Source organism: Bradyrhizobium sp. Rc3b, assembly GCF_900114915.1.
Lineage (GTDB): Bacteria > Pseudomonadota > Alphaproteobacteria > Rhizobiales > Xanthobacteraceae > Bradyrhizobium.
In genome coordinates this window covers 1-57,671 of record NZ_FOUS01000024.1, presented here as the reverse complement: position 1 = coordinate 57,671, position 57,671 = coordinate 1, and the positions used below count along the sequence as shown (strand labels likewise).

Below are 57,671 nucleotides of genomic sequence, written 5' to 3'. Positions count from 1 at the left end.
TCGGGCAATTCATCGACCGCGTGTTCGACGACACGCTGGATCTCGCGTTGGGCCATGGATTTTTCCGGATCGGTTGCGGCGGACGAAAGGGGAAACTGGATGATCTGTGCTTCCAGCGTTGCCTCCGGCACCGATCCCAGCTCGACCTGCGGCTTCCGACTGCGCAAGCGCCCGAGCGCCTCGTTGATCGCAATGCGCGACAACCAGGTCGACAGCGCGGCTTCACCCAGAAAGCCATCGAGATGCGTGAAGGCGCGGACATAGGTTTCCTGCACTACGTCCTCGGCCTCGCTGTCGCTGCGCAATATCCCGCGCGCGAGGCGATAGAGCCTGCGATTGTTGGCCTGCATGATCTCGCGGAGCGCAGCCTCGTCACGGCGCCGCGCGCGCTCGATCAGCTCGACTTCCGATGTCCTGACGCCGGCGGACAGGCCGGCTGCGGTCCCTGGCATGGCGGGCACCTTATCTCCATTGGTTCCGGACATTGGATGCAAACCAAGGAAAAAAGTTCCTGACTTTCTTACCCTCCCCTCCAGGGGAGGTAAGAGCCGCCCACCTAATCCGTCTCGATCGGGAGCGAAAGGTCCCGTGCCCATTCGCCCATCGAGCCGTCGTAGAGCGTCAGCTTGTCGTAGCCGAGCTGCGTCAGCAGCAAGAGGTTGATCGTCGCCGAGATGCCGCCGCCGCAATAACAGATCACGGTCTTGTCGCGCGTGACGCCCCGGGCGACGAACTTTGCTTCCGCATCCGCAAGACTTGTCAGCGTCTTGTCGGCATTGACGAGCGATGGGGCGGGAACGTTGATACTGCCCGGCACGCGGCCCGGCCGGCCGTAGCGGCTCGGCTCGAGGCCTTGGTGAAATTGCGGCAAGAGAGCGTTGACGATTGCCGTCGAGGGATCACCGATCCGTGCCTTCACGACATTCTTGTCGACGAAGAAGCCCGCGCGCGGCGTGGCCTTGAAGGTCGTGGCCGGATAGCCTTTCGGTGCGCCCGTCTCGACCGGACGTCCCTCCTCCTTCCATTTGTCGAAGCCGCCGTCGAGCACCAGCGCATCGACGCCGAGCGAACGCAGCATCCACCAGAACCGCGTCGACCACATCATTGTGCCGATGCTGTAGAGCACGATGGTCTTGCTCGCATCGAGGCCATGGCGGCCGAAGGCGGCCTCCAACTGGCCGACATCAGGCATCATGAAGAGGGGGCGCGCGGAGGTGTCGGCGAACTCGCCTTGCAGGTCGAGGAAATCGGCGCCGGGGATGTGGCCTGCGGCGAAGGTCTTGTCGCCGGGGACTGCGCGATACGGTACGTCACTGCCCGGCGGCACCGGCTCGTTGTAGGTCGTGCAATCGTAGAGGCGCAGGTTGGGATCGCCGAGGATGGCGGCAAGTTGTTCGGTGGCGATGAGGGCACTTTGGCTCATTGGATAGTCTCCCATCATACGCATACTATCCCCGTCACCCCGAGGTGCCGGAGCGTAGCGGAGGCCTCGAAGGGCACGGCCACTAGCGGGGCCGCTCATCCTTCGAGGCTTGCCATGCAATGCAAGAGCATTGCATGGCGCACACCACAGGATGACGGATCACAACGAGCGCGGCAAGCTACTGCTTCAGCGTCTCCAGAAACCGCACCGGCTCGCCCTGCGAGGCCGTCACCAGCTCGCCCTGCCACATCACGCGGCGGCCGCGGACGAAGGTGCCGACGGGCCAACCGGTGACGCGCAACCCGTCATAGGGGGTCCAGCCTGCTTTCGACGCCACCCATTTGTTGGTGATGGTCTCACTGCGCTTCAAATCGACGACCGTGAAATCGGCGTCGTAGCCGGCGGCGATGCGGCCCTTGCAGGCCATGTTGTAGAGGCGCGCGGGGCCGGCGCTGGTGAGATCGACGAAGCGCGCCAGAGAAAGCCGGCCCGCATTGACGTGATCGAGCATCAGGGGGACCAGCGTCTGGACGCCGGTCATGCCGGAGGGCGAGGCGGGATAGGTCTTCTGCTTCTCCTCCAGCGTATGCGGGGCATGATCGGAGCCGAGCACGTCGATGATGCCCTGCTCGATGCCGCGCCAGATGCCGGCACGATGATCGGCCCCGCGCACCGGCGGGTTCATCTGCGCGAGCGTGCCGAGCCGCTCGTAGCATTCGGGCGCAGCCAGCGTGAGGTGGTGCGGCGTCGCCTCGCAGGAGGCGACGTCCTTGTGGTCGCGCAGGAACTCGATCTCTTCCTTGGTCGAGATATGCAGCACGTGGATGCGCTTTCCGGTCTCGTGCGCGAGCTTGACCAGGCGCTGCGTTGCCATCAGCGCCGCGGTCTCATCGCGCCACACCGGATGCGAGCGCGGGTCGCCCTCGATGCGCAGCGATTTGCGGTCGTTGAGGCGGTATTCGTCCTCGGCATGGAAGGCCGCGCGGCGGCGGATCACCTGGAAGATGCGGCGCAGGCTTTCGTCGTCCTCCACCAGCAGCGCGCCGGTCGAGGAGCCGATGAACACCTTGACGCCGGCACAGCCAGGCGCACGTTCGAGCACCGGCAGGTCCTGCACGTTCTCACGCGTGCCGCCGATGAAGAAGGCGAAATCGCAATGCATGCGGTGATGGGCGCGCTTCACCTTGTCGGTGAAGGTGGCTTCAGTCACGGTCAATGGAGAGGTGTTCGGCATCTCGAACACGGCGGTGACGCCGCCCATCACGGCGCTGCGCGAACCGGTCTCGAGGTCTTCCTTCTGCTCCAGCCCGGGCTCGCGGAAATGCACCTGTGTGTCCATCACGCCGGGCAGGATGTGCAGGCCCTTGCAGTCGATGACCTCGGCGGCCGAGCCCTGCGACAACGGGCCCAGCTCGGCGATGCGGCCGCCGGTGATGCCGATATCGCGAACATTCTCGCCGTCCTGGTTGACGACGGTGCCGCCTTTGAGGATCACATCGAAACGCTGGGTCATGGCTGAAGGCCCTTCTCATCCCCAAGCGCAGGGCTCGAGGTCTTGTCGTTTATGCCTCGCGGGCTTACGTTCCGGAGCAACATGTCGCAAGAGATTTTCGCATGAAATCAGCGTTTCTTCCCGACCGGGGCGTGGTCAAGGTCGCGGGCGAGGATGCGCGCAACTTCCTCAACGGCCTGGTCACGACCGACCTCGACAGGCTGAAACCGGGGCTGGGGCGATTCGGCGCGCTGCTGACGCCGCAGGGCAAGATCATCGTGGATTTCCTGATCACGGAAGTCCCCGCAGGTCACGGCGGCGGGTTCCTGATCGACTGCCCCAAAGCACTGGCCGAGAGCTTCGCCACCAAGCTGAAATTCTACAAGCTGCGCGCCAAGGTCACGGTGGAAAACCTTGATCTCGGCGTGCTCGCCGCCTGGGACGGCCAGCCTGCGGCGCAGCCGGACCTCGCCTTCGCTGATCCTCGCAACGAAGCGCTCGGCACCCGCATCCTGATCCCTGAGGATCTCAAACAGAAACTCTCCGACCTCATCGGGGCCGAGCTGGTCGACGCCGCCGAATACGAGGCGCACCGCATCGCGCTCGGCGTGCCGCGCGGCGGGCTTGATTTCATGTACAGCGATGCGTTTCCGCACGAGACCAACATGGACCGTCTTGCCGGCGTCGACTTCGACAAGGGCTGCTATGTCGGCCAGGAGGTCGTCTCGCGCATGCAGCATCGCGGCACCGCGCGTACCCGCAGCGTGAAGGTGCTGCTCGATGGTCCCTCGCCCGAGGCCGGCGCGACCATTCTTGCCGGCGACAAGCCGGTCGGCACCATCGGCTCGACATCCGGCGGCAAGGGCATTGCGCTGGTGCGCATCGACCGTGTCGCAGACGCGCTCGATGCCGGCCAGCCCCTCACCGCAGGCGGCCTCGTCTTGAAGCTTGCGGAACCGGACGTCGTTCGCATTCCAGCCAAGCAACCCATCGCATGAGCCGCGCTCCCCGCCTGCATCCCGACGGAAAGACCCGCTGCCCCTGGCCGGGCGATGACCCGTTCTATGTTGCCTATCACGACACCGAATGGGGCGTGCCGGAATATGACGACCGCGCGCTGTACGAAAAGCTGATCCTCGACGGCTTCCAGGCCGGCTTGTCCTGGATCACGATCCTGCGCAAGCGCGACAATTTTCGCAAAGCCTTTGACGATTTCCAGCCGGAGAAGATCGCGCGCTACAATGCCAAGAAGGTGCACGCGCTGATGAACGATGCCGGCATCGTGCGCAACCGCGCCAAGATCGACGGCACGATCGCGAGCGCGAGATCGTATCTCGACATCATGGAGAAGGGTCCCGGCTTCTCGAAACTGCTGTGGGACTTCATGGACGGACGGCCCAAGGTCAATCATTTCAAGACCACCGCGAGCGTGCCGGCCTCGACGCCGCTGTCGGTGCAAATCTCGAAGGATCTGTCCTCGCGCGGCTTCAAATTCGTCGGCCCGACCATCGTCTATGCCTTCATGCAGGCGACCGGCATGGTCAACGACCACCTCGTCGACTGCCACTGTCACGCCAGCTGCAGCAAGTCGCAACGCAAGCCGCGCCTCAAGGTCAAATGACGGCGAAGAAGACTGCACGCGACGTGGCGTCCCGCGCCTGGCAGCGCATGCTGTCGGGACGGCGGCTCGATCTGCTCGATCCCTCCCCGCTCGACGTCGAGATCGCCGACATCGCGCATGGGCTGGCGCGCGTCGCGCGCTGGAACGGGCAGACCGTTGGCACGCACATCTTTTCGGTCGCGCAGCACACGCTGCTGGTGGAGACCGTGATGCGGCACGAGATGCCGCGGGTCGACCAGCGCATGCGGCTCGCAGCGCTGCTGCATGATGCGCCCGAATATGTCATCGGCGACATGATCTCGCCGTTCAAGGCGGTGCTCGACGGCCATTACAAGGCGGTGGAGAAACGCCTGCTCGGCGCCATCCATGTCCGCTTCGGACTGCCGCCGGTGCTGCCCGAGGAGGTCACGCTGGCGATCAAGGCCGCCGATCGCGGGGCGGCCTATCTGGAAGCGACCGAGCTTGCCGGCTTCAGCGAAAGCGAGGCGCGGCGCCTGTTCGGCAAGGATCCCGGCCTCTCCGACAGCGTCCGGCGCGACTATCTGACGCCGTGGACGGCGGCCCGGGCCGAGAAGCAGTTTCTGGAGCGGTTTGGCGCGGTGTTCGCGTAGGTGCCGTAGGGTGGGCAAAGGCGCGCTTGCGCCGTGCCCACGTCCTTTCGCTTTTGCGACAAAGGTGGTGGGCACGCTCCGCTTTGCCCACCCTACGGCACCGGCTATACTCGGCGGCAAAAAGGTCCCCCATGATCCACGTCTGTTCCCTCGCCGCGCTTCCCGAAACCGTCCGCCTCACCAGGGCCAGCCACGTGCTGACCGTGATGGCCAATGTCGAGCAGGTGGCACGGCCGGTGTCCGTGCTGCCCGCCAACCATCTCAAGGTCTCGATGGACGACATCACCGAGGAGATGGACGGTTTCGTCGCACCGTCCGAGACCCATATCGATCAGGTGCTGAACTTCGTCCGCGGCTGGGACCGCAGTGCGCCGCTGGTGGTGCATTGCTATGCCGGCATCAGCCGCTCCACTGCGAGCGCGTTTGCGGCGGTGTGCGCGCTCAATCCGAACCGCGACGAGCTCGAGATCGCCAGGAAGATCCGCTCGGCTTCGCCGATCGCCTCGCCGAACCGGCGCATCGTCGGCCTTGCCGATCGTGCGCTGGGACGCGACGGCCGCATGCTGCGCGCGCTCGACGAGATCGGCCCCGGCGCGATGATGGTCGAGGGCCGCCCCTTCGTGATCGAGCTCGAATGACAGCTGCGCGCGACACCGCAGGTGCGCCCCGTCTCCCGCTTGCGGGGGAGGGTTGGGGAGAGGGTATATCCGCAAGCGAGGACCCCCGTGGGGAGAGAGCCCCCACCCGCCGCGCTCTTCGAGCGCGTCGACCTCCCCCGCAAGCGGGAGAGGTGCAGCGAGTTCGTGGAGAGGCCGGCCCAATCAATCGGCATATTTTTCTCTCACCGCCCGCGATATCAGCCGCATGAGCGAGACGCTGCTGACGCCGATCGAGATCGGCCTGACCGCGGCGATCGTCGCGATCGAGGGGCATGAGCCGCTGATCCTCACCGCGCGCGGCAATGACGGGCTTGCCGGCCTGCCGTTCGGCCCGTTCGACGCGCTCGCGCATCGCACCTTCGACATCGGCCTGCGCGCCTGGGTCGAGGAACAGGCGGGCTTGCGGCTCGGTTATGTCGAGCAGCTCTACACCTTCGGCGATCGCGGCCGCCATGCCGAGGCTGGCGACACCGGCGCGCATATGGTGTCGATCGGCTATCTCGCATTGACGCGCGCGGTGGACGGCGAGCTTGCAGCCAATGCGGCGAGCTTCGCGCCATGGTATCGCTTCTTCCCGTGGGAAGACCGGCGCGAGGAGCCGCCGGCGATCATCGCCCGCGACATCATTCCCGCGCTGACCGAATGGGCTGCGGAGGAGACGCCGGAGACGACGCGCGCGCTGCCGCGCAGGGATCGCGTGCGGTTCTATTTCGGCCTCGACGGGGCGGCCTGGGACGAGGAGCGGGTGCTCGACCGCTACGAGCTCTTGTACGAGGCCGGGCTGGTCGAGGAGGCGCGGCGCGACGGCCGCCCTGCGGCATTAGCGCGCAAGACGCTTCCCCCGCTCGGGACCTCGATGCAGTTCGATCACCGCCGGATTCTCGCTACGGCGATCGCGCGGCTGCGTGCAAAACTGAAGTATCGTCCTGTCGTCTTTGAACTTTTGCCGCCCGAATTCACACTTACCGAACTGCAGCATACGGTCGAGGCAATCTCCGGCCGGCACCTGCACAAGCAGAATTTCCGTCGCCTGGTCGAAATGGAAGCCCTGGTCGAACCGACCGGGGTGATGTCGACACAGACGGGCGGACGGCCGGCGGCGCTCTATCGCTTCCGGCGCGACGTGCTCCAGGAGCGGCCCGCGCCGGGCTTGCGCGTGCGCTCCCGGCGTTGACCCGACATACTATGTGACCGGCCCCTGCCCGCCGGTCGCCTGGAGGCTTTATGTTCGACGGCCCGTTTGACGTCTTTGCGTGGATCATTGCGATCGCCGCCTTCCTGATCGCGATCAAGGCCTCCAGCCAGGCGGCCGAGCTGCGCCGGCGACTGAATTCGCTCGAAGAGATGTTCTACGCGCAACGGCAGGTGCAGCCGCCGCCGCTCATGCCCGCGCAGGAGCCGGCGCCTGCGCCCGCAACAACGGCCGCCGAGCCGCCGCCGCTTGCACCCGAAGCCGAGCTGGCGCCGCCGCCACTCGTCACCGAAGAGCTTTCACCGCCGCCGCTCGAAGCGAGCCCCGCGGCTGCCGCACCACCTCCAGTGCCGGCTGCTGCGCCCGGCTTCGAGGAGCAGCTCGGCACCCGCTGGGTGGTTTGGATCGGCGGCCTGGCACTGGCGCTCGGCGGCTTCTTCATGGTGCGCTATTCGATCGAGGCCGGTCTGCTCGGCCCCGGCGTGCGCGTGTTCCTGGGCGGCCTGTTCGCAGCTGCGCTGCTCGGGGCCGGCGAGTGGTCGCGGCGCAAGGAAAGCATTTCCAACATCCAGGCGCTGCCGATCGCCAACATCCCGGCGATCCTCACCGCCGCGGGTACGGCGGTGGCGTTCGCGACCATCTATGCCGCCTATGCGCTCTACGGCTTCCTCGTGCCCGCCACCGCCTTCGTGCTGCTCGGCATCGTGGCCATGTGCACGCTCGCCGCCGCGCTGCTGCACGGGCCGGCGCTGGCCGGCCTCGGCGTGGTCGGCGCCTTCGTGACGCCGCTGCTCGTCTCCAGCGGCAAGCCGGATTATTGGGCCCTCTACATCTATCTCGCCGTCGTCACCGCCGCGAGCTTCGGCCTCGCGCGCATCCGGCTGTGGCGCTGGCTGGCGGTCACGACGATCGCCTTTGCCGTGCTCTGGATCTTCCCGGGTCTGGATAGCGAAGAGTTGCAGGTCGCGCCGCACGCCTTCCATGTCATCGCAGGCTTCGTGCTCGCCGCGCTGCTCGTCGTCTGCGGCTTCATGTTCGGCCCCAGCATCGAGGACGGCGAGATCGAGCCGGTCTCATCGAGCTCGCTCGGCGCCTACCTGTTCGGCGCCATGCTGATCGTGCTGTCGAGCGCACATGCGGATCTGGCGCTGATCGCGTTCACGCTTCTCGTCGGCGCGACGCTTCTCGTCGCCTGGCGTGCGCCGGCGGCGACCGGCGCGCTCGGTGCGGCCGCAGCGACCGTCTTCATCGTGTTCGCCGAATGGGCGGTGCGCGCCAATCCCGACATGCTGGTGCTGCCGGGCGGCCCCATCGCAGGTGTTGGACCGGCCGCGATCGACAGCTCGGTGACGCTGCATCTGGTGATGGCCGCGATCTTCGCCATCGGCTTCGGCGTTGCGGGCTTCCTCGCGCAGGGCCGCTCCAACTCTGCAATCATTCCCGTGGTGTGGTCGGCCGCAGCCGTCGCCACGCCGATCGCGATCCTCATCGCGCTCTACGCGCGCATCGCCCATCTCGACCGCTCGATCCCGTTCGCGATCCTCGCGGTGCTGCTTGCCGCCGCCTTCGGTGCTGCGACCGAAGCGCTTACACGCCGCGAAACCCGGCCGGGCGTCGCCGTCTCCACCGCCCTGTTCGCGACCGGCACGCTCGGCGCGCTGGCGCTGGCGCTGACCTTCGCGCTGGAGAAGGGCTGGCTCACAATTGCGCTGGCGCTGATGTCGCTCGGCACCGCCTGGATCTCGATGCAGCGGCCGATCCCATTCCTGCGCTGGCTCGCTGCCATCTTCGCCGGCATCGTCACCGCGCGCATCGGCTATGATCCGCGCATCGTCGGCGATGCTGTCGGTACCACGCCGATCTTCAACTGGCTGCTCTGGGGCTATGGCCTGCCGGCGGCCTCGTTCTGGGCCGCGAGCATCTTCCTGCGCCGCCGCGCCGACGATGCGCCGCTGCGCATGGTCGAGACTGCGGCGATCCTGTTCACCGCGCTGCTCGCCTTCATGGAGATCCGGCACTTTGCGACCAATGGCCGGATGACCTCGCCGCCGTCGCTGCTCGAATTCGCCCTGCAGGTCTGCGTCACGCTCGCGATGGCGATCGGGCTGGAGCGCTTGCGGCTGCGCAGCCGCAGCATCGTGCGCAATGTCGGCGCGGTCGTGTTGACGGCGATCGGCGGGCTCATCAGCGTGTTCGGCCTCCTGATCCTGGAGAACCCGCTGATCTGGCACATCGACGTCGGCGGCGCCGTGTTCAACCTGCTGCTGCTCGGCTATGCGCTGCCGGCGGTGCTGATGCTGCTGCTGTCCTACGCAGTGGTGGGGATGCGCGGCAAGGTCTACGCCAACACGATTGCGGGCGGCGCGCTGGTGTTCGCGCTCGCCTATGTCACGCTGGAGATCCGCCGCTTCTATCACGGCCCGATCCTCTCCACCGGCGCGACGACGGGCGCCGAACAATACACCTACTCGATCGGCTGGCTCGCCTTCGGCGTGGCGTTGCTGGGGGTCGGCATTCTCGTCAACTCGGAGCGCGCACGGCTGGCCTCGGCTGCCGTCATCGCGTTGACGATCCTGAAGGCCTTCGTCATCGACATGTCGACGCTCACGGGCGTCTACCGCGCGTTGTCGTTCATGTGCCTCGGCGTCGTGCTGGTCGCGATCGGCTGGCTCTACCAGCGCATCCTGTTCCGGCGGCAGGTCGCACCGCCGCCGGCTCCGCAGGCGAGCGCGTAAAGATCAGGCCGCGCGGACCGATTCCAGGAACTGCGCGACCTCGACCTTCAGGCGGGTGCTGTCGGTCGCCAGCGACTTCGCCGCCGAGAGCACTTCGCCCGAGGCCGAGCCGGTGTCGATCGCGCCGCGCTGCACGTCGGTGATGTTGGACGAGACTTCCTGCGTGCCGAGCGCGGCCTGCTGGACGTTGCGCGAAATCTCCTGCGTCGCGGCGCCCTGCTCCTCGACGGCGGCGGCGATGGCCGATGACACCTCGGACAACCGCTCGATGGTGCCGCCGATCTCCTGGATGGCGCTGACGGATTCCTGCGTTGCAGACTGAATGCCTGCAACCTGCGCCCCGATCTCGCCGGTCGCTTTCGCGGTCTGCTCGGCCAATGCCTTGACCTCGGAGGCGACGACGGCAAAGCCGCGACCGGCTTCGCCGGCGCGCGCCGCTTCGATGGTCGCATTCAGCGCCAGGAGGTTGGTCTGGCCGGCGATGGTGTTGATGAGTTCGACGACGTCGCCGATGCGGGAGGCCGCCTGCGACAGCGCGTTGACGCGATCGTTGGTCCGCGCCGCCTGCTCGACGGCTTCCGCGGCCATCCGCGCCGAATCCTGCACGCGGCGGCTGATCTCGGTGATCGAGGACGACAGCTCCTCCGAGGCGGACGCGACCGCCTGGACATTGGTGGAAGCTTCCTCGGACGCAGCCGCAACGACGGTTGCGAGTTGCTGGCCGCGCTGCGCCGTGCCGCTCAGCGTGGCCGCGGAGGCCTCGAGCTCGGTCGAGGCCGACGACACGGTCTCGACGACCTCGCCGATCATGGCCTCGAAATTGCGCGTGATGGCATCGACGCGGCGACCACGTTCGATCTTGGCCTCGGCGTCGCGTGCGGCCGCCTCATCGGCGGCTTTCTTGGCAACCAGCGCTTCCTTGAAGATCTGGAGCGCATCCGCCATCGAGCCGATCTCGGTCTTCTCGCCGCGATGCGGCACTTCGGCCGAGAGGTCTCCTTCGCCGAGCGACTGCATCGGACGAATGATCGAGGCGATGCCGCGAGAGACGTCGCGCACGAGATAATAGGCGGCGCCGATCGCGATCACGACCGACAGCACGATGATGCCGACCAGGACGCGGAAGATGGTGGCGTAGCTGTCGGCCGCCTGCCTGGTCTCCAGCTCGGCGCCCTGGTTATTGAGCTCGATGCCCTTCTGAAGCAGGGGATCGGCGGCCTGGGCCATCTTGGCGACCTTGGTCTGCAACATCTCGTTGGCGTCGGTCGGGAAGCGGCCGACGCTCTTGCGCGACAGCGCCATCGTCTCCTGCACGCCGTTCAGATATTCGCCCCACGCCTTGCTCCATTGCTCATAGAGCGCGCGCTCTTCGGCGGCCGTGATCAGCGGCTCGTAGACCTTGCGCGTCTTCTCGATGCGCTCACGCAAGCCGGCCAGCCGCTTCTCGGCGGCTTCCTTGCCTTCGGCGGTGTCCTGCATCAGGTGCAAACGGAGCGCGACGCGCAGCTCGTTGATGTCGGCGCGCATGGACCCGAGCGCACGCACGCTCGGCAGCCAGCTCTGTGCAATCTCGACCGTGTGAGCGTTGATATTCTGCATGGTGCCGATCGCCGTCACGCCGACCCCGGCGAGCGACAGAACGAGGACCGACAGCACGGTCAGAAGCTTGAAAACGATCGACAACTTCGACATCACACAAATCCCGATGATACCCTGGCAGCGCGCACGTCACCCGCGCCGCAGGCGTCACGACGGACGACCGGGCGAAGGTCAGTTCAACAATGCTGGCTGGTTCTTATCCCGTAAGATTGCGCCCCATAATTGCAAGCAGGCGTTAACAGGAGCCTACGTAAAACTACGGGTCGGTCTCGTCGGGCGTTATTTTCTCCGCAACCGTCTCTTGCTGCTGCAAGGACACCTCGTGCTGCGATGCGAAACACGACGCACCACCACATGCACCGGACGACCGCCTCAGGCCGCCCGTACTGATTCCAGGAAGCGCGCGACCTCGCTCTTGAGCCGGTTGCTCTCCTGCGACAGCGACTGCGCGGCCGAATGCACCTGCGCCGAGGCAGCCCCGGTTTCGCCGGAGCCGCGCTGGACGTCGGCGATGTTCGACGAGACTGCGGAAGTGCCTTGCGCGGCGTGCTGGATGTTGCGGGAGATCTCCTGCGTGGCGGCGCCCTGTTCCTCCACCGCAGCGGCAATGGTCGACGAGATCTCCGACATCTTCGCGATGGTGTCACCGATCTCCTTGATCGCGCCGACGGACTCGTCTGTCGCAGTCTGGATCGCACCGATGTGCTGACCGATCTCGCCGGTGGCTTTCGCGGTCTGCTCGGCAAGCGCCTTCACTTCGGTCGCGACCACCGCAAAACCCTTGCCGGCTTCGCCCGCCCGCGCCGCTTCGATCGTCGCGTTGAGTGCCAGGAGGTTGGTCTGCGCGGCGATGGTGTTGATCAGCTCGACGACGTCGCCGATGCGGGAAGCCGCCTTGGTCAGTTCGGCGACGCGCGCATTGGTGCGCTGAGCCTGGCCGACGGCGACGTCGGCGACACGCGCCGATTCCTGCACCTGGCGGCTGATCTCGGAGACCGAGGAGGTCAATTCCTCACTCGCGGACGACCCCGACTGCACGTTGGCGGACGCCTCCTCCGAGGCCGCCGCCACGGCGGTGGCAAGCCCATTGCCGCGCTCGGCGGCGTGGGTCAGCGTGTTCGACGACGCTTCGAGCTCGGTTGCCGCCGACGACACCGTCTCGATGATCTCGCCGACGGCGCCTTCGAACGTATCGGCGAGCCGTTGCATGTCGAGCTTGCGCTGCTCTCGCCCACGCGCGTCCGCTTCGGCCTGCTCGGCGCGCAGTCGCTCGGCTTCCGCCATGTTGATCTTGAAGACCGCGACTGCGCCGGCCATCTCGCCGATCTCGTCGTTGCGGCCGACGCCGGGGATCACGACGGAGGTGTCACCGTTTGCCAGACCGGTCATCGACCGCACCATGGCGATCAGCGCGGTCGAGATCGAGCGGCCGGTGAAGAAGGACACGCTCCCCACCAGCAGGATGGAGCATCCGAGTGCGACCCACATCCAGAGCTTGATCGAGGCCCGCATCGACTCTTCGGCGGCCTTCGCCGCGTCATATCGCTGACTGACGGTCTTTTCGATCTCGTCGAGCACGGGCTCGATGGTGCGGAATTCCTTGGACATCGCCGAGCCGTGCGCGGCCAGATCCTGCGCGCCGGCTACCCACGCCACGAAGTCGTCCTGGTATTTGGAGAGCTTCTTGCCGATATCGGCCTTGACGGCCGGCGGGATCGCCGACGCCTCGACTTGCCCGGAGAATTCCGTCGCCGTCTTCTTCAGGGCGTCGAGGTATTTCGGGTCGCGGCGCAACATGAAATCTTTCTCGTGACGACGCATCGTCAGCATGCCGCTGGTGAGCCTGGGATCGTCGACGTCCTTGAGCTTGGTCTCGATGTCGTGCACCGCCGTGCGCAACGAGCCTGACAACCCGAGGGTCTCGTTCAATCCAAGCTTGACCTCGGCCCGTTCGACGGCCGCGAATTCGCTCACATATCTCTCGAACCCGGTGCGGACCAGTGACGCCTTTTCCCCGACTGCCGCGTACCCTGCCGCACGCGTCGCGCTGCCGAGACGATCAAGATTGTGGGTAATGTTGGAAGCAAGTTCGGCGTGACGCTTCGCATAGGACTGATCGCGGCGAAGCTGGAAATCCTTCTCGGCCCGGCGCGCTTCGAGCAATTGATGGGTGATCCGCTGGTTCAGATCGGACAGCCTGCGCGCCTCTTCGGCGGCGTCGCGAGACGTGTCCTGGGAGAGGCTGCCAATCTGGTAGATCGTGCCGAAGGCGACGAGCCCGATGAGGCCGAACAGTCCGATCGCCATGACCTTGTGAGTGAGGCGAATGGAAATGCCACTCATGAATGTGCTCCAACGATTGAGACGCAATACGCGAAGGACGACTCAGCATCCGGGAAATTGCGGCAATCATGACTGCGTCGCTTTTCCGGAAAGTTAACCCCGCGCGCCAAGGGTCGCGGCGTCGAATTACGAACGCGCGCAACCGCCGCGCAGTCACGCGGCGGTTGCAAGCAGATCTGCCGAGGAATGTCGCGGTTCAGGCGGCGCGCACGGTGCCGAGAAACTTGCCGACCTCGAGCTTGAGGCGGTTGCTGTCGCCGGACAGCGATTGCGCCGCCGCCAGCACCTGCGAGGATGCCGAGCCGGTTTCGCTCGCGCCATGCTGCACGTCGGTGATGTTGGAGGACACCTGATGGGTGCCCTCCGCCGCCTGCTGCACGTTGCGGGAGATCTCCTGCGTCGCCGCGCCCTGCTCTTCGACGGCAGCCGCGATGGTCGAGGAAATCTCCGACAGCTTCTCGATGGTGTCGCTGATGTCCCTGATGGCGCCGACCGAATGCTCGGTCGCGGTCTGGATGCTGGCGATCTGCTGGCCGATCTCGCCGGTCGCCTTCGCAGTCTGCTCGGCGAGCGCCTTGACCTCGGAGGCGACGACGGCAAAGCCGCGGCCCGCCTCGCCGGCGCGCGCGGCCTCGATGGTCGCATTGAGCGCCAGGAGATTGGTTTGGCCGGCGATGGTGTTGATCAATTCAACCACGTCGCCGATCCGCGCCGCCGCCTTCGACAACTCGCCGACGCGGTCGGTCGTGGTGCGGGCCTGGCTGACCGCTTCGCTGGCGACGCGCGCGGATTCCTGCACCTGGCGGCTGATCTCCGTGATCGACGACGACAGCTCTTCGGTCGCCGACGCCACCGACTGCACGTTGGTGGACGCCTCTTCGGAGGCGGCAGCAACCATGGTGGTGAGTTCCTGTCCGCGCGCCGCAGTCGACGTGAGCGTCGACGCAGACGCTTCCAGTTCAGTCGCGGCCGATGACACGGTATCGACGATCTCGCCGATCGCCGCCTCGAAGCCATCGGCCAGCCTGGACATCTCGGCCTTGCGTTGCACGGCTGCAGCCTGATCCTGCCTGATCTTGGCCTCGGCCTCCTCGCGCGCCTTCTGTTCGGACACGATCTTGAACTTCTCGACAGCCGCCGCGACACCGCCGACCTCGTCCTTGCGGCCGAGACCGGGCAGCACCACGGAAAAGTCGCCGCCGGCGAGCTTGTCCATGGCCACCGTGAGCGCGCGGATCGGCCGTGCGATGGTCAGGAACGACGTGAGCCAGGAGCCGAGGAGGACGAGCGCCGTGAAAGCGCCGATGACTATTGCGATATGCTCGCTGGACGCCATCTCCCGCGCGGAGGCCGCAATCTCCTCTTCGCTTCTGTGCCTGGCGACGTCGGCAATCTGATTGGCAGCCTGGTCTATCTCGCCTGCGATCGGCAACGTGACCTCGCGGGCGAGACGCGTCCCCTCATCGACGAGCTTGGCGAGGCGAGTAGCGGCATCCTCACCCGTGAGAGCCAGGGCGGCACCGCGCACGGATGCGAGCTGCTGAGCTCCCTTGAGGTAGTTCGCCGTGAGGACCTTGAGCTTCTCTATCCTCGCGCGGTTTTCCGGCACGTGCGAGAGCGTGAGCATTGCGTCGGCAACCTTCACCAAATGACCGGCGCGTTCGACCAGCGCGTCGCGCGCCTTCTGCAGTCCATCTGAATTATTGGCGAGGCGGATGTCGCGTGCGGCGAGCTGCATGGCGCGCGCCGCGAGCTTGGATTCGACTGCCTCGCGTGCGAGCTCCTGCTGCTCGGACGCCGTCTGGCTGGACCGGCGCACGTTGCCGTTTCCGATCACCTGACCTGCTATCATCGCGAGGACCAGGAGGATGCCGACCGCCGATGAGATCGCCAGCTTGGTCCCAATCCGCAAATTCTGAACGAGGCTCAACATCGGCATGCTTCCCCTAGGGAATGCGCGGCCGAGTCATTGCCAGCCGCCCTCGGCGTTGATCGCCCTTGTCCAAAAAGTATGCGTTCACCATTCCAATTTGGTTAACGCGGCCTCCCGGCAAATACGGGATCGGTAGGAAAACCCCTTGAATTTCAGCACGGTATGCGCGCTTAACAGGTTAATCACACGCAGTGATAGGACCCCCGCCCCGCTGCGTTACGCTCTCACCGACGAGACTGATGCGGAAGACCGGCTTCTTGTCCTCGTCGAGCAGCTCCATGCACCACTCGGCGTTCGGCTTCAGGCTGCGCGCGATGCCGCCGAGCAGATTGGCGCAGACCTCGGTCATCTCGGTCCAGGCGGCTGTGCGGTCCTCGAATTCGTACGGCTGGTCGGCGGCGCCGGAATAGCGACCGGTGCTGATGCGGAAAAAGTACAGCGACATCGTTGAACCCTTTTATCGGGCCGCGCCCCCCGGCCGTCCGCAAACTGGCGCGCGAACAGCTACCAACGCATGAAAGCCGCCGTCCGTATGACTACGGCGCGGCGGCTTGGCGTTCGATGAACGTCTTCAACAACAAAGTGCGCGGACCGTCCCGCGCAGCCGACTCACTGGGTGGAACGGCGCAGCTCCAGCGGGCCCTCGTTCTTGGCGGGCTCCGACTTCACCGGCTCGAGCCGGCTGCTCTCGACACGCGGCGTCTCGACGCGCGCGGCAACTTCGGTGTTGGACGCGCCGACGGAACCGGTGTGCTCTGTCCTGTGCAGCGAGCGCGGACGCGCCGCAGCGCGCGCCATCAGCATCTGGTTGCCACCCTGGTGATGGAAGTCGCAATAGGCGAAGCCCATCCCCGACACCGAGCCGCGGAAGCTGCGATCGTCGGTCTTTTCCAGGTTGAAACAAGGCTCGAATGGAATGCCCTTGATCGAGGCGCAGACATTCTGGCCACGGATCTGGAGCGTATTGCCGGGCAGGCGGAGATGCTTGACCGGGCCCGCGCCGGAGAACTGCACCGCACCGGCGGCGCCGAGATCGTCCAGGATGCGGCCCGCGCCGCGGGTGCCGTCGAAACAGGTGAAGGCAAACACTTTGCCTGCCACGAAGCGACGCGCCTCGTCGGCGTTCATGCTTCCGGCAAGGGCCGGCGCAAACGTTGCTGCCGCCGTGACAGCCCCCAACACAATACGCGCAAGCATGCTCAACTCCGAACTAACCCCCGCGGCGGGCGATGCCTTATCTCTTTACCCGCTGCTTACCATACTAACCATGGCGACATTGAAGCAGCTTGGTTGGTAAAGTCTGAACGCCGTTAGACAATTTTTACCACGATGCGGCCGCGGACCTGGCCGGCCAGGATTTTTGCGCCCCACTCCGGTACCTGATCAAGAGGAATTTCGTGAGTGATTTCAGATAGTTTAGTCCGATCAAGATCTGACGCCAGGCGCTGCCAGGCGGCTTTCCGCGGCTCGATCGGGCACATCACGGAATCGATGCCGAGAAGGCACACCCCGCGCAAAATGAAGGGCGCGACGGATGACGGCAGGTCCATGCCAGCGGCCAGGCCGCAGGCCGCGATGGCCCCGCCGTATTTCGTCATCGAGAGCAGATTCGCCAGCGTGGTCGAGCCGACGCTGTCGACGCCACCCGCCCAGCGCTCCTTAGCGATCGGCTTAGCCGGCGCCGACAATTCGTTGCGGTCGATGATTTCGGCTGCTCCGAGATGCTTCAGATAGTCGGCCTCCGAGGCTCGGCCGGTCGAGGCGATGACGTGGTAGCCGAGCTTCGAGAGCACGGCGGTGGCGACCGAGCCGACGCCACCGGCAGCACCCGTCACCACCACAGGGCCGCTCTTCGGCGAGAGACCGTGCTTCTCGAGTGCCAGCACCGAGAGCATCGCAGTGAAGCCGGCGGTACCGATTGCCATGGCATCGCGGGCCGACAGGCCTTGCGGCAAGGCGACCAGCCAGTCGCCCTTCACCCGTGCCATCTCGGCATAGGCGCCGAGATGGGTCTCGCCCATGCCCCAGCCGGTGCAGACGACCTTGTCGCCCGCTTTCCATTGCGGATGCGAGGATTGCTCGACCGTGCCGGCGAAGTCGATGCCGGCGATCATCGGGAAGCGGCGCACCACCGGCGCCTTGCCGGTGAGCGCGAGGCCGTCCTTGTAGTTCAGCGTCGACCATTCCACGCGGACGGTGACGTCGCCGTCCATCAGTTCGGCTTCATCGAACTGCGTCAGCGCGGCAGTGGTGCCCTTGTCCGCCTTGTCGATCCGGATCGCCTTGAATGTGGCCACAGCTGAACTCCCTGACTGGTTTGACCGGGATGTTTAGCCGATCAGGCAGGCTGCGCAACCGCCCGAACGACAGGTTTCTCCACGATCGGAAGATTGATCAGCGCGGAAAGCACGCCGAACAGGATCGAGAGCCACCAGATCGGCGTATAGGAACCGAAGCGTTCGAAGACGATGCCCCCTAACCAGACACCGAGGAAGCCGCCGACCTGATGGCTGACGAAGGCAAAGCCGTACAGCGTCGCAAGCCAGCGCGTGCCGAACATCAGCGCCACCAGCGCCGAGGTCGGGGGCACCGTGGACAGCCAGGTCAGGCCGGAGACAGCACCGAACGCGATCGCCGAGAACGGCGTGATCGGGAACGAAATGAAGGCGAGGGTTGCGAGCGCACGCGTGAAGTAGATGGCCGAGAGGATGTAGCGCTTGGGTAGCGAGTTCTGGAGATAGCCGACGCTGAGCGAGCCGATGATGTTGAACAGGCCGATCGCCGCGATCACCCAGCCTCCGGTTTGCGTCGAGATGCCGCGATCGACCAGGAAGGCCGGCAGATGCACAGTGATGAAGGCGAGCTGGAATCCGCAGGTGAAGAAGCCGAGCACCAGCAGCACATAGGAGCGGTGACCGAAGGCTTCGGCGAGCGCCCTGGTGATGGTCTGCTCATCCGCCGGCGTCGCACTGGCCGTAGTTGCAGCCGGCGGCGTCGAGAGCGCCAGTGACAGCGGGATGATCAGCAGCATCAGGAAGCCGAACACGGAGAGGGCCTGCTGCCAGCCGAAATTGTCGATCAACGCGACGCCGATCGGTGCGAACAGGAACTGCCCGAATGATCCCGCGGCCGTGCCGGCACCGAGCGCGAGGCCGCGCTTTTCGGCCGGCAGCAGCTTGGTGAATGCCGACAGCACCAGATTGAACGAGCAGCCGGCGAGTCCGAAGCCGACCATGACGCCGGCACCGATGTTGAGCGACAGCGGCGTCGAGGAATAGCGCATCAGCAAGAGGCCGCCGGCATAGAGCAGCGCCCCGACGCACATCACCCGGAACAGGCCGAAGCGATCGGCGACCGCGCCGGCGATGGGCTGACCCAGTCCCCACAGCAAATTCTGAAAGGCGATGGCGAGGCCAAACACGTCGCGGCCCCAGGAGAATTCATGGCTCATCGGCTGCACGAAGAAACCGAGCGCCGAGCGCGGGCCAAAGCCGAGCATGCCGATCGCGCAGCCGCACAAAATGATGACGGCGGGGGTACGCCAGCTGGAGGAACGTGAGGCCGGAGCGAGTTCGCCCACTGATGTCGACATGGTATTTCCCCGTCTGTCATTGGCGGATTCGCAAAGAGGCGGCCGCGAATGCGTCATTTAATGCATTTGCATGAAAATCCCAAATCAAAAACGGTTGCATTCCACGAGGGGCTGCCGCGGGAGCATTGCGTTTCAATCTGGCCTTCGCCAGACGCGTCGGACGACGACCTGACGAGATTGTGTGCGGCAGGACCTAGCCGTCCTCGGCAGAGCGTGCTACTTTTGATTTACTCATATTGAGCATATATGAGGATCGATGAAACCCGCTCCGGCCCCTCGGCCGGATTACTCAGGCCCTACATATACTCATATTGAGTATAAATGACATACGAGGGAGGCTCTAATGCCGATCACTGAAATCTACGGTCCAGACGATTTTGCCAACCGGCCGCAGGGCCATCTCGCCTCCTCTCCCCGCCCCGCACCAGCGCCCACAGCGCGCGCGCTGCCGACGCCTTCGCTGGGATGGACGGCGGAGATCGAACGCGCCACCGCCCCGCTCTATGAGCGCGTGAAGCACGTCATCCCCCCGATCGAGTGGCCGCTGATGGCGCCGACGATCAAGGCGATCAACGACCTGAAGAAAGCGCGGGGTGCGGTGATCCTCGCCCACAACTACCAGGCGCCGGAGATCTTCCACTGCGTCGCCGACATTGGTGGCGACTCGCTGCAGCTCGCGGTCGAGGCCACCAAGGTGGAGGCCAATGTCATCGTGCAGTGCGGCGTGCACTTCATGGCGGAGACCTCAAAACTGCTCAACCCGGACAAGACGGTGCTGATCCCGGATTCGCGCGCCGGCTGCTCGCTGGCCGCCAGCATCACCGGCGCCGACGTGCGCCTGCTCCGCGAAAAATTTCCGGGCGTGCCTGTCGTCGCCTACATCAACACCTCGGCGGAGGTGAAAGCCGAGGTCGACATCTGCTGCACCTCCTCGAACGCGGTGCAGGTGGTCGAGAGCCTGAACGCGCCAAGCGTGATCTTCCTGCCCGATCGCTATCTCGCCACTTACGTGGCCTCGAAGACCGACGTGAAGATCATCGCCTGGAAAGGCGCCTGCGAGGTGCACGAGCGCTTCAAGGGCGAAGAGCTGCGCGCCTTTCGCGAGGCCGATCCGTCCGTGCAGATCATCGCACATCCCGAATGTCCGCCGGACGTGCTGGCGGAAGCCGACTTCACCGGCTCGACCGCGCACATGATCAACTGGGTGCGCGAAAAGCGGCCGCGGCGGCTGGTGATGATCACGGAATGCTCGATGGCCGACAATGTGCGCGCCGAGCTGCCTGACGTCGAGATGCTGCGCCCCTGCAATCTCTGCCCGCACATGAAGCGCATCACGCTCGCCAACATTTTGGACAGCCTGCTGACGCTCCGCGAAGAGGTGACGATCGATCCCGCACTTGCGGATCGCGCAAGGCGCTCGGTCGAGCGGATGATCAATCTGAAGAATTAACAACACATGCAGCGTCACACACAGCTGTCGTCCCGGACAAGCGTAGCGCAGATCCGGGACCCCCGCGCGAGCGCTCGCGCTCGTCGCGCTGACCACAGGAAGATGTTTGGCGAAGAGAGGCAACGCGCAGCTTCGCACAACAACTTCCGCCGCGGCGTATGGGTCCCTGCGTTCGCAGGGACGACGGCAGAGTGAATGGAGAGAACAATGACCAACAACATCCACAACCTCACCCGCACCGACGATATCGTCATCGTCGGCGGCGGCCTTGCCGGACTGTTCTGCGCGCTGAAGCTCGCGCCGCGGCCGGTGACGTTGATCTCGGCCGCGCCGCTCGGACAGGGCGCATCATCCGCATGGGCGCAAGGCGGCATCGCCGCGGCGGTGGCCGAGGGCGACACACCGGAAGCGCATGCCGCCGACACCATCGCGGTCGGCGGCGGCCTCGTCGACGAGGCGGTCGCACTTGGGATCGCGCGCGAGGCCGCGCCGCGCATCCACGATCTCCTGACCTATGGCGTCCCCTTCGATCGCGATCTCGAAGGCAGGCTCGCCGTGGGACGCGAAGCGGCACATTCGGCCCGGCGCATCGTGCATGTGCGAGGCGATGGTGCCGGTGCCGCGATCATCGCGGCCTTGAGCGACGCGGTGCGCCGTACGCCGTCGATCCGTGTCATCGAAGGGCTTGTCGCCGAAGCCCTCTTGGCCGAGAACGGTGCCGTCGCCGGCCTTCAACTGCGCGAAGCCGGCAATCCCACGGCTCGACCGTTCCTGCTCGCTGCGCGCGCTGTGGTGCTTGCCACCGGCGGCATCGGACATCTCTACGCCGTGACGACCAATCCAATGGAAGCCAGCGGCTCCGGCCTCGCCATCGCCGCGCGTGCCGGTGCCGTGATCGCCGATCCGGAATTCGTGCAATTCCACCCGACCGCCATCATGGTCGGCCGCGATCCCGCACCACTCGCGACCGAAGCACTGCGTGGTGAAGGGGCAACGCTGATCAACGGCAATGGCGAGCGCTTCATGCCGGCGCGTCACCCGCTCGCGGAGCTTGCGCCGCGCGACATCGTGGCCCGCGGCGTATTCGCCGAGATCGCGGCCGGTCGCGGCGCCTTCCTCGATGCGCGCCAGGCGCTGGGCGCGCGCTTCGCCGACAAATTTCCGACCGTGCATGCGAGCTGCATCGCCGCCGGCATCGATCCGGCCACGCAAGCCATCCCGATTGCGCCCGCCGCGCACTACCACATGGGCGGCATCGCCGTGGATGCGCGCGGCCGCAGCTCGATCGACGGACTCTGGGCCGGCGGCGAAGTGTCGTCGACCGGCGCGCACGGCGCCAACCGGCTCGCCTCGAACTCGCTGCTGGAGGCGGTGGTCTACGCCGCGCGCATCGCCGACGACATCGCCGGCCGCTCGATCCCCGCGCCCGCCCGCCTCCCCGACGCATTGGTGACACCGCGCGGCGGCACGCCGGATGCTCTGGCCGGGAAGCGGCTGCGCGCGATGATGAGCGCCCATCTCGGCGTGATCCGCAAGGGCGACGGCCTCACCGAGGCCGTGCACCACTTCGCCGTGCTCGAACGCGAGGCAACCAGCCTCGCGCTGCGCAATATGGCGACGTCCGCCCTGCTCGTTGCCGCCTCGGCGTGGAGCCGGCGCGAGAGTCGCGGCGCGCATTTCCGCTCCGACCATCCCGCTGACGTCCCTGCGCAGGCGCGGCGAACGATGACGACACTCGCCGCGGTGCGCGAGATCGCGGAGAGCCTGAGTTCCCGGCCGCGCGTTGCGCAACCCATGATCGCCTGACGGAGTTTGCCATGATTACCCCCACCTCCCTGCTCTATCCCGACGCCTTTCTCTCGCCGCTTGCGATCGACGAAGCGGTGCAGCGCGCGCTCGACGAGGACCTCGGCCGCGCCGGCGACATCACCTCGCTGGCGACGATCCCGGAAGCGACCAGGGCGCAAGCCATTCTGGTCGCGCGCCAGTCCGGCGTGATCGCAGGCCTGCCGCTGGCGCTGGCGACGTTGCAGAAGCTCTCGCCCGACATCGACGTGCGCGCGCACGTCCGTGACGCCGCACGCGTTGTCCGCGGACAGCAGGTGCTGACGATCTCGGGGCCGGCGCGTGCCATTCTTACGGCGGAGCGGACCGCGCTGAATTTCGTCGGCCGCCTGTCGGGCGTCGCGACGCTCACGGCCGACTATGTCGCCCGCACCGAAGGCACGAAAATGCGCATCTGCTGCACGCGCAAGACCACGCCGGGGCTGCGCGCGCTGGAGAAGTACGCGGTGCGCTGCGGCGGCGGCTTCAACCACCGCTTCGGCCTCGACGATGCGATCCTGATCAAGGACAACCACATCGCGGTCGCCGGCGGCATCGGTGCGGTGCTGGAGCGCGCCCGCGCCCACGCCGGCCATCTCGTCAAGATCGAGATCGAGGTCGATACGCTGGCGCAATTGCGCGAGGTGCTCGATACCGGACTTGCCGAAGCCGTGCTGCTCGACAACATGGACCTTGCGACGCTGCGCGAGGCGGTGCGGATCAACGAGGGTCGTCTCAAGCTGGAGGCGTCCGGTGGCGTCACGCTGGACTCGATCGCGGCCATCGCGGCGACCGGTGTCGATTACGCTTCGGCAGGCGCTCTGACGCATTCGGCGCCGAACTTTGATTGCGCGCTGGATATTGAGATGTGAGATCACCGCTCTGAGCCCGGGGCTGGCTGCACCTCTCCCGCTTGCGGGGGAGGTCGGCGCGAAGCGCCGGATGGGGGCGCTCTCTCCACACTGGGGTTCTCGCCTGTGGAAACACCCCCTCCCCGACCCTCCCCCGCGAGCGGGAGAGGGAGCGCACCTTCACTGCCGCGACGATTGATTGCCTCAGCGCCGCTCGCTCGCACCCATTTCCGCGGAACTCTTCGCTTCCTGCGCGAGCTCGGCCGACAGCGCGGCGGTCTGGGCTGGCGTGCCCCAACTCGGTTCCTCGCTGCCGTCGCCCCAGGCGCGCGGGCGATAGAAGGTGTGCACGCCGGTCTTGTACATCTTCTTCATCTCGGCGACCCAGGACGGGCGCACCCAGTAGGCATGATAGTGCGTGGACTTGCCCACCTCGGGCAGCCAGATCTGGCCGTCGAGCATCGCCTTCGCGATCTTCTTGGCGCGCTCCCACATCTCGGGCTCGCGGATCACGTCGGCATTGTTGTCGCAGGCGAAGGTGAACTGGCAGGCGAGATGGCGGTGCTTGTTCTGATAGACTGCTCCGCACACGGTGTCGGGATATTTTCCGGAGAACACGCGGTTCATCACGACTTGCGCGACGGCCATCTGGCCGCGCACGGCCTCGCCGCGCGACTCGAAATAGACGGCTTCCGCAAGGCACTTCTCGGACTTCGCGCGCGACTTGTCGTCGAGCGCGAGACGCTCCGCCGGCGATCTGGCGCGCTGGTTGTCGGCGTTGACCTCGCCCTTCGGCGCGACGCTCTCGCCGCTCTCGATATCCTTGGCGATGTCCACTGTGGGCGGCGACAGCGAGGCCGTCACCTTCATGTCGGGATCTGGCATCACGATCAGCGGCTCGGCGCCGGGCTGCCAGCTCTCGATGCTTTCGAGATTGCCGCCGAGCGAGGAACTGCCAAAGAACAGGTTGGAGGTCTTGACGCTGAACGGATCCCGCACCGGCGTCGTCGGCGCAGTGGTCCGCTTAAGCGCCTCGAGCGGCGCGGTCGCGAGCGCGCGCGCCGCGTCACTGGCGCGCGGTGGATTGGAATACTGCGGCAGCGGCGGCGCGCGGAGTGCTTCCTGCAGCTCGGGATCGAGCGCGGCCGCGGATTCCGGCGACATCGCCTGCGGCAGCGCGGCAGTCTTGGCGCCGAACACCGAGCTGTTCGACGTCGCGGGATCTTGCTGCGCCGGCGCCGCAGCGGGCGCTTCGGGAGTCTCGGTCGGGGTCACGGTGGCGAGGCGATCACCCTTCATGGAGCGATCGACCTTGGGAAAGTCGGAAGCCTGGTAGCGCGGCGCAGCCTGCAGCGCCGGATTGCGGCCGATCGCGCCGGTGACGTCGCGGCCATCGAGGCTCGCCAGGCGAACCATCGCGCTCTGCGGAACCGAGGTGCCGATGGGGCGGGAAAAGCTGTAGGTGGCGAGCTGGATCGAGGACGCCGCAGAGAACACCTGCTTCTGCCAACGCTCGGCGACGCCGGGTTGGCGCGCCAGCAGGGAGGCAATATCCTGATAGCCGGTCTCTCTCGGCATCAATGCGAAGATGCAGAGACCGATGCCGAAGGACGCGAACCGCGCGCCCTTCGGATGGTTACGCAACACAGACATCGATACGCTCACGCTACGCTTACGCCAGAAAAATCGAAACGCAGTACATCCGTGCAATTCGATCTTTATCGTAAGTATCCAATTTAGGTTGCCGGGGCGTTAATCGGCGTTGCGCGTGCAGCACACTCAAGCGATTGCAGGCGTTTTCACGGGGTGATCGCGCACGGTGGTAAATGCGTCGTCACGCGAAGCGGTAAACAAGAGGTCAACGCGAATGGTGAAGGAACTCTTGCTGGCGCGTATCATTACGGGACGCGCGTGTGGTTCCTAGTTGTCCGAGCTTCCACCTCGTCATTGCGAGGAGCTCTTGCGACGAAGCAATCCAGGCTGCCGCCGTGGAGAGATTCAGGATTGCTTCGCTGCGCTCGCAATGACGGGTTGGCGAGAGCATCGCGAAAACGAAAAAGAGGCGGGGTTTTGGCCCCGCCTCTCTCATTCCAGCATTTAGCTCTGCTTACGCCTGGCTGGCGATCGCCTTGCCGAGTGCGGCTTGCGCCGCTGCGAGACGGGCGATCGGCACCCGGTAGGGCGAGCAGGAGACGTAGTCGAGACCGATGTTGTGGCAGAAGGCGACGGAGGCGGGATCGCCGCCGTGCTCGCCGCAGATGCCGACCTTGAGCTTCGCCCGCGTCTTGCGGCCGCGCGCGACGCCGATCTTGACGAGCTCGCCGACGCCTTCCTGGTCCAGCGCGACGAAGGGATCGACCGACAGGATGCCCTTCGCGACATAGGGACCGAGGAAGCTCGCCGCGTCGTCGCGGCTGATGCCGTAGGTGGTCTGCGTCAGGTCGTTGGTGCCGAACGAGAAGAACTCCGCCGACTCTGCGATCTCGGCCGCGAGCAGACAGGCGCGCGGCAGCTCGATCATGGTGCCGACCTGATAGGTTAGCTTGGTGTTGGTGTCGCGCATCACCGCCTGCGCGGTCGCATCGATCCGCGCCTTGACGAGGTCGAGCTCCATCTTGGTCGCGATCAGCGGCACCATCACCTCGAGGCCGACGGCCTTGCCGGTGCGCTTCTCGGCTTCGACCGCCGCCTCGAAGATCGCACGCGCCTGCATCTCGGCGATCTCCGGATAGGCGATCGCGATGCGGCAGCCGCGGAAGCCGAGCATCGGATTGAACTCCGAGAGCTCGCGCGCGCGGTCAGCCAGGCGCCGCGGGTCGGTATTCATGGCGCGTGCCACTTCCTCGACCTCGGCGTGGGTGTGCGGCAGGAACTCGTGCAGCGGCGGATCGAGCAGACGGATCGTGACGGGCAGGCCCTTCATGATCTCGAACAGCTCGACGAAGTCGGCGCGCTGCATCGGCAGCAGTTTTGCCAGCGCCGCGCGGCGGGACTGCTCGTCCTCGGAGAGGATCATCTCGCGCACCGTGCGGATGCGCGTCTCCTCGAAGAACATGTGCTCGGTGCGGCACAGGCCGATGCCTTCGGCGCCGAACTTGATCGCGGTGCGCGCGTCATCGGGGGTGTCGCCGTTGACGCGGACGCCGATCTTGCGGACCTGGTCGGCCCAGGCCATCAGCGTGCCGAACTCGCCGGACAGCTCCGGCTCGATCATCGGCATGCGGCCGGCCAGCACCTGACCGAGCGAGCCGTCGATGGTGATGACGTCGCCGGTCTTGAAGGTGCGCGAGCCGATGCTCATGGTGCCGCGGCCGTAATCGACACGGATGGTGCCGCAGCCGGAGACGCAGGGCTTGCCCATGCCGCGCGCGACCACCGCCGCGTGCGAGGTCATGCCGCCGCGGGTGGTCAAAATGCCTTCGGCGGCGTGCATGCCGTGGATGTCTTCCGGGCTGGTCTCGATGCGGACCAGAATCACCTTGCGCCCGTCGCCCTGAAGCTTGGCCGCTTCGTCCGAGGAGAACACGATCTCGCCGGAGGCCGCACCCGGGGATGCCGGCAGGCCGGTCGCGATCACGTCGCGCTTGGCGTTGGGATCGATGGTCGGATGCAGCAGCTGATCGAGCGAAGCCGGATCGATGCGCGTCACCGCTTCCTTCTTCGAGATCAGGCCTTCATTGGCGAGCTCGACGGCGATGCGCAGCGCCGCCTTGGCGGTGCGCTTGCCGCCGCGGGTCTGCAGCATCCAGAGCTTGCCGCGCTCGACGGTGAACTCCATGTCCTGCATGTCGCGGTAGTGCTTCTCGAGCTGCGTGTAGATCCGCGTCAGCTCCTTGAAGGCCTCCGGCATCGCCGCTTCCATCGACGCCTTGTCGGAGCCCGATTCCTGGCGCGCCTCCTCGGTGATGTCCTGCGGCGTGCGGATGCCCGCCACCACGTCCTCGCCTTGCGCGTTGATCAGGAACTCGCCGTAGAGCTTGCTCTCGCCGGTCGAGGGGTTGCGGGTGAACGCAACGCCGGTCGCCGAAGTCTCGCCCATGTTGCCGAACACCATGGCCTGCACGTTGACCGCGGTGCCCCAGGATTCCGGAATGTCGTGCAGCTTGCGGTAAGTCACCGCGCGCGCGTTCATCCAGGATGAGAACACGGCGCCGATCGCGCCCCAGAGCTGATCGTGCGGGTCTTGCGGGAAGTCCTTGCCGGTCTCGCGTGCGACGGCGTCCTTGTACTTGCCGACCAGCTCGACCCAATCCTCGGCGGCGAGGTCGGTATCGAGCGTGTAGCCCTGGCCGTCCTTGAAGGTGTCGAGGATTTCCTCGAAGTGATGATGCTCGAAGCCGAGCACCACGTCCGAATACATGGTGATGAAACGGCGATAGCTGTCATAGGCGAAGCGGCGGTCGCCCGACAATTCCGACAGCGCTTCCACGGTCTGGTCGTTGAGGCCGAGATTGAGCACGGTATCCATCATGCCCGGCATCGAGGCGCGCGCGCCGGAGCGCACGGAGACGAGCAGCGGGTTCTTGGCATCGCCGAAGATCTTGCCGGTCAACTTGCCGACATAGTCGAGCGCCTTCTCAACCTGCGACTGCAACTCCTTCGGATAGGATTTGTCGTGCGCGTAGAAGTAGGTGCAGACCGAGGTCGGGATGGTGAAGCCCGGAGGCACCGGCAGGCCGAGATTGGCCATCTCGGCAAGGTTCGCACCCTTGCCACCGAGCAGGTCGCGCATCTCCGTGCGGCCTTCGGCCTTGCCGTCACCGAACGTGTACACCCATTTGCCGGCCTTGCCCGCGGCTGGCGCGGCCTTGGCCGGTACAGTCTTCTTCGGTGCAGGCTTCGCGGCGACCTTCGGCAGAGCCGCCTTGGTCACAGCCTTCGCGGCCGGCTTGGCAGCAGCCTTCGCGGCCGTTTTGGCGACCGGCTTGGGTGCGCTCTTGGCAAGCGTCTTGCGGGCCGCCGGCGCGGCTTTCGCCTTGGCGGAAGACTTTGATTTCGCTGGAGTTTTATTGGGCTTCGAGGCGGCTTTGGCCATAGCTTGCACACAACCTGCGAGAGGAATGGGAATTCGCGGGCCTTACACCATTTTGGGCGGGCCCGCGCAAGTCGGACAGTTCCGGAAAATGAACGCCTAGAAGCGGAGCCATTTCAGGAGCCCGAGCCCGATCGCACCGTTCACAATGAGGAAGATCGCGACGATCAGGTTGAGGAGTCGCGGCATGATCAGGATGAGCACGCCCGCAATCAACGACAGGATCGGCGAAATGTGGGCGACGGTGATGTGCATGAACTATCTTTCTGTGGAGGTGGGGCGAATCGCGGGCGGATCATAGCCCTCCCGGTTCCGCGAGTAGAGACGCGCAAGACGCGATGCGAGTTCCGGCACCCACGAAAACTGCCTGAAATTGCCGCGAATGCGGCAGGCCTTTTCCCGGAACATTGCGAAGGGTGCATGCATTGGCCAACCGGTCGCGCCAATGACGCGCCCGAAAACAAAATCACGTCGAAGGAGTTGTCCATGCGGAACAGGATTCTCGCTCTTGCAGCGCTCGCGGCCGCGATCGGCTCGCCCGTTGCGGCGCAGGCGCAAAGCGGTGTCACCGTCGGACGCGCGCCCGCCGTGGTCGACAGCGCTCCGACCATTGCGGCCGACCAGCGGCCCGCCTTCCGCGACTATGTCGTCGAGCAACGTGTGCCAGCCTTCCGCATTCCGGATCGCATCGTGGTCGGCGCCACCCTACCCGAAAGCGGCGTCACTTATTATGACGTGCCGCAACGCTTCGGTGCCACCACCTATCGCTACACCGTCGTGAACGGCGAAACCGTGCTGGTCGAGCCGCGCTCGCGCCGAATCGTCGAGGTGCTGGACTGACATCGACTGGCTGACACTAGATGTCCGGCGCGTCACATCAGGCTGGCGCGAGCAGTGTTAAATCGGACATCAGGCCCCGCCCGGTCTTCCCCCCGCCGGGCGGGGCTTTTTCTTCTCTGTCGTTCTGGGGCGGTCCGGAGGACCGAACCCGGAACCTCGAGATTCCGGGCTCGCGCTACGCGCGCCCCGGAATGACAGCGGTGTTTGCCGCGCGACCGCGGCCTCAATCCTGGATCTTCGAGAAATCCGCCACCGCGCGCGTGGCGCTGCGGATCTCGTTCAGCAGCTTGAGGCGGTTCTCGCGCACCTTCGCATCGTCGTCGTTGACGCGAACCTTGTCGAAGAACGCATCGACCGGCGGGCGCAGCTTTGCCATCGCGCTCATCGCGGCGGCAAAATCCTCCTTGGCAACGGCGGCGCTGGCCTCCGCCTGCACTTCGCCGATCGCCTTTGCCAGCGCCTTCTCCTCGGCCAGACCATAAAGCGCAGCATCGGGCGCACCGTCGAAGCTACGCTTGTCCTTCTTCTCCTCGATCGAGAGGATGTTGCTGGCGCGCTTGGTGCCGGCGAGCAGGTTCTTGCCGTCGTCGCTCTCCAGGAATTTTCCCAGCGCCTCGACCCGGCGGACGATCATCAGGAGATCGTCCTGACCGCCGAGCGCGAACACGGCGTCGACAAGATCATGCCGCGCGCCCTGCTCGCGGAGCTGGACCTTGAGGCGGTCGGCGAAGAAGGCGAGCAGATCGCTCGGAAGCCTCGTGGCATCGGCAGGCTTCACCAACAAGCCAGCAAGTGCGGAAGCCGCAACCTTCGTGAGCGAGAGCCGCAGCCCATTCTCGGCGATCAGCCTGATCACGCCCAGCGCCGCGCGGCGCAGCGCATAGGGGTCCTTGCTCCCCGTCGGCTTTTCGTCGATCGCCCAGAAGCCAACGAGCGTATCGATCTTGTCCGCCAAAGCCACCGCGACGCTCACCGGATCGGTCGGCACGCGATCGGTGGGCCCTTGCGGCTTGTAGTGCTCTTCGCAGGCCGCGGCGACGGAGGCATCCTCGCCCTGCGCCAGCGCGTAGTACTTGCCCATCAGCCCCTGCACTTCAGGGAATTCGCCGACGACTTCGGTCAGCAGATCCGCCTTGGCCAGATGCGCGGCGCGCGTCGCCTTCGCCACGTCGGCACCGACCAGCGGCGCGATCTCGGCGGCGAGCCTCTCGATGCGACCGATGCGCGCGGCCTGGGTGCCGAGCTTCTCATGGAACACGATCTGCTCGAATTTCGGCAGACGATCCTCGAGCTTCGTCTTCAGATCGGTCTCGTAGAAAAACTTCGCATCCGACAGGCGCGGACGGATCACGCGCTCGTTGCCTGATACGATGACCTTGCCGCCGTCGGTCGCCTCGATATTGGCGGTGAGGACGAACTTGTTGGTCAGCTTCCCGGTCTTGGTATCCTTGACCACAAAGCACTTCTGGTTGTTGCGGATGGTGGCGCGGATCACCTCGTCCGGGATGGCGAGATATTCCGCTTCGAACGATCCCATCATGACAACGGGCCATTCGACGAGGCCCGAGACCTCGTCGAGCAGCACCTGATCCTCAACCAGCTCGAAGCCCTGCGCGAAGGTCAGCTCCTTGGCGTCGGCGAAGATGATGTCCTTGCGCGCCTGCGGATCGAGGATGACCTTTGCGGCTTTCAACTTCGCTTCGTAGTCTTCAAAACGGCGCACGGAAATCGCATCCGGCGCCATGAAGCGATGGCCGTAGGTGGTCTGGCCGGTCGCGATGCCGTCCACCTCGAACTTCACGACATCAGGCTCTTCCGTCTCAAGCCCGAAGGTTGCAGTGATCGCGTGCAGCGGGCGCACCCAGCTCAGCGACCCCGGCTTGCCCGATCGCGCGCCCCAGCGCATCGATTTCGGCCAGGGGAAGGTGCGGATGATGACGGGCAGGATTTCCGCGAGCACGTCGATCGCATCGCGGCCGGGTTTCTCGATCAAGCCGATGTAGAAATCACCCTTGGGGTCGCGCTGGATTTTTGCTTCATCCAGCGACTTCAAGCCCGTCGCCTTCAGAAAACCCTGCACAGCCGCGTCGGGCGCGCCGACTTTGGGCCCGCGGCGTTCGGTCTTGAGATCAGGCTGGCGCGCGGGGATGCCATGCACGGTGAGCGCAAGGCGGCGCGGCGTCGCGAACGCTTTCGCGCCCTCATACACCAGGCCTTCGGCAACGAGCTTGTCGGTGACCAGGCGACGCAGATCGTCGGCCGCCTTAGCCTGCATGCGCGCGGGAATCTCTTCCGAGAACAGTTCAAGCAAAAGTTCGGGCATCAGGCCGCTCCGCCCGCTTCAGTATGGATCCAGGCCTCGCCGCAGGCTTTTGCCAATTCGCGCACGCGCAGAATGTAGCTCTGCCGCTCCGTCACCGAAATCACGCCGCGCGCGTCCAAGAGGTTGAAGACGTGGCTGGCCTTGATGCACTGGTCGTAGGCCGGCAGCGCCATCAGATGCGCCTCGCGCTTGTCGTCCTTCCAGCCGGCGTCGAGATATTTCCGGCAGGCCGCTTCCGCCATCTTGAACTGCTCGAACAGCATCGCAGTGTCGGCGACTTCGAAGTTGTGCTTCGAATATTCCCGCTCGGCCTGCAGGAAGACGTCGCCATAGGTGACCTTGGCGTCGCCCTCGCGGCCGTTGAAGTTGAGGTCGTAGACGCGGTCGACGCCCTGCACATACATCGCGAGACGCTCGAGCCCGTAGGTGAGCTCGCCCGCGACCGGGGCGCATTCGAAGCCCGCGACCTGCTGGAAGTAAGTGAACTGGCTGACTTCCATGCCGTCGCACCAGCACTCCCAGCCAAGGCCCCAGGCGCCCAGCGTCGGGCTCTCCCAATCGTCCTCGACGAATCGGATGTCGTGCACGGCGGAATCGATGCCGATTGCGGCGAGCGACTTCAGGTACAGCTCCTGAAGGTTCGGCGGCGACGGCTTCATGATCACCTGGAACTGGTAATAGTGCTGCATCCGGTTCGGGTTCTCGCCGTAGCGGCCGTCCTTGGGACGGCGCGAGGGCTGCACATAGGCCGCGTTCCAGGGCTTTGGCCCGAGCGCGCGCAGCGTGGTCGCCGGATGGAAGGTACCCGCGCCCATCTCCATGTCGTAGGGCTGCAGGATCACGCAGCCCTGCTCGGCCCAGAACCGCTGGAGCGCGAGGATGAAGCCCTGGAACGAGCGTTCCGGGCGCATATGGGCGGGCAATGAGGCGTCCATCGTCAGATCAGGCTCTCGCGGGGGGTTTTGAATCGCGCGGGACCGTATCGACGGCGGGGGTGGGAATCAAGGCAAACGGGGCGGATTCGGGCCAATCAGGCCTCATCCCGGGAGGTGCCGTAGGGTGGGCAAAGGCGCGCTTGCGCCGTGCCCACCATCTTTCCAGGATTGAGGTGCTGTCGTGGGCACGCTTCGCTTTGCCCACCCTACGGCACCTTACGTGTTGAGAGCGCTACCCCGGCCGGTAAGCTCCAGTCACGGGGTCACGTTTCAGCGTCTGGATGTTCCCCATATGGGCGGCCTCGGCGACACGCGACAGGCGCATCTCCTCCAGCTCCTGATTGATCCGGACAGCGGTCTTGTAGACCCAGCGGACCACGGCAAGCCCACCCAGGACGCCCGCGAAAGCGACGAACGGCGGCATCTGTCGATCCTCGTCTAGTGCTCAGCCCCCACGCATATTGTTGCGCAGACAGGGCTACGCCGCAATCGGCACGCCAAGAGGCCAAATGGCGCGGGAGGGCTGCGCCTAGAACCCGAATTTCGCCCAGATCGCTCGCGTCTCAAGCGCCGAGATCAGATCGTCCGGCAGGCCGGCCATTGATTCCATGGCCGAAAGCTGCCCCGCGCCGGGCGATTTCCGGCCCAGAATGCCGGAGAGCAGCCCGGTCGGCTGCGCGATCACGGGGGTGAGAACCTTCTCGCCGTAGCGGGCACGAAGAGTTGAGCGGAGATCGCCGATGCTGTCGGCGAGCCCCAGAGCGATCGAACTCTCGCCGGCCCAGTATTCGCCCGTGAACAGGGCGTCGTCCGCGCCCTTGAGGCGCGCGCCGCGGCTCTCCTTCACCAGGGAAATGAAGATCTGATGGATCTCGCGCTGGAGCGCCTTCAGCTTGGCGACATCGTCGGGGTTCTCGGGGAGGAAAGGATCGAGCATCGCCTTGTGCGCGCCGGCCGTGTAGAGGCGCCGCTCGATGCCGAGCCGCTTGATCGCCTCCTGGAAACCGAAGCTGCCGCCGACCACGCCGATCGAGCCAAGGATCGAAGAGGGATCGCAGATGATCTCGTCGCCGGCGCAGGCGATCATGTAGCCGCCGGAGGCCGCAACGTCCTCGACGAACACCAGCACCGGCAGCTTCTTCTCCGCCGCGAGCTGCTTGATGCGCAGATAGATCTGGCGCGACTGCACCGGTGAGCCGCCGGGCGAATTGATCACCAGCGCCACCGCCTTGGCGTGCCGATATGAGAACGCGCGCTCCAGCACCCGCGCGACGCCCGCCAGCGTCATGCCCGGGCGCAGCGGCGTCACCGCGCCGATCACGCCGGACAGCCGCACCACCGGCACGACAGCCGTGCCCGGGCGGAAACGCGCCGGCAGATATTGCATGAGCTTGTCGGCCAGGCCGGAACTCTCACGATCTTTCAATTGTTCGGCCATGCCGTTACCTCTGATTAACCATTTCTTATCACGCGACTGTCATTGGAAGTGCCTGGAACGTGTTTTGCAGATTTCCCGTCGGGAGGCTGCAATGGGGCAGCGGAGAACACCATGAAAATCTATCTGCTGATGCTGCTGGTCGGTGCGCTGTTCATGGCGATCCGCTTGACGTCCCCGCAAGAGCAACAGCCGGAATCGCTTCCGCAGTAAGCCGTCACGGTTCCACCAGCGGCAAGGCCGCTCTCCCCTCCAGAATCTCCGTCACCTCTTTTTTGGACGCGCCCGACTCGTCGTTGAGCATGAGGCCCGGCAGCAATCGCGTCGGAGCCCGGCCGCCTTTGACCGCACGCACCAGCACGCGGATCGCAGGCCGCCCCGCCTCCCCGTGAACCGGCAGGATCGAAAGGCTGCCGAAGCCGCGTGACAGCGCCGCCAGGACATCGGCGATGCCATCTGCGCGCCAGATCAATGTCAGCACACCATTCGATCGGAGGATGCGACGCGCTGCATGCACCCAGGCATGCAGGGTCTCCTCGGTCGCCACATGCGCGGTGTGACGCGCCTGGTCCGGCGAGCCGCGATGCCGGGCCGGATCGTTGAAGGGCGGATTCATCAGCACCGCGTCGACGCTGTCGGGCGACAGCCCGTTTGCCGCAAAGGCGGTGGCGTCGGCCGTGACATCGAGCACGATGGTCTCGGCGGCAAGCGCATTCGCGGCTGCATTGGCGCGCGCGAGCTCGGCCAGCTCCGGATCGATCTCGACCAGGCTCAGCCCGATACCAGCGACGCGCCGGGCCAGCGCCAGCCCGGCCGTGCCGATCCCGGCGCCGAAATCGACCACGCGGTCCCCGGGACGGGCCTCCGTCGCCGCCGCAAGCAGAATGGCGTCGTGCCCGGCTCTGTGGCCACTCCGCTTCTGCCTCAGGCGCAACTGCCCGCCGAGAAAAGCGTCCTCGGTAATATCTGCGGCCTCACTCATCGCCGCGCAGTTCGTGGCTGAGGCCGGCCTCGGTGAGGAGCTCCCTCGCCTCCTGGGCGTCGTCCTCATGAACCAGGATCCGCCGCGGCAAAATGCCGAGCGAGCCCTCGATGATGCTCATGTTCTGGTCCAGCACCAGGTGATGGATGTTGGCGCCGTCGAGCAGCGCGCCGATCGCCGACACCAGCACCATATCGTTGGTCCGAACCAGTTCACGCAAAACGCAGGTTTCCTTGCCTGAAAGGGGGCTAAAGCGGCAAATGTCAATGGTTCCGCGGGCCTTGCCGCATCCGCCGCCAGTTTCTATTGTCTTTCCGTCAGAATAGCCCCTCCGGGGCAAATATTGGAGACCGGCGTGGCCGTCATCGTACCTTTCGAAACTCCCGGCGCGTCGATCGAAGAGCTGGTTGCCCTTGTCGCCCCTGACATGGAGCGCGTCAACGCCACGATCCTGTCGCGGACCGGTTCGGACGTGACCATGATCCCGGAGGTCGCCAACCATCTGATCTCCTCCGGCGGCAAGCGGCTGCGGCCGATGCTGACGCTCGCCATGGCCAACCTCGCCGGCTATACCGGCGACGGCCATATCAAGCTGGCCGCCTCCGTCGAGTTCATGCATACCGCCACGCTGCTGCACGACGACGTCGTCGACGAGAGCGAGATGCGCCGCGGCAAGCTGTCGGCGCGCATGCTCTGGGGCAACGAGGCGAGCGTGCTGGTCGGCGACTTCCTGCTCGGCCAGGCCTTCCGCATGATGGTCGAGGTCGGCTCGCTTCGCGCGCTCGACATCCTCTCCGCGGCCGCCGCCACCATCGCCGAGGGCGAGGTGATGCAGCTGGCCGCCGCCAAGAACACCGCGACCACCGAGGACGAATATCTCGCCGTGATCCGCGGCAAGACCGCCGAGCTGTTCGCCGCCGCCTGTGAGGTCGGCCCTGTCATCGCCAACCGTCCCAAGGCCGAGCAGACCGCCTGCCGCTCGGTCGGCATGAATCTCGGCATCGCCTTCCAGCTCGTCGACGACGTGCTCGACTATGGCGGCAAGAGCGCAAAGCTCGGCAAGAACACCGGCGACGATTTCCGCGAGGGCAAGATCACCCTGCCCGTCGTGCTCGCCTTCCGCCGCGGCAACGACACCGAGCGCGCCTTCTGGATCCGCGCGCTGGAGCGCGGCGAGATTGGCGACAGCGATCTCGATCACGCCATCGGGCTGATGAACAAGCACCGCGCGCTGGAAGATACGCTCAGCCGCGCCCAGCACTACGGCGCCATGGCCGTGGACGCGCTGGCGCTGTTCCCGTCCTCCCCGATGAAGAGCGCGCTGGAGCAGGTGGTGGCGTTCTGTCTGGCGCGGTCGCATTAGGCTTTTGAGTTTCGGCGCACCGCTAGCGAAACACTCGGTGTCGTCCCGGCGAACGCCGAGACCCATACCGCGTGATCTATCGACACAGTGTCGGTGCGAGTACCCACAATAACCAATCTTCGCCAAACCACTCCCTGTGGTTATGGGTCCCGGCGTTCGCCGGGACGACACCGGTGAGATAGGTCCCAGCTGCGTCAACACCTTCATTGCGAGCGCAGCGAAACAATCAAGAATCCCTCCGCGAAGAGAGCCTGGATTGCTTCGCTGCGCTCGCAATGACGGAGCATGGCGCGAAGCCGGCATTCGCCAATTCGCATTTCAAATTACAGTGACAGCTTTTTGCGGATGTGCGGCCCGCCTCCGTCAGCGCTCGTGCGGCCCACCTCCCGGTCACTTGCTTTTTGCAAGTGACTCTCCTACTTTCCCGCCATGCAGCCCAAATCCCCCTCGATCCTGGAATGCCCGGTCGGCCGTGCCGTGGAGACGGTCGGTGAATGGTGGAGCATCCTGATCCTGCGAGATGCGTTTCAGGGTGCGACGAAGTTCGACGAGTTCTCGCAAAGCCTCGGCATTGCGCCGAACATCCTGTCGCGGCGGCTTGCCCATCTCACCGCATCAGGCATGTTCGTGCGCCGCCGTTATCAGGAGCGGCCGCCGCGTTACGAATACGTTCTGACTGACAAGGCGCGGGATTTCTTCCCGGTGATCGCTACGCTGCTCGCCTTCGGCAACAAGCATCTCGCGCCCAAAGGCGAATCCATCGTGCTGGCGAACCGGAGCGACGCTCGCCCGTTCAATCCGGTCGTGGTCGACGCTGCCGACATGCAGCCGATCACGCTCGCCAATACGATCGTCGTCGCCGGTCCCCGCGCGAGCCGCGGCATGCGCAAGCGGATCGCTTCACTCAAGGCCATGAACCCGGCCGTCGCGCCGGCTGGAGAGTAATATGCGTCGGATCGTCGTGACGGGAATGGGCGCGGTATCGCCGCTCGGCTGCGGTGTCGAAACCTCATGGCGCCGGCTGCTCGCCGGCCACAGCGGACTGCGCCCTCTGCCCGAATGGGCGCAGGCGCTGCCGGCGCGCATTGCCGGACTCGTGCCCGACAAGGCCGACGATGCCGAGGGCGGCTTCGATCCCGCGCAGGCCGCCGCGCCAAAAGACCAGCGCAAGATGGATCGCTTCATCCTGTTCGCGCTGCTCGCGGCCGCCGAGGCGATCGCGCAGGCGAAATGGACGCCGCAGGACGCTGCCGCGCTGGAGCGCACCGCGACGATCATCGCCTCCGGCGTCGGCGGTTTCCCGGCGATGGCGGAGGCGGTGCGCATCACCGAGCAGCGCGGCGCGCGCCGGCTGTCGCCGTTCACGATCCCCTCGTTCCTGGCCAATCTCGCCGCCGGCCACGTCTCGATCAAATATGGCTACAAGGGCGCGCTGGGCACGCCGGTCACCGCGTGCGCCGCCGGCGTGCAGGCGATCGGCGATGCCGCGCGCATGATTCGATCAGGCGAAGTCGACATCGCGATCTGCGGCGGCGCGGAGGCCTGCATCGACATCGTCAGCCTCGGCGGCTTTGCGGCGGCTCGCGCGTTGTCGAGCGGGTTCAACGAGGAGGCGGCGCGCGCCTCACGCCCGTTCGATCGCGACCGCGACGGCTTTGTCATGGGCGAAGGCGCCGGCATTCTTGTCATCGAGGAGCTCGAACATGCGCTCGCGCGCGGCGCCACACCGATCGCAGAGTTGATCGGATACGGCACGACGGCGGACGCCTACCACATGACATCAGGCCCGCCTGACGGCGACGGCGCGCGGCGCGCCATGGAGATCGCGCTCCGGCAGGCGAGCCTTGCGCCGGCGGATCTGCAGCACCTCAACGCCCACGCGACATCGACGCCCGCCGGCGATGAGAGCGAGCTTGGCGCGATCGCGGCGCTGTTCGGCCGCAACCGCGGCATCGCCGTCAGCGCGACCAAATCGGCCACCGGCCATCTGCTCGGTGCCGCCGGCGGCCTCGAGGCGATCTTCACCGTGCTCGCTTTGCGCGACCAAATCGCGCCGCCGACGCTCAATCTCGAAAACCCCGATGCGGGCGCTGATGGCATCGACATCGTCGCCGGCAGCGCGCGGCCGATGCCGATGCAACACGCGATCTCCAACGGCTTCGGCTTCGGCGGGGTCAATGCCAGCGTGATCTTCCGCCGCACGGGCTAAACGAGAGCCTCCCGCGCCAGAAGACTTGCAATCGCAGCCCGCTCCGTTACCAAAACAGGATGATCGAAACGAATTTCTGGCTGTTCCTGGCCGCAGCCTGTCTCATTGCCGCCGTTCCCGGCCCCGGCATCTTCTACGTCGCGGCACGGACCTTGTCGGAGGGACGCGCCAGCGGCTTCGCATCGACGGCAGGCACGGCGCTGGGCGGGCTGGTTCATGTGGTCGCGGGCAGCCTCGGCATCTCCGCAATCATTCTCGCCAGCGCCGAATTGTTCGCCGCCGTCAAATTCGTCGGCGCGCTCTACCTGGTCTGGCTCGGCATCAAGACTTTCCGCAGCGCCGGCCGCACACTGTCGCTAGAGGGAGAAGCTTTCGGCGACAAGCGCGCGTTCCGCGACGGCGTGCTGGTCGAGGCGCTGAACCCGAAGACCGCCGCGTTCTTCCTCGCTTTCATTCCGCAATTCCTCGATCCCGCGGGGTCGAGCCCCACGCTGCAATTCATCCTGCTCGGCGCGATCTCGGTGGCGTTGAACACCCTCGCCGACGTCGTCGTCGTGCTGATGGCCTCCGCGACACGCAACCAGCTGATTGGACGACCGCATCTGATGCGGCGTCTCACGCAGGGCTCCGGCGGCTTCATTGCATGCCTCGGCCTGTCGCTGGCATTGGTGCGGCGGCCTGTGAATGGATAGCGCCCCGATGCTCACCCCGCAAAGCCGCTTCTACGAGTCCCATGGCCTGCGGCTGCATTACGCCGATTGGGGCAATGAGGGCGCGCCGCCTCTGATCCTGGTCCATGGCGGCCGCGATCATTGCCGCAGCTGGGACGTCATCGCCCGATCGCTGCAGCCGCATTTTCACGTGGTGACGCCCGACCTGCGCGGCCACGGCGATTCCGACTGGACCAGGGGCAGCAGCTACGCGCTGACCGAATATGTCTACGATCTCACCCAGCTCATCCGCACCATCGCAGCGCCTCAGGTGACCCTCGTCGGACATTCGATGGGCGGCATGGTGAGCCTGATCTTTACAGGGTCGTTTCCCGAGCAGGTCTCGAAGCTGGTCGTGCTCGACGGCGTGACCATGCTGCCGGACTCGCCGAAGCCGCCGGCACATGAGCGCATCGGCAAATGGGTGGCCCAGCTCGACAAACTGCACGACCGCATGCCGCGCCGCTATGCGACCCTCGAAGACGCGGCCGCACAGATGGTGCTTCACAACAAGCGCCTGTCCCGTGACCTCGCGCTGCATCTCGCCACCCACGGCGCACGGCAGAACGAGGACGGCACCTATAGCTGGAAGTTCGATCCCTATCAGCGCGCTAGCGCGCCGCACCGGCTCTGGCCGGACGATCACGTCGCGCTGTGGTCGCGCATCGCCTGCCCGACGCTGCTCTTGAACGCCGGCGAAAGCTTTCTCGCCGGTGCCAGGGCCGCAGGCCTGGAGCGTTACTTCCCGCAAGCGCGCGTCGAGACCATTGCCGGGGCGGGACACTGGCTGCAGCACGACAAGCCGGACGAGGTGCTGAGCGAGATCCGAAAGTTTCTCGGGCTGACCGAGCAAAGCGCGGGTTAGCCGCACTGCCGTAGGGTGGGCAAAGCGAAGCGTGCCCACGCATCTGTCTCCGTATCGGAGAGATGGTGGGCACGGCGCAAAAGCGCCTTTGCCCACCCTACGGCACCGTCTCCGGAGAGAGACTCAGCTCAATGTCCCCGCATGCACCCACCAGCCGGGGTGGTCGCGCCGGATCTTTTCGGCCGCGGCATGCGTATCTGCGGGCGAGCCGTAGATCGCAAAGCACGTCGCGCCTGAGCCGGACATGCGGGCGAGCTTGACGCCGGCGGAGCCACGCAAGGCCTCCAGCACGTCGCCGATGACAGGTTCGATACGTAGCGCAGGCTTTTCGAGATCGTTGGCAACGGTTTCGAGAACGTCGACCCAATCGGCAATCGATCCGCCCTCCTCCGGCCAGGCCGGAGCTCCCAGAACCGAGGTGGCGCCGACCAGAAGCTCGCCGTTGCGCAGGCCCAGCTCCTGGAAAACATCCTTGGTCGCCACAGGCACGCGCGGATTGACCATCACGCAAGGCATGCTCGGCAATGCGAGCGGCAGCAGCTGCTCGCCGACGCCGGTCATGTCGCAGGCGCGCGAGAGCAGGCACACCGGCACATCGGCGCCGGTCGCGAGCGCGACCTTCTGCAGGCGCGGATCGTCAAGCGACAGATTGTTGAGACGCGCCAGGAGCCGCAGCGCCGCTGCCGCATCAGCCGAGCCGCCGCCGATGCCGGCGGCAACCGGCAGCACCTTGTCGAGCGCGAAGGCGCCGAGCTTCAGGTTCGGCACAGCATCGGCCAACAGCCTGGCCGCCTTGAAGACGAGATTGTCCGCGGTATCGCCGCAAGCCGCGGCAAGCGGTCCCGTGGTGGTGAGCTTCAGCTCGCCGCCCGGCTCCAATGTCAGCCGATCGGCGCAATCGGCAAACGCGACCACACTTTCGAGATCATGATAGCCATCGGCACGACGGCCCACGACGCGAAGGCTAAGATTGACCTTCGCCCGTCCTTCTTCAATCAACGCCGGCATCGGCGACACGCCCCCAACTTCAGTTCCTTGTCGCGCATGATCTTGTCGGAAAACCGCTACACGCTTTGCGCTAGCGCGGCCCTTCGGGTCCGGATCATGCGCAAGCCTAGCCGCCCTTGCCGTCGTCCTTCTTCTTTTCCGCCTGCGCGGCCGAAGAGTTCGAATTGTCGTCGGCGAGGCCATTGGCGATCTTGGCCTCGATCTTCGGCAGTTCTTCCGGCTCGGGCTTGAGATCGCGCGCGTGCGACCACTGGAATTTGGCTTCCAGCGTGCGGCCGACCCGCCAATAGGCATCGCCGAGATGGTCGTTGATGGTGGGATCCTCGGGCTTGAGGTCGATCGCGCGCTCGAGGTTCTTCACCGCTTCCTCATAATTGCCGATGCGGTAATAGGCCCAGCCGAGGGAGTCGACGATGTAGCCGTCGTCGGGACGCTGCTCGACGGCGCGCTTGATCATCTTCATGCCTTCGTCGAGGTTCACGCCCTGGTCGATCCAGGAATAGCCGAGATAGTTGAGAACATGCGGCTGGTCGGGCTGGAGCTCGAGCGCCTTCTTCATGTCGGCCTCGGCCTTGGCCCACTGCTTGGAGCGCTCCTCGCAGATACCACGATAATAGTACCAGACGCTGTTGGCCTTGTCGTTGCCGGGCGGCAGCACGTCGACGCCTAGCGAATAGGTCGCGCCGCAGTCGCCGAACCTCTTGCGGCCGCGCTCGATGTTGCCGAGCGCCATGATCGCTTCGAGGTCCTTGGCATCCTCCGATGTAACGCCCTTGAGGATCTTGATCGCCTCGTCGGTGCGGTCGGCGGAATCCAGATCGATGGCAAGCTGGATCTGCGCATTGCGCTTGAGCGGCGAGGTCGACGGCACGCGCTCATAGACCTTGATCGCCATCTGCGGCCGCTTCACGGACTCGTAGAGATCGGCCAGCGAGAGCAGCGCCAGCGGATGGGTCGGCTGGAGGTAGAGCGAGAGCTGGAGATAGACCAGCGCCAGATCCTCGCCGCCGCGGCGGGTCAGCGTGGCGCCGATGCCGTAGAGCGCTTCGGCGGCGCCGGCCTGGGCGGAATCGACCAGCGGCGGCATTTTCTTGCCGGCCTTGGTCTCGCGCAGGCCTTCCTGGATCAGCGGATGGCGCGCGAGCTTCTTGTCGAAGGCCTGGTAGACGGTGGTCGCGGCGGCCGAATCCTTGTTGCGCGACAGCCAGCGCGCATAGGCCTCGGTCACGCGCAGCATGGAATCGTCGAGCTTGTAGGCGCGCTCGAAGCGGGTGCCGGCGTCTTTCTCCTTGCCGGAGAGCTCGAGGATCATGCCGGCGTGCAGGTCCTTGAACAGCGGGTACCATTCGGGACCTGCCAGCTTGTCGATGGTGGCGACACCGCCCTTGGCATCACCCGCGCCATAGGCAGCCCACCCCGACAGCAGCGTGGCGACGAGATCGGTGATCGGACCGCGGATCGACTGGTTGATGTTGGTCTGCGCGGCCGCGTACTTCTTCACCTTGAGATCATGCACGCCGACGACGAGACGCGCGACGCGGTTGGTCTTGTCGATGGTGAGGATGCGCTCGGCGAGCTTGACGGCTTCGTCGATGTCGCCGTCGGCGACCGACGAGATGAAGGCGCGGTCGAGCAGCTCGTTGTTCTTGGGATCGGTGCGCAGCGCCGAGCGGTAGAAGGCGGCGGCGGAGGCGGCGTCGCGCTCGACGCTGGCGTGGCGGGCAGCGAGATAGCTGCCGGCGGTGGTGAGCGACTTCAGATCGTTTCGGGTCGGAAACTGTGCCGCCGTGTCGGACGGATGATCCGGCGTCTGCGCCAGGACCCTGCCGGGGACGGTCGCGATCGCTGTGCCCATGAGGGCGATGGCGGCAACAGTCCAGCGGTTGAAACGATTTGAGAACATCAGGGCTCGCCTTGAGTTGGTAGTGCCTGGGTTTGCAGCAGAGGGCCGTATCGCATGCGAACGCGGCCGGTGGCATCGGGACCCGGAACCGTCCGGCGGACAATGCCGCTTTTGGCGCTTCGCCGCAAGGATTCGGGCCGGGCGATCCCTTCCGCACGCCTTAAATCGGCCAAGAGCGGTCCCAAGACGCTGCCAGTATGGCCTTATCGTGGCCGCGACCGGTGGCCGCAGCGGTGTCCTCACGCGAACGTGCGCCGGATCACCCTCGTGATCAGGTCCTTGTGCTCGGCCGGCTCTTACATCGCCTCATAGTTCGGACCGCCGCCGCCCTCGGGGGGAACCCAGGTGATGTTACCGTTGGGGTCCTTCACGTCGCAGGTTTTGCAGTGGACGCAGTTCTGGGCGTTGATCTGGAAGCGCGGGCTCGTGCCTTCCTCGACCCATTCATAGACGCCGGCCGGGCAATAGCGATTCGAGGGACCGGCGAACACGTCGTGCTCGGAAGTCTTCTGCAGGTTCATGTCGGTGACCTTGAGATGGACCGGCTGGTCCTCCTCATGGTTGGTGTTGGACAGGAACACCGAGGACAGCTTGTCGAACGAGATCTTGCCGTCCGGCTTCGGGTAGTTCTTGGGCGCGTGGCTCTTGGCCGGATCGAGCGTGGCGCGATCGGGCTTGGCGTGCGCCTGGGTGCCGAACAGCGAAGCGCCGAACAGCGTGTTGCACCACATGTCGAAGCCGCCCAGCGCGACGCCGAGCACGGTGCCGAACTTCGACCACAGCGGCTTGACGTTGCGGACCAGGAACAGATCCTTGCCGACCGACGACGAGCGCCAGGCGTTTTCGTATTCGACGAGCTCGTCATTGGCGCGATCGGCGGCCAGCGCCGCCGCGACATGTTCAGCCGCGAGCATGCCGGTGCCCATCGCATTGTGCACGCCCTTGATGCGCGGCACGTTGACGAAGCCGGCCGCGCAGCCAATCAGCGCGCCGCCGGGGAAGCTGAGTTTCGGCACCGACTGGTAACCGCCCTCGGTAATGGCGCGCGCGCCATAGGCGAGACGCTTGCCGCCTTCAAAGGTGCCGCGGATCGAAGGATGGGTCTTGAAGCGCTGGAATTCGTCGAACGGCGACAGGTACGGATCGTCGTAGTTGAGATGCACGACGAAGCCGACGGCGACGAGGTTGTCGTCGTAATGATAGAGGAACGAGCCGCCGCCGGTCTTCAGGTCGAGCGGCCAGCCGAAGGAATGCTGGATCATGCCCTTCTGGTGCTTGGCGGGATCGATCTGCCAGACTTCCTTGAGGCCGATGCCGAACTTCGCCGGCTCGCTCTTGGAATCGAGCGCGAACTTGGCGATGAGCTGCTTGGTCAGGCTGCCGCGGGCGCCTTCGGCGAACAGCGTGTACTTGCCGAGCAACTCCATGCCACGGGTGAAGGAGTCCTTCGGCTTGCCGTCCCGGCCGATACCCATGTCGCCGGTGGCAATGCCCTTGACGTTGCCGGCGTCGTCATAGAGCACCTCGGCCGCAGCAAAGCCCGGATAGATCTCGACGCCAAGCGCTTCAGCCTTGCGCGCCAGCCAGCGGCAGACATTGCCGAGCGAGCCGATGTAGCAGTGATGATTGTCCATCAGCGGCGGCATCATGAAGTTCGGCAGCTTGATCGCGCCGCCGCCCGTCATCCAGTAGAAGCGGTCGTCCTTCACCTGCGTTTTCAGCGGGCAGTCGGCATCATCGCGCCAGTCCGGGATCAGCTTGTCGAGCCCTGCGGGGTCGATCACGGCGCCGGAGAGAATGTGCGCGCCGACCTCGGAGCCCTTCTCCACCACGACGACGTTGAGATCGGCCTTGAGCTGCTTCAGCCGGATCGCGGCCGACAGGCCCGAGGGGCCGGCGCCGACGATGACGACGTCGAATTCCATGGATTCGCGCGGGGGAAGTTCTTCGGTGCTCATCTGATCTCAGCCCTTGAGACGGTCCTTGGTCATTTGCGCCCTCTTGTTTCCGATTTTTCCGGGTAGGACAACCTCGGAAATGCGTTTCGCCGGGGTGCAAGGGGGGGTGCAAGGCGCCCTAAACGGGACCTCCCCGGTTCTGGTAGGCCAGAACCGGCGAGGTCCCATCTTTTTTGACGCGTTTTCTTCACGCGAACCGGGTGGCCACTTCGCTCGAAAACGCTATGCTATAATAGTCAGACTTTCCCATGATACCCGAACCCGCACCCACCGTCCGCGAGCTTCTCGCCTTCTATCTGGAGGCCGGTGTCGATTGCGCGCTCGCGGAGGAACCGATCGACCGCCTGGCGGAATTGGATGCGCCGCCGCCGGCCCCGCGCGTGGCGCCTCCGGTCGAGGCACCTCGTCCTGTCGCCGCCCCCGCGGCCATGCGCGGCGAGGCCACACCGGCGCCGGACATCGCAATTGCCTCCGCACGCGAGGCCGCGCGCACTGCGCCGACGCTGGAAGCGCTGCGCGAGCTGATGCAGAGCTTCGAGGGCTGCGCGCTGAAACACACTGCGACGCGGCTGGTATTTGCCGACGGCAATCCGCAGGCGCGTATCATGTTCGTCGGCGAGGCGCCGGGCCGCGACGAGGACATCGAGGGGCTGCCCTTCGTCGGGCGCAGCGGCAAGCTGCTCGATCTCATGATCGGCGCGATCGGGCTCAACCGCAGCACGGCCTACATCGCCAACGTGATTCCGTGGCGGCCGCCCGGCAACCGCACGCCGACGCCGCAGGAGACGCAGATCTGCCTGCCCTTCATCCAGCGCCAGATCGAGCTCGTGAATCCCGACGTGCTGGTGACGCTTGGCAATCCCTCGACGCAGACGCTGCTCGGAACGCGCGAAGGCATCATGCGCACCCGCGGGCGCTGGTTCGACTACGACGCCGGCGGGCGCACCATCCGCGCGCTGCCGACGTTCCATCCGGCCTATCTGCTCCGCTCGCCGTCCTACAAGCGGCTGGCCTGGCAGGATCTGCGCGCGATCGCCAAGGTGCTGGCGGGCTAGTGAGCTCTCGTGTCCCGGACGCGGTGCGGCACGCAGCTCTCGTAGGATGGGCAAAACGAAGCGTGCCCACCACCTTTATCGTGGGCACGGCGCGTTGCGCCTTTGCCCACCCTACGATTTCAGCGTCCGTAACAACGCGCGCGGCTCACGTCCCCTTCGGCCGCACGATGGCCCAGCCGACGCGCAGGAGCTGCTGACGACCGGTCACCAGCCATTCGAAGGCGCGCGGCACCTCCGGGACGATGCCGGGAAAGCGCTTGAGGATGTCCGGCGGTGGCGTGCCGGCGGTATCGGAGGCACGCCAGACCACGACGCCGCCGGTCTCGCTGAATTTGGCCTGATTGAGCCACGGCGTGCGCGCAGGGTCGGCGTCGATGAAGAGATGCGGCCGGCCGGAATGCAGCGTGATCAGGCTCGCAAGCTGGGTCTCGCCGGCCACCGCACGCAGGCGATGGTTGGTGCGGCGGGCAAAGCTCTCGTCGAAGAAGTCCGAGATCGCGCGCGCCGGCATCGAGGTCGCGATCTCGTTCGTGCCGGTCCAGGGCAGCAGCAGGACGGCGAGCACGACGCCGACGGCCGGCGCCACGACGGCGGCGGCCCAGACCGTCCGCAGCATCCGCGCACGGCGCATCGCGATGAGATCGCCGGCTGCGACCACCACGGCAAGCCCGGACACAACCAGCACGACGCCGGCGCCGCCGACGACGGACTCGAGCCCGAGCAGGCCGGAGATCAGCACCGCGCCCAGCGCAGGCGCCAGCGCGAAGAAATAGACGAAGTTGCGCCCCAGCGGCTCGACCGGCGGCCTAAAGATGATCGGCGGCTCCTCGCCCTTGCCGGCGAACAGGCCGGCGTTGAGGAAGGTCAGCGCCGGGATCGCAGCGGCCCCGAGCACGAGGCCGCCGAACAGCCAGGCCGCATGCAGGGCGCGGGCATTCAGTTCCGCAACTTGCGGCAGGGCCGGCATCACGAGAGTCTCGGCACGCATCAGCCAGACCGCATAGGGCAGCGCCAGCACCGCGACGACAACAAGCGCGAACAGCGGATCGAGCGCGCGCAGCGTCCGGCGGCCGCCAGCGGTCGAGACCGCGAAGACGACGAGCAGCAGCAACAGGAAGATCGCCGCGGGCGTCGTCAGCAGCAGGAGACCGGCCTCGATCGACCAGGCGAACCAGGCATTGCCGCGGCGCTGGCCGATGATCTGCCAGGAGTGCAGCAGCAGCAGCGCCCAGAGCGGCCGGGCCAGGACAAGCGGGCCGAAGTCGAGCGCCGACGAGGAGAAGGCGAGCACCGTCATGGTCAAGAGCACCGCGAGCACCGCCTGCTGCGAGCCGACCACGGCGCGGGAGAGGTGATAGAGCGCAATGAACGTCGCGATCTCGCAGAGCTCGGCCAGCACATAGACGCCGAACATGTGGCCGCCGGCGGCGCGATAGGCGATGTCGGCGAGCCAGACCGGCAAGGGCGGACCGAGATCGGTGCCGACCTGGTATTCACGTCCGAAAGCCAGGAGCGTCGCGAGGCTGCCGGGCGGGCTGCGGTAGAACACCAGCGCCACGAACAGCCACATCGCGGCCTGCAGCAGCACGGCGATCCAGACGATCAGCCGCGGCCGGGCGCGAATGAGCTCGATGACCAGGGAGGTAAACCGCATGCAACGTCCGAAAGATGCAGCCAACCCGTCCAGCCGGCCCTATTCGCTCACAAACACTTTGATAAGGGGCGTCACGCGTCGTGGCAACGACGGTGTGCTCCCTCTCCCCGTTCTTACGGGGCGCGACGAGCTTCGCTCGCGCTGGGAGGGTCAGGGTGAGGGGGCTGCGTCGGTAATCACTGTGACAGATGGACTCGCGGAGGCTGCCCCTCACCCGCATCCCATCTCGGATGGAAGCGGCCTCTCCCCGCAGGCGGGAGAGGCGAAGAGGGCAGCGGAGAGAGCCGTTAGAGACCCGCCGACGCGTCGATCTCGACGCTGGCTTCCACCGGCACCTCGACCTCGGTCACCGTAAACAGATCCTGCACCGGCTCGACGGTCCACGGCATGTGCTTGGCACGCGCCGCCGCAACCGGGGCGAAGAAGCGGCGGTGATGGACCGAGGGGCCGAGACGGTCGAGCGCGTCGAGGTGCTCGGGGACGGCGTAGCCCTTGTGCTGCTCGAAGCCGTAGCCTGGGCAGTCCTGCGCCAGCGCGCACATCAGGCGGTCGCGCGTCACCTTGGCGATGATGGAGGCCGCCGCGATCGACAGCACGATGCCATCGCCGCCGATCACGGCTTCGCAATCGCAAGGAGTGTCGAGCCGGTCGCGGCCGTCGACGAAGACGTGCCTCGGCGCCTCCGGCAGTGCCACCACGGCGCGCTTCAGCGCCCACAATGAGGCGCGCAATATGTTGTCGCGGTCGATTCGCGAGGGCGAGGCGACGGCGACCGAGACCTGGGCGGTGGCGCAGATCTTGTCGAACAGTTTTTCGCGTTCCTCGGCGGTCAGGCGCTTGGAATCATCAATGCCGCGCGGAATCCGGTCGGGGTCGAGAATCACGGCCGCGGCTACCACGGGGCCGGCGAGCGGCCCGCGGCCGGCTTCGTCGCAGCCGGCGACCGGCCAGACGCCGCGCTTGATCAGCGCGCGCTCGCGCCGGAAGCTCGGCGGTGCGACCGCGATGATGCCTTTCTTGCCTGCGGGAACGGTCGTTGTTTTGGTCGCAGGCGCTTTGCCGGCCTTGGCGGGCGCTGCCTTCTTCGCTGCGTCCTTCTTTGGCGCGTCTTTGGCCGGTGTCGTGGCGGATGTCTTGGCGGACTTGTCCCGAATCATGGCGGGGATCGTGCGCAAGCGGCCCGGCCGGCGCAACCGGGAACCCCGCGCAATTCCCGTTATTCAGGCCGCCCTATTCCGCCAGATGCACCCGCCGGTCCTCGCCGACCTCGATGCCGGGCGCGACCACGACCTCCCAGGGATGGCCGTCGGGATCGGCAAAATAACCGGAATAGCCGCCATAATCGGTCTCGTGCGCGGCCTTCAGCAGCTTTGCCCCCTTGCCGAGAGCAAAGGCCAGCACCGCATCGACCTCCTCTCGGGTCCGACAGTTCCAGGCGATCGTGATGCCGCGGAAGGTCGATGGCCTCGGCTGGTCCGGCAACGTCGCGTCGGCCGAGAGCTGATCCCAGGGATACAGCGCGAGCACCGGGCCACCGGTATCGTAGAAAGCGACGGCCTCGCCGGTCGCCTTTAGCCGGCGCGCAAAACCGAGCGCGTCGTAAAAAGCGATGCTGGCACGGATATCGCTGACGCCAAGCGTGATGACAGTGAGCCGCGGCACCGGCGGGTGAAGTTCCTTGACCATGCGACGCCTCTTCCACTTCCCCGATCAGAACAGGCTGAGCTGATCGCCGTTCCGCTTCGGCCGCGCGAAGTGATCGGTCGTCAGCTTGGAGCGCCGTTTGTTGAGGCCGAGCCTGTCGCAGGCGATCTCGAAGCGGCGGCCGATGGTCCAGGCCATTGGTCCGGTGCCCTTCATCCGTTCGCCCCATTTCGCATCGTAGTCGCGGCCGCCGCGCATGTCGCGGATCAGCGTGAAAACGTGGCGATAGCGGTCGGGATAGTTCGCCATTAGCCATTCGCGGAAGAGATCGCGCACCTCCAGCGGCAGCCGCAGCAGCACATAGGAGGCTTCCTTGACGCCGGCATGGGCGGCAGCATCGAGGATGCGCTCGATCTCGGAATCGTTCAGCGCGGGGATTACAGGCGCAACCATCACCGTGGTGGGAATGCCGGCGTCCGAGAGCTGCTTCAGCGCCTCCAGCCGCTTCGGCGGCGTCGAGGCGCGCGGCTCCATGGTGCGCGCGAGCTTCGGATCGAGCGAGGTGACGGAGATCGCGACCTTGGCGAGGTTGCGCTTGGCCATCCGCGCGAGGATATCGATGTCGCGCACCACCAGCGCCGACTTGGTGACGATGCCGACGGGATGGCCGGCACCCTCGAGAACCTCGAGGATGCCGCGCATGATTTTGCGCTCGCGCTCGATCGGCTGATAGGGATCGGTGTTGGTGCCGATCGCGATCATCCGGGGCTCATAGCCGGTCGCGGCGAGCTCTTTCTCCAGCAGCGCCGGCGCCTCGGGCTTGACGAACAGCTTTGACTCGAAGTCGAGCCCGGGCGACAGGCCGAGATAGGCATGGGTCGGCCGCGCGAAGCAGTAGACGCAGCCATGCTCGCAGCCGCGATAGGGATTGATCGAGCGGTCGAAGCCGATATCGGGGGAATCGTTGCGGGTGATCACCTTGCGCGAGGTGTCGACCCCCACACTGGTCTTGAACGGCGGCAGCTCTTCCAGGCTCTGCCAGCCGTCGTCGAAGGCGACGCGCGCCTCGGCCTCATAGCGGCCGCTGGCATTCGACTGTGCGCCCCGCCCCCGCCTGCGTGCGCGGTCGATGGCGACGCCAAGCTCTGGAAAGTCAGAGTCCACACCCGCCGGCTCGGAGGGCGCCTTGACCGGCGGGTGTTTGAGAGCATGAGAGGATGCTGCTGGACTCATGAAGCCAAGATAGCACGACAACGGAACAAATCAAGAACACAAACAAAAAATGGGAAAACAACCCCATGCAAAGTAGCCGCTCAAATTTCGGGCGCGGTCCTTTGACCTCACGCAACACACCCGTCGCAACGATTTCGTTTGATGCCGGCCAGGGATCAATCGTCGCGGAACAATGTTGGTGACGATCGCCGGGTGAAGGTCAGCAGGAACATGACAAATCAACAACAATCGGCCGCGGCAAGCAGCAACCTCGACCTCCTCGATCGCTACTGGCGCGCCGCGAACTACCTCTCCGTCGGGCAAATCTACCTGCTCGACAATCCGCTGCTGCGCGAGCCCTTGCGGGCCGAGCACATCAAGCCGCGTCTGCTCGGCCATTGGGGCACGACGCCCGGCCTGAACTTCATCTACGCCCATCTCAACCGCGTCATCCGCGCGCTGGATGTCAGCGTGCTCTATGTCTGCGGTCCCGGCCATGGCGGGCCGGGCATGGTCGCCAACACCTATCTGGAAGGCAGCTACAGCGAGATCTATCCCGACATCGCGCGCGACACGGACGGATTGCGCAAGCTGTTCAGGCAGTTCTCCTTTCCCGGCGGCATTCCGAGCCACGCGGCGCCGGAAACGCCGGGCTCGATCCACGAGGGCGGCGAGCTCGGCTACGCGCTGGTGCACGCCTACGGTGCGGCGCTGGACAATCCCGACTTGATCGTGGCTTGCGTGGTCGGTGACGGCGAAGCGGAAACCGGCCCGCTCGCGGCCTCCTGGCACTCCAACAAGTTCCTGAACCCCGCGCATGACGGCGCGGTGCTGCCGATCCTGCATCTGAACGGCTACAAGATCGCCAACCCGACCGTGCTCGGGCGGATGCGGGACAGCGAGATCCGCGACCTGTTCCGCGGGTTCGGCCACGAGCCGCTGTTCGTCGCGGGCGACGATCCCAAATTGATGCATCAGGCCATGGCGGATGCGCTCGACGTTGCGCTCGCCAGCATCCGCTCGATCCAGCAGCACGCCCGCGACGGCCGCAAGGCAGTCGAGCGGCCGCGCTGGCCGATGATCGTGCTGCGCAGCCCGAAAGGCTGGACCGGCCCGAAAGAGGTCGACGGCAAGAAGGTCGAGGGCTTTTGGCGCGCGCATCAGGTGCCGGTGGCGGGCTGTCGCGAGAACCCGGCGCACCTCAAAGTGCTCGAAAACTGGATGCGCAGCTACGAGCCGGAAAAGCTGTTCGACCAGAGCGGGGCGCTCATTCCAGAACTTCAGGCGCTCGCGCCCGAAGGCATTCGCCGCATGGGCGCCAATCCGCATGCCAATGGCGGCCTGCTCAAGAAGGAGCTGAAGCTGCCGGACTTCCGCAGCTTCGCAATCGAGGTGCCGCAACCCGGCGGCGTCGCAGCCGAAGCGACGCGCGAGCTCGGCAAATTCCTGCGCGATGTCATCCGCCTCAACGCGAAGGAGCGCAATTTCCGCATCATGGGCCCGGACGAAACCGCGTCAAACCGGCTGGATGCGGTGTTCGAGGCGACCGAGCGGGTCTGGATGGAGCCGATCGAGCCTTACGACGTGCACCTCGCGCAGGACGGCCGCGTCATGGAAATGCTGAGCGAGCATCTCTGTCAGGGCTGGCTCGAGGGCTATCTGCTCACCGGACGCCACGGTTTCTTCTCCTGCTACGAGGCCTTCATCCACATCGTGGATTCCATGTTCAACCAGCACGCCAAATGGCTCAAGGTCACGCGCGATCTGCCATGGCGGCGCCCGATCGCCTCGCTCAACTATCTCCTGACCTCGCATGTCTGGCGGCAGGACCATAACGGCTTCAGCCATCAGGATCCCGGCTTCGTCGATCTCGTCGCCAACAAGAAGGCCGATATCGTTCGCATCTACTTCCCGCCGGATGCCAACACGCTGCTGTGGATCGCCGACCATTGCCTGCGGACCTATAACCGCATCAACGTCATCGTTGCCGGCAAGCAGCCGGCGCTGCAATGGCTCTCGATGCAGGAAGCGGCCACGCATTGCGATGCCGGCATCGGCATCTGGACCTGGGCAGGGACGGAAGATGCAACGGGCGAGCCCGACGTGGTGATGGCCTGCGCCGGCGATGTGCCGACGCTGGAGACGCTCGCCGCCGTCGATCTGTTGCGCAAGGCGCTGCCGGATTTGAAGATCCGCGTCGTCAACGTCGTCGACCTCATGACGCTGCAGCCCAGGGATCAGCATCCGCATGGGCTTTCGGACCGCGATTTCGACAGCCTGTTCACGCGCGACAAGCCTGTCATCTTCGCCTATCACGGCTATCCCTATCTGATCCACCGCCTGACCTATAGCCGCACCAACCATGCCGGCCTGCATGTGCGCGGCTTTGCCGAGGAAGGCACCACGACGACGCCGTTCGACATGGTCGTGCTCAACGAGCTCGACCGCTACCACCTCGCGATCGAGGCGATCGAACGCGTGCCCGGGCTGGCGGCCAAAGCTGCGCAGGCGAAGCAGCAATTCCGCGACAAGCTGATCGAGCATTCGCGCTACGTGCGCGAGCACGGCGAGGACATGCCCGATGTCCAGGAATGGGTCTGGCCCAACAGCTCCGGCGGCAATACCCCGACTGAGGCCGGCGATTAGCCATGCCGGACACGGTCCTCGTCCTCAACTCGGGATCGTCGAGCATCAAGTTCGGCCTGTTCGACATCTCTGCTGTTGAACCCAGCCTGCTCTGCAAGGGGCTGCTCGACGAGCACGAGGCAAAGCCCCGGCTGGTGGTGAAGAGCCCCGCGGGCCAAGACCTGTTCGAGACGCGGACAGAGGCGCCGGACGCCGACGGCGACCATCTGTTCGCCGATGTGCTCGCCTTCATCGAGGACCGGTTCGGCGAACGTGATCTGCGCGCCGTCGGCCATCGCATCGTTCATGGCGGGCCGGACTATTCAGGCCCGGTCGCGCTGACGGACGACGTCACCGCGAAGCTGGAGGCATTGACGCCGCTGGCGCCACTGCACCAGCCGCGGTGCCTCGCGCCAATTCGCGCGCTCGCGGCGATCCGGCCAGCGCTGAGGCAGATCGCCTGCTTCGACACGGCGTTCCATCACGGCCTGACGCCGCCCGCGAGCCGCTTCGCGATTCCGAGGCACTACGAGGAACGAGGCGTGCGACGCTACGGATTTCACGGCCTCTCCTTCGAATATGTCGCGGGACGCCTCGCCGAGATTGCGCCGGAGGTCGTCGCCAAGCGCACCGTCATCGCGCATCTGGGCAACGGCGCCAGCCTGTGCGCGTTGCGCAACGGCCGCAGCGTCGACACCACCATGGGACTGACGCCGCTTGACGGCCTCGTGATGGGCACGCGCTGCGGCACGATCGATCCCGGCGTGCTGCTCTATCTGCAACAGCACGAGAAGATGTCGATCGAGGATGTCCAGCACCTGCTCTATCACCAGTCGGGCCTGCTCGGCGTCTCCGGCATCTCCGCGGACATGCGCACGCTGCTGGCGAGCGGCGAGATTGCCGCACGGGAGGCGGTCGATCTCTTCACCTTCCGCGCGGCGCAGCAGGTCGCGATGATGGCGACCACGCTTGGCGGCCTCGATTGCCTGGTCTTCACCGGCGGCATCGGCGAGCACGCCAAGGAGATCCGCAGCGCGATCGGCGAGCGGCTCGGCTGGCTCGGCGTGCGGATCGATGCGACGGCGAATGACGCGGCGCGCGAGCGGATCAGCGGGGGCGGAAACGCCGTCGACGTGTTCGTCATCCCGACGGATGAGGAGATGACGATCGCACGCCACCTGTGCAGCGGTGCTGCAACCTAAAGGGACAATATCGTAGGGTGGGCAAAGGCGGAAAAGCGCCGTGTCCACGATCTTTCTCCCGCGGCGACAGCTGGTGGGCACGGCGCAAGAGCGCCTTTGCCCACCCTACGACACCGGACTCGTGGAGATTGAGGCACAACAGCGCGCGAAAAAAACGCTCAATGCGTTCCCGACCATATCTGAAAACACCCGATCGCGACCTCGATCACGATCAGCACCACGACCGCGATCTCCAGGCGGAGCGAGCGCTGGGTGTCGATGATGTCGGTCAGCGCGTTGGCGGTCTCCGACACCGCGGTGAGCTTGCGCTCGAGCGTGTCGAGGCGTTCTTTCAGCTCGTACTCGTCCTCGAGGCGGGAATAGAGCCGGTCGAGCTCGGGCTTCTCCCAGAGCACGTCGGGCTTCTCGGCGATCGCGACGCGGCCGGCGACGCGCTGCTGCACCAGCAGTGCATTGCCGATCAATTGCAGGATGCCCTTGCGACGGCGCGGCGTGCGGCCGTGCTCGGCGAGCTCCCGTGCAAACGGCTCGATCACATCGAAGACCGCGGCGACGCGGCGCTCGTCGCGCGCCAGCGACGTGCTCTTGGCGAGCGCGTCCGCAACCAGCAGCAGACGGTCGTCGGAGAACTTTGCGAGGCAGATCGGCCCGCCCGGCTGGATGGCCTCGGCGCTCTCATCCTTGCAGAGCTGTGCCTGCGCGATCTCTTCCTCATATGGGCTGAGCTCGCCGATCACCCGCGGCTTCAGGCTGTCGATCAGCACTTTCTCCTCGGACGGGAGCAGCCCGATCAGCACCACGACGCCGTAACGGAAAATCACGGCAAGGCCGGCATGGACGCGGAAGGCGGCGGGCGTCGACGAGACCAGCGTGCCGATCTCGAGACCGGCGGCGTTGATGCGGTCGCCCAGCATCAGCGCGCGGATCCGCAAGGTCGGCGCAGCCTCCGGCTTCGGCGACGTTGACGCCGTGCCAACAGCGAGTTGATCGGCGTTCACAGGAAGCCTCCGCCGGCACCAAAGTCACACATTTCCCGTTCGAACCTTTCTTGCAGGGCGCACCCTCCCTGCAGGAGCCGGCTACCCGCGCGCCGCGCAATGTCGCCGTAAAACTCCGGGTTAATACCCCCGGGACGCACTTGTGCCGAAACATTCGGCAACATCGCCAACCCGCGCGTGACACATTTGGCTGCGAGGACTGGCTGCAGTTTACCATCGCACGCCGAAGCGCGGCCGGAAAGTTGCACTCGGCAACGCCACGTGTTTATGACAACATCATAACAAGCTACGCTTCTCCCGAAGTGCAGACATTGAAGCCTCAATCATGCTGAGCGTCATCATTCCGACCGAAGGCGTCGAGCAGACCGCGGTGGCGACTCTGGCCGCGCTGGTCCCCGGGGCCGCCGCCGGCGTCATCCGCGAGGTGCTTCTGGTCGACGGCACCCGCAATGGCGTCATCGAGCGGGTTGCCGACGTCGCAGGCTGCCGTTTCGTCGGCTTCGAGGGATCTTCGCAAGGCGCCGCGCTCGCGGCCGGCGCGCTCCAGGCCCGCTCGCCGTGGCTGATGTTCCTGCCCGCAGGCGCCATGCTCGAAACCGGCTGGATCGAGGAAACCACCCAGTTCATCCAGGCCGTCGCGACCAGCGGACGGGACCGTGCTGCCGTGTTCCGCTATGCGCGCTCGCCTTACGCCGATACCGGATTGCGCGACGTCCTCCGGGCCGTGGTGCGCAGGGTGATCGGCCCGCTCGGCGATCAGGGTCTTTTGATTGCGCGTGATCATTACGACCGGATCGGCGGTTACCCGCCGCAGGCCCGCCGTTCCGAGGCACGGCTGCTGCGCCGGCTCGGCCGCTCGTCCCGGACCATGCTGCGCAGCCGGATCGTCATGGTCGGCTGAAGTCACCGCATACTTGCCAAAGTCAAATAATTAATTGACAATGGCAAGTATCGAGGTGCCCCATGCCATCAAGCTCTTCCCCATCAGCCCTTGCGATCGAACAGGTCGCTGACGATCGCATCGCGGCGGTCCGCGCCTTCAACCGCTTCTATACTCGCAAGCTCGGTGTGCTCGACCAGCATCTCGGAAAGAGCCCGTTCTCGCTCAGCGAGGCCCGGGTGCTCTACGAACTCGCGCATCGCGACGAGCTGGCGGCAAAGGAGATCGGAAACGAGCTTGGCCTCGACCCCGGCTATCTCAGCCGCATCGTGCAAAGCTTCGACGAAAAGGGGCTGATCACGCGAAGGCCCCTGCCCGCCGATCGCCGGCAATACCAGCTCAGCCTCACCGCCAAGGGCCGCCAGACCTACGCCAAGCTGAACCTGAGCTCGCAAAACGAGGTCGCCGCAATGCTGGCCCAGCTTTCGGCCAGCGATGCAACGCGGCTCACGCAGGCCATGGCGACCATCGAGGCCGTGCTGGAGCAACGTCGAACCCAGCCTGCGGCTTTCATGCTGCGCAGCCACCGCGTCGGTGACATGGGCTGGGTCATCTCCAAGCAGGCCGCCGCCTATGCCGCGGACTACAACTGGGACATCAGCTACGAGGCGCTGGTCGCCGAGATCTGCGCACAGTTCATCAAGAACTACGATGCCGCGCGCGAACACTGCTGGATCGCGGAAGTGGGCGGCGAGCCGGTCGGCTCGATCTTCCTGGTCAAGGCCACCGACGAGATCGCCAAGCTGCGCCTGTTGCAGGTGGAGAAGAAAGCGCGCGGGCTCGGTGTCGGCCGCGCGCTGGTCGAGCAATGCATCCAGGGTGCACGCGAGCGCGGCTACAGCAGGATGACGCTGTGGACGCAAAGCATCCTGGTTGCCGCACGCGGCATCTATCAAAGTGCGGGATTCAAGCTCGTGAAGGAAGAGAAGCACCACAGCTTCGGCGCCGATCTGGTCGGCGAGACCTGGGAGCGGGATCTCTGATTTTGCGACGAGCGCGATGCGCATGAATGTGCCCTCGCCCCTTGTGGGAGAGGGCAGCGACGCCGGCAGACACAGGCTCACTTGGGTGAGGGGTGTGTCTCAGCGTATTCCGTGCGGATAGATACCCCTCATCCGGCGCTTCGCGCCACCTTCTCCCACAAGGGGCCTGTTGCGTAATCCGCCAGTTGTGATTCCCTAGGGCAAAGCCTTGGGGGAATGACGATGGCGGTGAAGCGGACAGGACAGCCGAGCTTTGTGGAAGCGCTGATGCCGAAGGGCGCCGGCGCCAATGCGGCGCTGGATCGGTTGGCTGGCCTGGTCAAGTGGTACCGGTTCGAGAAGCTGATCGGTCATTTGCGGGATGAAGGGAGCCCCGGTCGTCCAGGCTATCCGGTGCTTGTGCTGTTTCGCGCGGTGCTGCTGCAGTCGCTCTACGGTCTTTCGGAGCGCGAACTGGAGGAGGCGCTGGG

47 protein-coding genes and 1 pseudogene (1 of these 48 running past the window's edge) are annotated in these 57,671 nt (G+C 65.8%); 21 read left to right on the top strand and 27 right to left on the bottom strand.

The features are described from left to right. The 3 genes from BM190_RS36925 to BM190_RS36915 form a co-directional block, all read right to left on the bottom strand. A protein-coding gene (locus BM190_RS36925; RefSeq protein ID WP_177237511.1) for an RNA polymerase sigma factor crosses the window boundary here: on the bottom strand, positions 1-452 show its 5' portion. It extends 241 nt beyond the left edge of the window; 452 of the gene's 693 nt are visible here — the first part of the coding sequence; it begins with the start codon at positions 450-452; its stop codon lies off the left edge, out of view. A 104-nt stretch (positions 453-556) separates the two neighbouring features. Beyond that, positions 557-1,423, bottom strand: coding sequence for a sulfurtransferase (locus tag BM190_RS36920; protein WP_092262465.1), 867 nt, complete (start codon positions 1,421-1,423; stop codon positions 557-559). Between the two features lie 178 nt (positions 1,424-1,601). Further along, positions 1,602-2,936 carry a dihydroorotase gene (locus BM190_RS36915; RefSeq protein WP_092262463.1) on the bottom strand — a complete coding sequence of 445 codons (1,335 nt, stop codon included), beginning with the start codon at positions 2,934-2,936 and terminating at the stop codon, positions 1,602-1,604. 101 nt (positions 2,937-3,037) lie between these two features. Between BM190_RS36915 and ygfZ the strand changes: the two genes are divergently transcribed. The 6 genes from ygfZ (at position 3,038) to BM190_RS36880 (ending at position 9,733) form a co-directional block, all read left to right on the top strand. Then, positions 3,038-3,913: a CAF17-like 4Fe-4S cluster assembly/insertion protein YgfZ gene (gene ygfZ, locus BM190_RS36910; protein ID WP_018323376.1), complete on the top strand. Its 876-nt coding sequence runs from the start codon at positions 3,038-3,040 to the stop codon at positions 3,911-3,913. Continuing rightward, a complete protein-coding gene (locus BM190_RS36905) occupies positions 3,910-4,536 on the top strand; it encodes a DNA-3-methyladenine glycosylase I (protein ID WP_092262461.1) in 627 nt (208 codons plus the stop codon). Before ygfZ ends, BM190_RS36905 begins: the two co-directional genes overlap by 4 nt. Continuing rightward, entirely contained in the window at positions 4,533-5,147 is a 615-nt protein-coding gene (locus BM190_RS36900; protein ID WP_018323374.1) for a YfbR-like 5'-deoxynucleotidase, read from the top strand. The genes BM190_RS36905 and BM190_RS36900 overlap by 4 nt, the downstream gene beginning before the upstream one ends. A 131-nt stretch (positions 5,148-5,278) precedes the next feature. Next, positions 5,279-5,785: a tyrosine phosphatase family protein gene (locus BM190_RS36895; protein WP_018323373.1), complete on the top strand. Its 507-nt coding sequence runs from the start codon at positions 5,279-5,281 to the stop codon at positions 5,783-5,785. 226 nt (positions 5,786-6,011) lie between these two features. Next, positions 6,012-6,980 carry an NUDIX hydrolase gene (locus BM190_RS36885; protein WP_177237510.1) on the top strand — a complete coding sequence of 323 codons (969 nt, stop codon included), beginning with the start codon at positions 6,012-6,014 and terminating at the stop codon, positions 6,978-6,980. Positions 6,981-7,030: 50 nt separating this feature from the next. Beyond that, positions 7,031-9,733 (top strand): DUF2339 domain-containing protein, encoded by a 2,703-nt coding sequence (locus tag BM190_RS36880; protein ID WP_092262453.1) that lies wholly within the window; start codon positions 7,031-7,033, stop codon positions 9,731-9,733. A gap of 3 nt (positions 9,734-9,736) precedes the next feature. Here BM190_RS36880 and BM190_RS36875 read toward each other — a convergent pair whose 3' ends face one another. From BM190_RS36875 to BM190_RS36845, 7 genes are all read right to left on the bottom strand, one after another. Next, the gene (locus BM190_RS36875; protein ID WP_177237509.1) at positions 9,737-11,425 is read right to left on the bottom strand and encodes a methyl-accepting chemotaxis protein; all 1,689 of its coding nucleotides are present in this window, start codon (positions 11,423-11,425) and stop codon (positions 9,737-9,739) included. Between the two features lie 279 nt (positions 11,426-11,704). After that, on the bottom strand, positions 11,705-13,675 hold the full coding sequence (locus tag BM190_RS36870) for a methyl-accepting chemotaxis protein (protein WP_092262446.1): 1,971 nt from the start codon (positions 13,673-13,675) through the stop codon (positions 11,705-11,707). Between the two features lie 196 nt (positions 13,676-13,871). After that, positions 13,872-15,608 carry a methyl-accepting chemotaxis protein gene (locus BM190_RS36865; protein WP_092262613.1) on the bottom strand — a complete coding sequence of 579 codons (1,737 nt, stop codon included), beginning with the start codon at positions 15,606-15,608 and terminating at the stop codon, positions 13,872-13,874. A 178-nt stretch (positions 15,609-15,786) separates the two neighbouring features. Then, a complete protein-coding gene (locus BM190_RS36860) occupies positions 15,787-16,053 on the bottom strand; it encodes a DUF6894 family protein (RefSeq protein ID WP_092262444.1) in 267 nt (88 codons plus the stop codon). Between the two features lie 164 nt (positions 16,054-16,217). Continuing rightward, the gene (locus BM190_RS36855; protein WP_092262441.1) at positions 16,218-16,805 is read right to left on the bottom strand and encodes a hypothetical protein; all 588 of its coding nucleotides are present in this window, start codon (positions 16,803-16,805) and stop codon (positions 16,218-16,220) included. A gap of 113 nt (positions 16,806-16,918) precedes the next feature. Next, a complete protein-coding gene (acuI, locus tag BM190_RS36850) occupies positions 16,919-17,905 on the bottom strand; it encodes an acrylyl-CoA reductase (NADPH) (protein ID WP_092262437.1) in 987 nt (328 codons plus the stop codon). 41 nt (positions 17,906-17,946) lie between these two features. Beyond that, positions 17,947-19,200 carry an MFS transporter gene (locus BM190_RS36845; protein ID WP_092262434.1) on the bottom strand — a complete coding sequence of 418 codons (1,254 nt, stop codon included), beginning with the start codon at positions 19,198-19,200 and terminating at the stop codon, positions 17,947-17,949. A gap of 343 nt (positions 19,201-19,543) precedes the next feature. On the opposite strand from BM190_RS36845, the gene nadA reads away from it, so the two are divergent. The 3 genes from nadA to nadC all read left to right on the top strand — a co-directional run bounded on the left by nadA (position 19,544) and on the right by nadC (position 23,346). Next, entirely contained in the window at positions 19,544-20,650 is a 1,107-nt protein-coding gene (gene nadA / locus BM190_RS36840) for a quinolinate synthase NadA (RefSeq protein ID WP_092262431.1), read from the top strand. 207 nt (positions 20,651-20,857) lie between these two features. Next, positions 20,858-22,456 carry an L-aspartate oxidase gene (locus BM190_RS36835; RefSeq protein WP_092262427.1) on the top strand — a complete coding sequence of 533 codons (1,599 nt, stop codon included), beginning with the start codon at positions 20,858-20,860 and terminating at the stop codon, positions 22,454-22,456. Positions 22,457-22,467: 11 nt separating this feature from the next. Then, positions 22,468-23,346, top strand: a complete 879-nt coding sequence (gene nadC / locus BM190_RS36830; RefSeq protein WP_092262424.1) for a carboxylating nicotinate-nucleotide diphosphorylase — start codon at positions 22,468-22,470, stop codon at positions 23,344-23,346. Between the two features lie 183 nt (positions 23,347-23,529). Here nadC and BM190_RS36825 read toward each other — a convergent pair whose 3' ends face one another. The 3 genes from BM190_RS36825 to BM190_RS36815 form a co-directional block, all read right to left on the bottom strand. Continuing rightward, positions 23,530-24,978, bottom strand: a complete 1,449-nt coding sequence (locus tag BM190_RS36825) for a cell wall hydrolase (RefSeq protein WP_177237508.1) — start codon at positions 24,976-24,978, stop codon at positions 23,530-23,532. A gap of 454 nt (positions 24,979-25,432) precedes the next feature. Continuing rightward, positions 25,433-28,360, bottom strand: a complete 2,928-nt coding sequence (ppdK, locus tag BM190_RS36820; protein WP_177237507.1) for a pyruvate, phosphate dikinase — start codon at positions 28,358-28,360, stop codon at positions 25,433-25,435. 96 nt (positions 28,361-28,456) lie between these two features. Beyond that, positions 28,457-28,612 (bottom strand): DUF3096 domain-containing protein, encoded by a 156-nt coding sequence (locus tag BM190_RS36815; RefSeq protein WP_008562090.1) that lies wholly within the window; start codon positions 28,610-28,612, stop codon positions 28,457-28,459. Between the two features lie 231 nt (positions 28,613-28,843). On the opposite strand from BM190_RS36815, the gene BM190_RS36810 reads away from it, so the two are divergent. Further along, positions 28,844-29,197 (top strand): DUF1236 domain-containing protein, encoded by a 354-nt coding sequence (locus BM190_RS36810; protein ID WP_092262610.1) that lies wholly within the window; start codon positions 28,844-28,846, stop codon positions 29,195-29,197. A gap of 223 nt (positions 29,198-29,420) precedes the next feature. Here the strand turns inward: BM190_RS36810 and glyS are convergent, their stop codons facing one another. From glyS to BM190_RS36780, 6 genes are all read right to left on the bottom strand, one after another. Next, positions 29,421-31,520 carry a glycine--tRNA ligase subunit beta gene (glyS, locus tag BM190_RS36805; protein WP_092262417.1) on the bottom strand — a complete coding sequence of 700 codons (2,100 nt, stop codon included), beginning with the start codon at positions 31,518-31,520 and terminating at the stop codon, positions 29,421-29,423. Continuing rightward, positions 31,520-32,455: a glycine--tRNA ligase subunit alpha gene (locus BM190_RS36800; protein ID WP_018323356.1), complete on the bottom strand. Its 936-nt coding sequence runs from the start codon at positions 32,453-32,455 to the stop codon at positions 31,520-31,522. The genes glyS and BM190_RS36800 overlap by 1 nt, the downstream gene beginning before the upstream one ends. A gap of 232 nt (positions 32,456-32,687) precedes the next feature. Then, positions 32,688-32,879: a hypothetical protein gene (locus BM190_RS36795; RefSeq protein ID WP_092262415.1), complete on the bottom strand. Its 192-nt coding sequence runs from the start codon at positions 32,877-32,879 to the stop codon at positions 32,688-32,690. Positions 32,880-32,984: 105 nt separating this feature from the next. Continuing rightward, positions 32,985-33,893 (bottom strand): S49 family peptidase, encoded by a 909-nt coding sequence (locus BM190_RS36790; RefSeq protein WP_092262413.1) that lies wholly within the window; start codon positions 33,891-33,893, stop codon positions 32,985-32,987. A 214-nt stretch (positions 33,894-34,107) separates the two neighbouring features. Then, positions 34,108-34,872 (bottom strand): tRNA1(Val) (adenine(37)-N6)-methyltransferase, encoded by a 765-nt coding sequence (locus BM190_RS36785; RefSeq protein ID WP_092262411.1) that lies wholly within the window; start codon positions 34,870-34,872, stop codon positions 34,108-34,110. After that, positions 34,865-35,092, bottom strand: a complete 228-nt coding sequence (locus BM190_RS36780; RefSeq protein WP_018323354.1) for a putative signal transducing protein — start codon at positions 35,090-35,092, stop codon at positions 34,865-34,867. Before BM190_RS36780 ends, BM190_RS36785 begins: the two co-directional genes overlap by 8 nt. Before the next feature lie 135 nt (positions 35,093-35,227). Between BM190_RS36780 and BM190_RS36775 the strand changes: the two genes are divergently transcribed. From BM190_RS36775 to BM190_RS36755, 5 genes are all read left to right on the top strand, one after another. Continuing rightward, positions 35,228-36,235 (top strand): polyprenyl synthetase family protein, encoded by a 1,008-nt coding sequence (locus BM190_RS36775; RefSeq protein WP_026202916.1) that lies wholly within the window; start codon positions 35,228-35,230, stop codon positions 36,233-36,235. A gap of 429 nt (positions 36,236-36,664) precedes the next feature. Further along, on the top strand, positions 36,665-37,180 hold the full coding sequence (locus tag BM190_RS36770; protein ID WP_018323352.1) for a winged helix-turn-helix transcriptional regulator: 516 nt from the start codon (positions 36,665-36,667) through the stop codon (positions 37,178-37,180). A gap of 1 nt (position 37,181) precedes the next feature. After that, the gene (fabF, locus tag BM190_RS36765; protein ID WP_092262409.1) at positions 37,182-38,444 is read left to right on the top strand and encodes a beta-ketoacyl-ACP synthase II; all 1,263 of its coding nucleotides are present in this window, start codon (positions 37,182-37,184) and stop codon (positions 38,442-38,444) included. Positions 38,445-38,503: 59 nt separating this feature from the next. Beyond that, positions 38,504-39,136, top strand: coding sequence for a LysE family translocator (locus BM190_RS36760; protein ID WP_092262408.1), 633 nt, complete (start codon positions 38,504-38,506; stop codon positions 39,134-39,136). A gap of 7 nt (positions 39,137-39,143) precedes the next feature. Continuing rightward, positions 39,144-40,019, top strand: coding sequence for an alpha/beta fold hydrolase (locus tag BM190_RS36755; protein ID WP_177237506.1), 876 nt, complete (start codon positions 39,144-39,146; stop codon positions 40,017-40,019). A gap of 123 nt (positions 40,020-40,142) precedes the next feature. Here the strand turns inward: BM190_RS36755 and BM190_RS36750 are convergent, their stop codons facing one another. From BM190_RS36750 to BM190_RS36740, 3 genes are all read right to left on the bottom strand, one after another. Next, the gene (locus tag BM190_RS36750) at positions 40,143-41,027 is read right to left on the bottom strand and encodes a 4-(cytidine 5'-diphospho)-2-C-methyl-D-erythritol kinase (protein WP_177237505.1); all 885 of its coding nucleotides are present in this window, start codon (positions 41,025-41,027) and stop codon (positions 40,143-40,145) included. Positions 41,028-41,133: 106 nt separating this feature from the next. Beyond that, positions 41,134-42,930 (bottom strand): tetratricopeptide repeat protein, encoded by a 1,797-nt coding sequence (locus BM190_RS36745; protein ID WP_018323347.1) that lies wholly within the window; start codon positions 42,928-42,930, stop codon positions 41,134-41,136. A 296-nt stretch (positions 42,931-43,226) separates the two neighbouring features. Beyond that, positions 43,227-44,888 (bottom strand): electron transfer flavoprotein-ubiquinone oxidoreductase, encoded by a 1,662-nt coding sequence (locus BM190_RS36740; protein ID WP_092262402.1) that lies wholly within the window; start codon positions 44,886-44,888, stop codon positions 43,227-43,229. A 248-nt stretch (positions 44,889-45,136) separates the two neighbouring features. On the opposite strand from BM190_RS36740, the gene BM190_RS36735 reads away from it, so the two are divergent. Next, the gene (locus BM190_RS36735; protein WP_092262399.1) at positions 45,137-45,943 is read left to right on the top strand and encodes a uracil-DNA glycosylase; all 807 of its coding nucleotides are present in this window, start codon (positions 45,137-45,139) and stop codon (positions 45,941-45,943) included. A gap of 145 nt (positions 45,944-46,088) precedes the next feature. Here BM190_RS36735 and BM190_RS36730 read toward each other — a convergent pair whose 3' ends face one another. The 4 genes from BM190_RS36730 to BM190_RS36715 all read right to left on the bottom strand — a co-directional run bounded on the left by BM190_RS36730 (position 46,089) and on the right by BM190_RS36715 (position 50,474). Continuing rightward, positions 46,089-47,597, bottom strand: coding sequence for a glycosyltransferase family 39 protein (locus BM190_RS36730; protein WP_092262395.1), 1,509 nt, complete (start codon positions 47,595-47,597; stop codon positions 46,089-46,091). Between the two features lie 287 nt (positions 47,598-47,884). After that, positions 47,885-48,754, bottom strand: a complete 870-nt coding sequence (rnhB, locus tag BM190_RS36725) for a ribonuclease HII (protein ID WP_092262607.1) — start codon at positions 48,752-48,754, stop codon at positions 47,885-47,887. 73 nt (positions 48,755-48,827) lie between these two features. Continuing rightward, positions 48,828-49,283 carry a VOC family protein gene (locus BM190_RS36720; protein ID WP_092262392.1) on the bottom strand — a complete coding sequence of 152 codons (456 nt, stop codon included), beginning with the start codon at positions 49,281-49,283 and terminating at the stop codon, positions 48,828-48,830. A 24-nt stretch (positions 49,284-49,307) separates the two neighbouring features. Further along, positions 49,308-50,474 (bottom strand): PA0069 family radical SAM protein, encoded by a 1,167-nt coding sequence (locus BM190_RS36715; protein WP_092262390.1) that lies wholly within the window; start codon positions 50,472-50,474, stop codon positions 49,308-49,310. Between the two features lie 210 nt (positions 50,475-50,684). On the opposite strand from BM190_RS36715, the gene BM190_RS36710 reads away from it, so the two are divergent. Then, the gene (locus tag BM190_RS36710) at positions 50,685-53,099 is read left to right on the top strand and encodes a phosphoketolase family protein (RefSeq protein ID WP_177237504.1); all 2,415 of its coding nucleotides are present in this window, start codon (positions 50,685-50,687) and stop codon (positions 53,097-53,099) included. 2 nt (positions 53,100-53,101) lie between these two features. Beyond that, positions 53,102-54,296: pseudogene (locus BM190_RS36705) on the top strand (acetate/propionate family kinase). A 142-nt stretch (positions 54,297-54,438) separates the two neighbouring features. Here the strand turns inward: BM190_RS36705 and BM190_RS36700 are convergent. After that, complete coding sequence (locus BM190_RS36700; RefSeq protein WP_092262384.1) at positions 54,439-55,278, bottom strand: RMD1 family protein; 840 nt, start codon at positions 55,276-55,278, stop codon at positions 54,439-54,441. 325 nt (positions 55,279-55,603) lie between these two features. Between BM190_RS36700 and BM190_RS36695 the strand changes: the two genes are divergently transcribed. The 3 genes from BM190_RS36695 to BM190_RS36685 all read left to right on the top strand — a co-directional run. After that, the gene (locus tag BM190_RS36695) at positions 55,604-56,179 is read left to right on the top strand and encodes a glycosyltransferase family protein (protein ID WP_092262379.1); all 576 of its coding nucleotides are present in this window, start codon (positions 55,604-55,606) and stop codon (positions 56,177-56,179) included. A 62-nt stretch (positions 56,180-56,241) separates the two neighbouring features. Then, positions 56,242-57,201, top strand: a complete 960-nt coding sequence (locus BM190_RS36690) for a bifunctional helix-turn-helix transcriptional regulator/GNAT family N-acetyltransferase (RefSeq protein ID WP_092262377.1) — start codon at positions 56,242-56,244, stop codon at positions 57,199-57,201. Between the two features lie 222 nt (positions 57,202-57,423). Then, a partial coding sequence (locus BM190_RS36685; RefSeq protein ID WP_129591019.1) for a transposase occupies positions 57,424-57,671 on the top strand: 248 nt, incomplete at its 3' end.

Excerpts from the sequence above, each read along its gene's own strand:
- BM190_RS36855 (WP_092262441.1), bottom strand. The coding sequence starts at position 16,805 with ATGCTTGCGCGTATTGTGTTGGGGGCTGTCACGGCGGCAGCAACGTTT.
- BM190_RS36895 (WP_018323373.1), top strand. The coding sequence starts at position 5,279 with ATGATCCACGTCTGTTCCCTCGCCGCGCTTCCCGAAACCGTCCGCCTC.
- BM190_RS36735 (WP_092262399.1), top strand. The coding sequence starts at position 45,137 with ATGATACCCGAACCCGCACCCACCGTCCGCGAGCTTCTCGCCTTCTAT.
- rnhB (WP_092262607.1), bottom strand. The coding sequence starts at position 48,754 with ATGATTCGGGACAAGTCCGCCAAGACATCCGCCACGACACCGGCCAAA.
- BM190_RS36720 (WP_092262392.1), bottom strand. The coding sequence starts at position 49,283 with ATGGTCAAGGAACTTCACCCGCCGGTGCCGCGGCTCACTGTCATCACG.
- BM190_RS36845 (WP_092262434.1), bottom strand. The coding sequence starts at position 19,200 with ATGTCGACATCAGTGGGCGAACTCGCTCCGGCCTCACGTTCCTCCAGC.
- glyS (WP_092262417.1), bottom strand. The coding sequence starts at position 31,520 with ATGCCCGAACTTTTGCTTGAACTGTTCTCGGAAGAGATTCCCGCGCGC.
- BM190_RS36905 (WP_092262461.1), top strand. The coding sequence starts at position 3,910 with ATGAGCCGCGCTCCCCGCCTGCATCCCGACGGAAAGACCCGCTGCCCC.
- BM190_RS36915 (WP_092262463.1), bottom strand. The coding sequence starts at position 2,936 with ATGACCCAGCGTTTCGATGTGATCCTCAAAGGCGGCACCGTCGTCAAC.
- nadC (WP_092262424.1), top strand. The coding sequence starts at position 22,468 with ATGATTACCCCCACCTCCCTGCTCTATCCCGACGCCTTTCTCTCGCCG.
- BM190_RS36815 (WP_008562090.1), bottom strand. The coding sequence starts at position 28,612 with ATGCACATCACCGTCGCCCACATTTCGCCGATCCTGTCGTTGATTGCG.
- BM190_RS36865 (WP_092262613.1), bottom strand. The coding sequence starts at position 15,608 with ATGTTGAGCCTCGTTCAGAATTTGCGGATTGGGACCAAGCTGGCGATC.
- BM190_RS36880 (WP_092262453.1), top strand. The coding sequence starts at position 7,031 with ATGTTCGACGGCCCGTTTGACGTCTTTGCGTGGATCATTGCGATCGCC.
- BM190_RS36785 (WP_092262411.1), bottom strand. The coding sequence starts at position 34,872 with ATGAGTGAGGCCGCAGATATTACCGAGGACGCTTTTCTCGGCGGGCAG.
- nadA (WP_092262431.1), top strand. The coding sequence starts at position 19,544 with ATGCCGATCACTGAAATCTACGGTCCAGACGATTTTGCCAACCGGCCG.
- BM190_RS36730 (WP_092262395.1), bottom strand. The coding sequence starts at position 47,597 with ATGCGGTTTACCTCCCTGGTCATCGAGCTCATTCGCGCCCGGCCGCGG.
- BM190_RS36900 (WP_018323374.1), top strand. The coding sequence starts at position 4,533 with ATGACGGCGAAGAAGACTGCACGCGACGTGGCGTCCCGCGCCTGGCAG.
- BM190_RS36870 (WP_092262446.1), bottom strand. The coding sequence starts at position 13,675 with ATGAGTGGCATTTCCATTCGCCTCACTCACAAGGTCATGGCGATCGGA.
- BM190_RS36810 (WP_092262610.1), top strand. The coding sequence starts at position 28,844 with ATGCGGAACAGGATTCTCGCTCTTGCAGCGCTCGCGGCCGCGATCGGC.
- BM190_RS36800 (WP_018323356.1), bottom strand. The coding sequence starts at position 32,455 with ATGGACGCCTCATTGCCCGCCCATATGCGCCCGGAACGCTCGTTCCAG.
- fabF (WP_092262409.1), top strand. The coding sequence starts at position 37,182 with ATGCGTCGGATCGTCGTGACGGGAATGGGCGCGGTATCGCCGCTCGGC.
- BM190_RS36875 (WP_177237509.1), bottom strand. The coding sequence starts at position 11,425 with ATGTCGAAGTTGTCGATCGTTTTCAAGCTTCTGACCGTGCTGTCGGTC.
- BM190_RS36920 (WP_092262465.1), bottom strand. The coding sequence starts at position 1,423 with ATGAGCCAAAGTGCCCTCATCGCCACCGAACAACTTGCCGCCATCCTC.
- BM190_RS36835 (WP_092262427.1), top strand. The coding sequence starts at position 20,858 with ATGACCAACAACATCCACAACCTCACCCGCACCGACGATATCGTCATC.
- BM190_RS36770 (WP_018323352.1), top strand. The coding sequence starts at position 36,665 with ATGCAGCCCAAATCCCCCTCGATCCTGGAATGCCCGGTCGGCCGTGCC.
- BM190_RS36710 (WP_177237504.1), top strand. The coding sequence starts at position 50,685 with ATGACAAATCAACAACAATCGGCCGCGGCAAGCAGCAACCTCGACCTC.
- BM190_RS36715 (WP_092262390.1), bottom strand. The coding sequence starts at position 50,474 with ATGAGTCCAGCAGCATCCTCTCATGCTCTCAAACACCCGCCGGTCAAG.
- BM190_RS36695 (WP_092262379.1), top strand. The coding sequence starts at position 55,604 with ATGCTGAGCGTCATCATTCCGACCGAAGGCGTCGAGCAGACCGCGGTG.
- BM190_RS36755 (WP_177237506.1), top strand. The coding sequence starts at position 39,144 with ATGCTCACCCCGCAAAGCCGCTTCTACGAGTCCCATGGCCTGCGGCTG.
- BM190_RS36750 (WP_177237505.1), bottom strand. The coding sequence starts at position 41,027 with ATGCCGGCGTTGATTGAAGAAGGACGGGCGAAGGTCAATCTTAGCCTT.
- BM190_RS36795 (WP_092262415.1), bottom strand. The coding sequence starts at position 32,879 with ATGCCGCCGTTCGTCGCTTTCGCGGGCGTCCTGGGTGGGCTTGCCGTG.
- BM190_RS36790 (WP_092262413.1), bottom strand. The coding sequence starts at position 33,893 with ATGGCCGAACAATTGAAAGATCGTGAGAGTTCCGGCCTGGCCGACAAG.
- BM190_RS36825 (WP_177237508.1), bottom strand. The coding sequence starts at position 24,978 with ATGTCTGTGTTGCGTAACCATCCGAAGGGCGCGCGGTTCGCGTCCTTC.
- BM190_RS36760 (WP_092262408.1), top strand. The coding sequence starts at position 38,504 with ATGATCGAAACGAATTTCTGGCTGTTCCTGGCCGCAGCCTGTCTCATT.
- ygfZ (WP_018323376.1), top strand. The coding sequence starts at position 3,038 with ATGAAATCAGCGTTTCTTCCCGACCGGGGCGTGGTCAAGGTCGCGGGC.
- BM190_RS36690 (WP_092262377.1), top strand. The coding sequence starts at position 56,242 with ATGCCATCAAGCTCTTCCCCATCAGCCCTTGCGATCGAACAGGTCGCT.
- BM190_RS36885 (WP_177237510.1), top strand. The coding sequence starts at position 6,012 with ATGAGCGAGACGCTGCTGACGCCGATCGAGATCGGCCTGACCGCGGCG.
- BM190_RS36745 (WP_018323347.1), bottom strand. The coding sequence starts at position 42,930 with ATGTTCTCAAATCGTTTCAACCGCTGGACTGTTGCCGCCATCGCCCTC.
- BM190_RS36740 (WP_092262402.1), bottom strand. The coding sequence starts at position 44,888 with ATGAGCACCGAAGAACTTCCCCCGCGCGAATCCATGGAATTCGACGTC.
- ppdK (WP_177237507.1), bottom strand. The coding sequence starts at position 28,360 with ATGGCCAAAGCCGCCTCGAAGCCCAATAAAACTCCAGCGAAATCAAAG.
- BM190_RS36860 (WP_092262444.1), bottom strand. The coding sequence starts at position 16,053 with ATGTCGCTGTACTTTTTCCGCATCAGCACCGGTCGCTATTCCGGCGCC.